Annotated in this window: 49 protein-coding genes (2 of these 49 cut by a window edge); 25 read left to right on the top strand and 24 right to left on the bottom strand. The window is 62.7% G+C overall.

Going from position 1 to position 57,671, the window contains the following annotated elements; genetic code table 11:
- On the top strand, positions 1-152 hold the 3' portion of the coding sequence (locus tag WKV53_RS22030; protein ID WP_341406973.1) for a hypothetical protein. Its footprint begins 94 nt before the window's first position; 152 of the gene's 246 nt are visible here — the last part of the coding sequence; its start codon lies off the left edge, out of view; the stop codon is at positions 150-152.
- 86 nt (positions 153-238) lie between these two features.
- On the opposite strand, the gene WKV53_RS22025 is transcribed toward WKV53_RS22030, so the two are convergent.
- On the bottom strand, positions 239-1,087 hold the full coding sequence (locus WKV53_RS22025; RefSeq protein ID WP_341406972.1) for an FKBP-type peptidyl-prolyl cis-trans isomerase N-terminal domain-containing protein: 849 nt from the start codon (positions 1,085-1,087) through the stop codon (positions 239-241).
- A gap of 101 nt (positions 1,088-1,188) precedes the next feature.
- Between WKV53_RS22025 and WKV53_RS22020 the strand changes: the two genes are divergently transcribed.
- Positions 1,189-2,055: a GH25 family lysozyme gene (locus WKV53_RS22020; protein ID WP_341406971.1), complete on the top strand. Its 867-nt coding sequence runs from the start codon at positions 1,189-1,191 to the stop codon at positions 2,053-2,055.
- Positions 2,056-2,246: 191 nt separating this feature from the next.
- Here WKV53_RS22020 and WKV53_RS22015 read toward each other — a convergent pair whose 3' ends face one another.
- Both WKV53_RS22015 and purE read right to left on the bottom strand, forming a co-directional pair.
- Positions 2,247-3,401, bottom strand: a complete 1,155-nt coding sequence (locus WKV53_RS22015; protein ID WP_341406970.1) for a 5-(carboxyamino)imidazole ribonucleotide synthase — start codon at positions 3,399-3,401, stop codon at positions 2,247-2,249.
- Positions 3,402-3,411: 10 nt separating this feature from the next.
- Entirely contained in the window at positions 3,412-3,912 is a 501-nt protein-coding gene (purE, locus tag WKV53_RS22010) for a 5-(carboxyamino)imidazole ribonucleotide mutase (protein WP_341406969.1), read from the bottom strand.
- Positions 3,913-4,040: 128 nt separating this feature from the next.
- On the opposite strand from purE, the gene WKV53_RS22005 reads away from it, so the two are divergent.
- The 4 genes from WKV53_RS22005 to thrC are packed head-to-tail and all read left to right on the top strand — an operon-like array spanning position 4,041 to position 6,787.
- Positions 4,041-5,003 carry a homoserine kinase gene (locus tag WKV53_RS22005; RefSeq protein WP_341406968.1) on the top strand — a complete coding sequence of 321 codons (963 nt, stop codon included), beginning with the start codon at positions 4,041-4,043 and terminating at the stop codon, positions 5,001-5,003.
- Between the two features lie 45 nt (positions 5,004-5,048).
- Entirely contained in the window at positions 5,049-5,255 is a 207-nt protein-coding gene (locus tag WKV53_RS22000; protein ID WP_341406967.1) for a type II toxin-antitoxin system HicB family antitoxin, read from the top strand.
- Positions 5,256-5,257: 2 nt separating this feature from the next.
- Positions 5,258-5,479 (top strand): type II toxin-antitoxin system HicA family toxin, encoded by a 222-nt coding sequence (locus WKV53_RS21995; protein ID WP_341406966.1) that lies wholly within the window; start codon positions 5,258-5,260, stop codon positions 5,477-5,479.
- A 12-nt stretch (positions 5,480-5,491) separates the two neighbouring features.
- Positions 5,492-6,787: a threonine synthase gene (gene thrC / locus WKV53_RS21990; protein ID WP_341406965.1), complete on the top strand. Its 1,296-nt coding sequence runs from the start codon at positions 5,492-5,494 to the stop codon at positions 6,785-6,787.
- Between the two features lie 150 nt (positions 6,788-6,937).
- Here thrC and WKV53_RS21985 read toward each other — a convergent pair whose 3' ends face one another.
- Entirely contained in the window at positions 6,938-10,033 is a 3,096-nt protein-coding gene (locus WKV53_RS21985) for a hypothetical protein (RefSeq protein WP_341406964.1), read from the bottom strand.
- Positions 10,034-10,490: 457 nt separating this feature from the next.
- On the opposite strand from WKV53_RS21985, the gene WKV53_RS21980 reads away from it, so the two are divergent.
- Entirely contained in the window at positions 10,491-11,075 is a 585-nt protein-coding gene (locus WKV53_RS21980; RefSeq protein WP_341406963.1) for a sigma-70 family RNA polymerase sigma factor, read from the top strand.
- A gap of 54 nt (positions 11,076-11,129) precedes the next feature.
- Entirely contained in the window at positions 11,130-14,153 is a 3,024-nt protein-coding gene (locus WKV53_RS21975) for a protein kinase domain-containing protein (RefSeq protein ID WP_341406962.1), read from the top strand.
- Positions 14,154-14,158: 5 nt separating this feature from the next.
- Here WKV53_RS21975 and WKV53_RS21970 read toward each other — a convergent pair whose 3' ends face one another.
- From WKV53_RS21970 to WKV53_RS21940, 7 genes are all read right to left on the bottom strand, one after another.
- Complete coding sequence (locus WKV53_RS21970; protein ID WP_341406961.1) at positions 14,159-15,967, bottom strand: cell division protein FtsZ; 1,809 nt, start codon at positions 15,965-15,967, stop codon at positions 14,159-14,161.
- A gap of 32 nt (positions 15,968-15,999) precedes the next feature.
- A complete protein-coding gene (gene ftsA / locus WKV53_RS21965; RefSeq protein WP_341406960.1) occupies positions 16,000-17,199 on the bottom strand; it encodes a cell division protein FtsA in 1,200 nt (399 codons plus the stop codon).
- Positions 17,200-17,208: 9 nt separating this feature from the next.
- On the bottom strand, positions 17,209-18,195 hold the full coding sequence (locus tag WKV53_RS21960) for a cell division protein FtsQ/DivIB (protein WP_341406959.1): 987 nt from the start codon (positions 18,193-18,195) through the stop codon (positions 17,209-17,211).
- A gap of 13 nt (positions 18,196-18,208) precedes the next feature.
- The gene (locus WKV53_RS21955) at positions 18,209-19,129 is read right to left on the bottom strand and encodes a D-alanine--D-alanine ligase (RefSeq protein WP_341406958.1); all 921 of its coding nucleotides are present in this window, start codon (positions 19,127-19,129) and stop codon (positions 18,209-18,211) included.
- 1 nt (position 19,130) lies between these two features.
- Positions 19,131-21,428 carry a UDP-N-acetylmuramate--L-alanine ligase gene (gene murC / locus WKV53_RS21950; RefSeq protein WP_341406957.1) on the bottom strand — a complete coding sequence of 766 codons (2,298 nt, stop codon included), beginning with the start codon at positions 21,426-21,428 and terminating at the stop codon, positions 19,131-19,133.
- Positions 21,428-22,534, bottom strand: coding sequence for an undecaprenyldiphospho-muramoylpentapeptide beta-N-acetylglucosaminyltransferase (murG, locus tag WKV53_RS21945; protein ID WP_341406956.1), 1,107 nt, complete (start codon positions 22,532-22,534; stop codon positions 21,428-21,430). Before murG ends, murC begins: the two co-directional genes overlap by 1 nt.
- Before the next feature lie 896 nt (positions 22,535-23,430).
- Positions 23,431-24,222, bottom strand: a complete 792-nt coding sequence (locus WKV53_RS21940; RefSeq protein WP_341406955.1) for a histidinol-phosphatase HisJ family protein — start codon at positions 24,220-24,222, stop codon at positions 23,431-23,433.
- Between the two features lie 88 nt (positions 24,223-24,310).
- On the opposite strand from WKV53_RS21940, the gene WKV53_RS21935 reads away from it, so the two are divergent.
- On the top strand, positions 24,311-25,387 hold the full coding sequence (locus tag WKV53_RS21935; RefSeq protein ID WP_341406954.1) for a phosphate acyltransferase: 1,077 nt from the start codon (positions 24,311-24,313) through the stop codon (positions 25,385-25,387).
- A 317-nt stretch (positions 25,388-25,704) separates the two neighbouring features.
- Here the strand turns inward: WKV53_RS21935 and WKV53_RS21930 are convergent, their stop codons facing one another.
- Entirely contained in the window at positions 25,705-26,466 is a 762-nt protein-coding gene (locus WKV53_RS21930) for an endonuclease/exonuclease/phosphatase family protein (RefSeq protein WP_341406953.1), read from the bottom strand.
- Between the two features lie 316 nt (positions 26,467-26,782).
- On the opposite strand from WKV53_RS21930, the gene WKV53_RS21925 reads away from it, so the two are divergent.
- From WKV53_RS21925 to WKV53_RS21895, 7 genes are all read left to right on the top strand, one after another.
- Entirely contained in the window at positions 26,783-27,163 is a 381-nt protein-coding gene (locus tag WKV53_RS21925; protein WP_341406952.1) for a DoxX family protein, read from the top strand.
- On the top strand, positions 27,156-28,310 hold the full coding sequence (locus tag WKV53_RS21920; RefSeq protein ID WP_341406951.1) for a low temperature requirement protein A: 1,155 nt from the start codon (positions 27,156-27,158) through the stop codon (positions 28,308-28,310). The genes WKV53_RS21925 and WKV53_RS21920 overlap by 8 nt, the downstream gene beginning before the upstream one ends.
- Positions 28,311-28,387: 77 nt before the next feature.
- On the top strand, positions 28,388-28,888 hold the full coding sequence (locus WKV53_RS21915; RefSeq protein ID WP_341406950.1) for a hypothetical protein: 501 nt from the start codon (positions 28,388-28,390) through the stop codon (positions 28,886-28,888).
- A 39-nt stretch (positions 28,889-28,927) separates the two neighbouring features.
- Positions 28,928-29,323: a VOC family protein gene (locus tag WKV53_RS21910; RefSeq protein ID WP_341406949.1), complete on the top strand. Its 396-nt coding sequence runs from the start codon at positions 28,928-28,930 to the stop codon at positions 29,321-29,323.
- Positions 29,324-29,403: 80 nt separating this feature from the next.
- Complete coding sequence (gene pgsA, locus WKV53_RS21905; protein ID WP_341406948.1) at positions 29,404-29,985, top strand: CDP-diacylglycerol--glycerol-3-phosphate 3-phosphatidyltransferase; 582 nt, start codon at positions 29,404-29,406, stop codon at positions 29,983-29,985.
- Positions 29,986-30,233: 248 nt separating this feature from the next.
- Positions 30,234-31,754 carry a ribosome biogenesis GTPase Der gene (gene der, locus WKV53_RS21900; protein ID WP_341406947.1) on the top strand — a complete coding sequence of 507 codons (1,521 nt, stop codon included), beginning with the start codon at positions 30,234-30,236 and terminating at the stop codon, positions 31,752-31,754.
- Positions 31,755-32,706: 952 nt separating this feature from the next.
- Entirely contained in the window at positions 32,707-33,687 is a 981-nt protein-coding gene (locus WKV53_RS21895; protein ID WP_341406946.1) for an ABC transporter ATP-binding protein, read from the top strand.
- A 134-nt stretch (positions 33,688-33,821) separates the two neighbouring features.
- Here the strand turns inward: WKV53_RS21895 and WKV53_RS21890 are convergent, their stop codons facing one another.
- Positions 33,822-34,676, bottom strand: coding sequence for a histone deacetylase family protein (locus WKV53_RS21890; protein WP_341406945.1), 855 nt, complete (start codon positions 34,674-34,676; stop codon positions 33,822-33,824).
- 497 nt (positions 34,677-35,173) lie between these two features.
- Between WKV53_RS21890 and WKV53_RS21885 the strand changes: the two genes are divergently transcribed.
- The gene (locus WKV53_RS21885) at positions 35,174-35,494 is read left to right on the top strand and encodes a DUF485 domain-containing protein (RefSeq protein ID WP_341406944.1); all 321 of its coding nucleotides are present in this window, start codon (positions 35,174-35,176) and stop codon (positions 35,492-35,494) included.
- A 4-nt stretch (positions 35,495-35,498) separates the two neighbouring features.
- Positions 35,499-37,112 carry a solute symporter family protein gene (locus WKV53_RS21880; protein ID WP_341406943.1) on the top strand — a complete coding sequence of 538 codons (1,614 nt, stop codon included), beginning with the start codon at positions 35,499-35,501 and terminating at the stop codon, positions 37,110-37,112.
- A gap of 153 nt (positions 37,113-37,265) precedes the next feature.
- Here WKV53_RS21880 and WKV53_RS21875 read toward each other — a convergent pair whose 3' ends face one another.
- The 5 genes from WKV53_RS21875 to WKV53_RS21855 all read right to left on the bottom strand — a co-directional run bounded on the left by WKV53_RS21875 (position 37,266) and on the right by WKV53_RS21855 (position 45,888).
- Positions 37,266-39,779 carry a fibronectin type III domain-containing protein gene (locus tag WKV53_RS21875; protein ID WP_341406942.1) on the bottom strand — a complete coding sequence of 838 codons (2,514 nt, stop codon included), beginning with the start codon at positions 39,777-39,779 and terminating at the stop codon, positions 37,266-37,268.
- A 36-nt stretch (positions 39,780-39,815) separates the two neighbouring features.
- Entirely contained in the window at positions 39,816-41,492 is a 1,677-nt protein-coding gene (locus tag WKV53_RS21870; protein ID WP_341406941.1) for a hypothetical protein, read from the bottom strand.
- A 93-nt stretch (positions 41,493-41,585) separates the two neighbouring features.
- Complete coding sequence (locus tag WKV53_RS21865; protein ID WP_341406940.1) at positions 41,586-42,224, bottom strand: response regulator transcription factor; 639 nt, start codon at positions 42,222-42,224, stop codon at positions 41,586-41,588.
- Positions 42,221-45,112: a PA14 domain-containing protein gene (locus WKV53_RS21860; protein ID WP_341406939.1), complete on the bottom strand. Its 2,892-nt coding sequence runs from the start codon at positions 45,110-45,112 to the stop codon at positions 42,221-42,223. Before WKV53_RS21860 ends, WKV53_RS21865 begins: the two co-directional genes overlap by 4 nt.
- 257 nt (positions 45,113-45,369) lie before the next feature.
- On the bottom strand, positions 45,370-45,888 hold the full coding sequence (locus WKV53_RS21855; protein WP_341406938.1) for a hypothetical protein: 519 nt from the start codon (positions 45,886-45,888) through the stop codon (positions 45,370-45,372).
- 107 nt (positions 45,889-45,995) lie between these two features.
- Here WKV53_RS21855 and WKV53_RS21850 point away from each other — a divergent pair, with 107 nt between their 5' ends.
- Positions 45,996-46,802, top strand: coding sequence for a glycoside hydrolase N-terminal domain-containing protein (locus WKV53_RS21850; protein ID WP_341406937.1), 807 nt, complete (start codon positions 45,996-45,998; stop codon positions 46,800-46,802).
- 236 nt (positions 46,803-47,038) lie between these two features.
- Here the strand turns inward: WKV53_RS21850 and WKV53_RS21845 are convergent, their stop codons facing one another.
- From WKV53_RS21845 to truA, 4 genes are read right to left on the bottom strand one after another with little or no spacing between them, the layout of a single operon-like run.
- Positions 47,039-47,494: an ACT domain-containing protein gene (locus tag WKV53_RS21845; protein WP_341406936.1), complete on the bottom strand. Its 456-nt coding sequence runs from the start codon at positions 47,492-47,494 to the stop codon at positions 47,039-47,041.
- 13 nt (positions 47,495-47,507) lie between these two features.
- Complete coding sequence (locus WKV53_RS21840) at positions 47,508-48,995, bottom strand: ankyrin repeat domain-containing protein (protein ID WP_341406935.1); 1,488 nt, start codon at positions 48,993-48,995, stop codon at positions 47,508-47,510.
- Between the two features lie 24 nt (positions 48,996-49,019).
- Positions 49,020-49,718, bottom strand: coding sequence for a tRNA (N6-threonylcarbamoyladenosine(37)-N6)-methyltransferase TrmO (gene tsaA / locus WKV53_RS21835; protein ID WP_341406934.1), 699 nt, complete (start codon positions 49,716-49,718; stop codon positions 49,020-49,022).
- Between the two features lie 7 nt (positions 49,719-49,725).
- Positions 49,726-50,484, bottom strand: a complete 759-nt coding sequence (gene truA, locus WKV53_RS21830) for a tRNA pseudouridine(38-40) synthase TruA (RefSeq protein WP_341406933.1) — start codon at positions 50,482-50,484, stop codon at positions 49,726-49,728.
- 234 nt (positions 50,485-50,718) lie between these two features.
- Here truA and sucC point away from each other — a divergent pair, with 234 nt between their 5' ends.
- From sucC to sucD, 4 genes are read left to right on the top strand one after another with little or no spacing between them, the layout of a single operon-like run.
- Positions 50,719-51,900, top strand: a complete 1,182-nt coding sequence (gene sucC, locus WKV53_RS21825; RefSeq protein ID WP_341406932.1) for an ADP-forming succinate--CoA ligase subunit beta — start codon at positions 50,719-50,721, stop codon at positions 51,898-51,900.
- A gap of 21 nt (positions 51,901-51,921) precedes the next feature.
- Complete coding sequence (locus WKV53_RS21820; protein ID WP_341406931.1) at positions 51,922-52,335, top strand: VOC family protein; 414 nt, start codon at positions 51,922-51,924, stop codon at positions 52,333-52,335.
- A 7-nt stretch (positions 52,336-52,342) separates the two neighbouring features.
- Positions 52,343-52,720, top strand: a complete 378-nt coding sequence (locus WKV53_RS21815; protein ID WP_341406930.1) for a VOC family protein — start codon at positions 52,343-52,345, stop codon at positions 52,718-52,720.
- Positions 52,721-52,766: 46 nt separating this feature from the next.
- Positions 52,767-53,663, top strand: coding sequence for a succinate--CoA ligase subunit alpha (sucD, locus tag WKV53_RS21810; protein ID WP_341406929.1), 897 nt, complete (start codon positions 52,767-52,769; stop codon positions 53,661-53,663).
- 196 nt (positions 53,664-53,859) lie between these two features.
- On the opposite strand, the gene WKV53_RS21805 is transcribed toward sucD, so the two are convergent.
- Both WKV53_RS21805 and WKV53_RS21800 read right to left on the bottom strand, forming a co-directional pair.
- Complete coding sequence (locus WKV53_RS21805) at positions 53,860-54,324, bottom strand: tetratricopeptide repeat protein (RefSeq protein ID WP_341406928.1); 465 nt, start codon at positions 54,322-54,324, stop codon at positions 53,860-53,862.
- Between the two features lie 62 nt (positions 54,325-54,386).
- Complete coding sequence (locus WKV53_RS21800) at positions 54,387-54,554, bottom strand: hypothetical protein (RefSeq protein WP_341406927.1); 168 nt, start codon at positions 54,552-54,554, stop codon at positions 54,387-54,389.
- Between the two features lie 132 nt (positions 54,555-54,686).
- On the opposite strand from WKV53_RS21800, the gene dnaG reads away from it, so the two are divergent.
- Together dnaG and rpoD are read left to right on the top strand one after the other, a co-directional pair.
- On the top strand, positions 54,687-56,561 hold the full coding sequence (gene dnaG, locus WKV53_RS21795; protein ID WP_341406926.1) for a DNA primase: 1,875 nt from the start codon (positions 54,687-54,689) through the stop codon (positions 56,559-56,561).
- 131 nt (positions 56,562-56,692) lie between these two features.
- On the top strand, positions 56,693-57,671 hold the start of the coding sequence (gene rpoD / locus WKV53_RS21790) for an RNA polymerase sigma factor RpoD (RefSeq protein WP_341406925.1). 1,070 nt of this gene lie beyond the right edge of the window; only the first 979 of its 2,049 coding nucleotides appear in the window; it begins with the start codon at positions 56,693-56,695; its stop codon lies off the right edge, out of view.

Genomic DNA, 57,671 nt, shown 5'->3' with positions numbered 1-57,671 from the left:
AGGAGACATTTGGGCTCGTAGATCCCTGGTTTCAGGACTTCCGGCGCTGGGTGGCCGATCACGGGCAGCCGTTCTATTTCCGCATGGGGTGGCAACGTTCGGATGGCCACCAATCGGGACACGTCGACTTCGCCGTTTCGGACTTCAAGTGATGAGCACCCGCGTAGCGCGGAAAACAAAAAGGCCCGCAGGGATAGTGAATCCCCGCAGGCCGGAAAAAAAACATTAGCGGTCGTGCTTACTCGCCCTCGGGAGCACCTCCCGGTGCGGCACCTTCAGGAAGCGGGAATGGCATTTCGCCGTGCGGGTTCTCCGGAGCGTCCTGGATCTTCACCAGCTCGAGTTCGAAGATCAGCGCGCTGTTCGGCGCGATCTCGGCGCTGCGGCGTTGGTCACCGTAGGCCATTTCGCTCGGGATGAAGAGCTTCCACTTCGCACCCACCGGCATGGTGGTGAGCGCTTCCTTGAAGCCCTCGATCACCTGCATGCCCATCGGCACCGGCTCGCCTTCAGGAGAAGCGTCGAATTCGGTGCCATCGATCAGCGTGCCCTTGTAGTGCACCATGAACTGCTTCTCCGGCTCGCCTTCCTTCGGCGCCACGTATTTCTCGTCGCCGCCCTTCTTGAGCACTTCGTATTGGAGGCCGCTCTTGGTCGTGGTCACGCCGGAACGCTTGCCGTTCTCAGCGAGGAACTTCTTGCTGGCCTCGAGATTCTTCGCGGCACCTTCCTTCTCGCGACCTTGCAGCAGTTCGCCGAGCGCCTGCATCGCATTCTTCAGGTCATCCTCGGAGACTTCCGGCTTGTCGCCCTTGAAGGCGGCCATGAAACCCTTGAGGAAGGACTCGTTTTCAATGTCCGCCGGCGTGATGCCGAACTGGCCATACTGCTGCGCAAATTCACCACCGGCACGGAAACCCAGGCCGTAGGACGATTGGGTCTTCACCTTCGCCGGGTCGATCGGCGCGGCTGGCGCGGCCGGAGCCTCTTCGGCGGTTTTCTCAGCGGGCGCTTCCTTCTGGGCGGCCGCCGGAATCAGGGTGGCGAGACCGAAAGCCAGCACGCCGGGAGTGAGGTGGAATTTCATAGGGGCGGGGAGGCTAGGGGCGAAAATCCCGGTTGTCGAGCGACGCCTTTCGCCGCGAACCGCCCCTCGACACGGCCCACAGCGGCGTGTTTGGCTGTGGCATGAAAACCCCTGCCCTCTTCCTCCTGACGGCCCTGTTCCTCACTTCCTGCGGGGGCGGCGGCTTCGGCGGCACCAGCGTTTCCGGCTCCCCCGCCGTCCTCAATGTCTCCGGCTGGGACCCGAAGGAACGCCAGCGCGGCGGCGACGGCTACACCCAGCACGATCTCTCCGCCCTCCGGCGAAATGGCGCCCTCGGCCTCATCGCCCGCTCCGCCAAGGGCCCGCTGCTCGATGACAAATTCGGCGACTTCCTGAGTTCAGCCGACCGCCAGGGCCTCATGCTCGGCGCCTATCATTTCGTCACCATGAATCAGGATCCTGCCGCACAGGCGGACTCCTTTGTCGACCGCGTCCGCGCCACCGCCCGCAGCCGGGGGATCTCCTCGCGGAAGATCCTCCTCGTCGGCGATTTCGACAATGCCTCCTCACCGGAGCGCCTCGTCAAATTCATCCGCCGCGTGGAACAGCGCACCGGCGTGACCCCCGTGACCTATCTGGAAAACAGCGCGCGGCTCCGCAACAGCCTGAACGGAGCCAATCCCGCCCAGAAATCCGTGATCCGTCGTTCCCCCTACTGGATCGCCCTCTACAGCCCCGCCGGCACCGAGCGCTCCATGGGCTCGAACAACCTCACCCCCGACGAGCTGACGAAACAATACGGCATCTGGGACGAGTGGGCCATGTGGCAATACGGCGGCGTCGTCTGGCAAAACGGCCACTCCACCCCCAAGCACTACAACACCGGCTCCTGGCCCAGCCCCCGCTACTTCGGCAACATGGCCCACCCCATGGAGCGGAACGTCTTCAAAGGCGACGAAGGCGACCTCCAAGCCTTCTGGAACCAGCACGGCTGGGCATGGTGGTAACCGGAGTGCCAAAGGTGAGTCTCTTCTTCATCACAGCGCGCCGCTCCTCATCACAAGAAGTCGCATCACGCATTCTTCGTCCCAACGGGACGGTTCATAAAAGCCTGGCACGAAGTGCCAGGTAAGCCACGCAAGCGCTCGGTCTCCCAACTGGAGACCTCATGCGGAGTGCGGCGGTCTACCCCCAAGCCTCACCTCCCGCCCCTCAACAACTCCGCCTTGATCACCTCCGCCCGCTTCAACGCATCCTCCACATCGCTCCCGAGGAAATTCGCATGCCCCATCTTCCGGCGTCCCACCGCGCGCCGCTTCCCATAGAGATGCAGGAACGCCGACCCATCCGCAAACAACGGCGTCCAATCCGGTGCCACCGATTCATCCGGCCACATGTCGCCTAACAGGTTCAACATCACCACCGGCGACAACAACTTCGGCGATCCCGCCGGCAGCCCACAGATGATCCGCACCTGCTGCTCGAATTGCGATGTCGCACACGCATCCAGCGTGTGGTGACCCGAGTTGTGCGGGCGCGGTGCCATCTCGTTCACCAGCAGCGAACCATCCGGCAGATGGAAAAACTCCACCCCCATGATGCCGTCGTATTGGAGCGCATCCGCCACTTGGCAAGCGATCACCTTGGCCTCCGCCAGCACCGCGGGACCCACCCGCGCCGGCACGATTGAAACATCGAGGATATGATGACGATGACGGTTCTCCGCCGGATCATACGCCACCACCGACCCATCAGCCGAGCGCGCCACCATCACCGACAGCTCACGCTCGAATGGAATGAAGGCCTCCAGCACCGCACGGTCCGTCCCGAAGTTCGCCCACACCTCCGCGAGATCTTCCTCGCCCGTCAGCTTCTGCTGCCCCTTCCCATCGTAGCCGAAAGCCGCAGTCTTCAGCACCGCCGGCGTTCCAATCTCGCCAAGCGCCTTCGCCAGTTCATCGGCAGACGCCACCACCGCAAACGGCGCGCACGGAATCCCATGCTCTTTTAAGAAAGTCTTCTCCCGCTCGCGATGCTGGCAGATCGCCACCGCATTCGGCGACGGATGCAGCGCGATCTTCGCCGCCACCGCCTCCATCGTCTCGCGAGGGATGTTCTCGAACTCCACCGTCGCCACCGCAGCCTTCGCCACGAACTGCTCCAGCGCTTCCGCCGAATCAAACGGCAGATCAATCGCCTCGTCCGCCACCACGATCGCCGGAGCCTCGAGGCCACCGGTCCACACCAGCGTGCGATAGCCCATGCGCCGGGCCTCCATGCAGAACATCCGGCCAAGCTGGCCGCCGCCGAGAATGCCGAGCACCGAGCCCGGCGGAATGATAGGAGCAGTCACTGACAAAAGATCATCCGTGGTTCACATCCGGCAATCCGGGAAGTTCCGCAGCCTTCACCGTTTCATTCTGCTTCTTGCGGAAGGCCTGCAACTTTTCCAGCAGCGCGGAATCCTCCCCGGCAAGCATCGCCACCGCGAAAAGCGCGGCATTGATCGCCCCGGCCTTGCCGATCGCGAAGGTTGCCGTCGGGATCCCGCCCGGCATCTGGACGATCGAAAGCAGCGAATCCATCCCCTTGAGCGCATGCGACTCCACCGGCACGCCCAGCACCGGCAGATCGGTGATCGCCGCCGTCATCCCCGGCAAGTGGGCAGCCCCGCCAGCCCCGGCGATGATGCACTTCAGCCCACGGCCACGGGCAGCTTCGGCGTAGGAAAACAGCTTGTCCGGCGTGCGGTGGGCGCTGACGACCTCCGCCTCCCACGCCACGCCGAATTCTTCCAGCGTGCGCGCGGCGTGCTCCATCGTCGGCCAATCCGACGTGCTGCCCATGATAATGCCGACCTGCATGAGCCGCAGGGGAAGACGGAACCCGTCCGGGATGCAAGTGCCGAGTGATCAATGACCACACGGCCTTTTTCTGCTGACCATATTCGCCCTCGCCCTGCCGGGCCCCGGCTGCTACCTCCGCCGCGCTCATGCTGAAGGAAGCCATCCAGGAAGTCCGCGTTTTCGCGCCCGCCACCGTTGCCAATGTCGCCTGCGGCTACGACGTGCTCGGATTCGCCATCGACGCCCCCGGGGACGAGATCGTCGTCCGTCACTGCGACAAGCCCGGCCTTCACATTACAGCCATTACCGGCGACGACGGGAAACTGCCGAAAAACCCGGAGAAAAACACCGCTGGTGTAGCCGCCCTCGACCTGCTCCGCCACCTGGGCATGACCGACCGCGGCATCGAGATGGAGATTCACAAGAAGATGCCCTTCGGCTCCGGCCTCGGCTCCTCCGCCGCCTCCGCCGTCGCCGGTGCCTACGCCGTGAACTACCTCATTGGCGAACCCCTCTCCAAAAAGCAGCTCCTCCCCTTCGCCATGGCCGGCGAAGCCTCGGCCGACGGCGCCTGGCACGCGGACAATGTCGGCCCCTGCCTCCTCGGTGGCATCGTCTTCATCCGCAGCAATGACGAGCTCGATGTCGCACAGCTCCCGGCCCCGAAGAACCTCTGGGCCGCCGTGGTGCACCCCGACATCGAGGTCCTCACCAAGGTCGCCCGCGAAATCCTCCCGAAGGACATCCCGCTCGTGAATGCCACCCAGCAGATCGGCAACCTCGGCGGCCTGCTCTGCGGCATCATTCAGGAAGACTACGGCCTCATCTCCCGCTCGATCCACGACGTCATCGCCGAGCCCCGCCGCCAGAAACTCATCCCCGAGTTCTACAAGGCCAAGCGCGCCGCCCTCGCCGCCGGAGCCCTCGGCTTCTCCATCTCCGGTGCCGGCCCCAGCGTCTTCGCCCTCTGCGAAGGCGAGGAAACCGCCAAGAAAGTCGGCGACGCCATCTCCAAGGTCTTCTCCTCGATTCCCCTCGGTAACCAAGTCTACGTCTCCAAGATCAATCCCCACGGCGTGCACGTGGTGAACGAGAAGAAGACGAAGTAAGCGCCAGAATTGCCGCCGGACGTTTTCGCGCCTATCCTCCAGCCCATGCGATCCTACACTGCCATCGTCGAGCGATGCCCTGAGACAGGATTACTGGTCGGCTATGTTCCCGGCCTGCCGGGAGCCCATACGCAGGCCGAGTCGCTCGACGAACTCCAGGCGAACCTTCGCGAGGTCCTTGAGTTGCTGCTGGAGGAAGGTGAGCCGCAGTTCGAAGCAGAATTCATGGGAACTCAAACCGTGACGGTTTAGTCATGGGCCGGGATCCCGTTCTCAAGCCGCAAGAAGTGATGCGCCTGCTCAGGAAGCATGGCTTCGAGATGATCCGCCAGCGTGGATCCCATTGCCAATTCAAACATCCTGATGGCCGACAGACCACGGTCCCGGACCATCGCGGACGCGACATCGCACCACCATTGCTACGCCAAATCGTAAAGGACATCGGCATGATCATGTCCGAATTCCTCGATCTTTAATCGCCCGTCGCCATGCTCTACCACTCCACCAACAATCCCGCCCACCGGGTGGACCTCAAGGAAGCGATCCTCCGCTCCCTCCCGCCGGACAATGGCCTCTACATGCCGGACACCCTTCCGGTGCTCGGCCCGGAGTTCTGGGCGATCTGGCGCGAACTTTCCTTCCAGGAAATCGGCTACGCCGTGGCGCACGCATTCTTCAACGAAGATGTGCCAGCCGCCGCGCTGAAGGAAATCGTCGAAGGCACGCTCGCCTTTGACGCACCCGTCATCCCGCTCGCACCGGGCGATCACATCCTCGAGCTCTTCCACGGACCCACCCTCGCCTTCAAGGACTTCGGTGCCCGCTTCATGGCCCGCCTGATGGGCTGGCTCGTCCGCGGCGACAATCGCGAACTCACCGTGCTCGTCGCCACCTCCGGTGATACCGGCGGCGCCGTCGCCTCGGCCTTCCACAAGGTCCCCGGCACCCGCGTCATCATCCTCTACCCGAAGGGCAAGGTCTCCGGTCTCCAGGAAAAGCAGCTCACCACCCTCGGCGACAATATCACCGCCCTGGAAATCGATGGCACCTTCGATGACTGCCAGCGCCTCGTGAAGTCCGCCTTCCTCGATCGCGACCTTTCCGAGCGCCTCAACCTGACCTCGGCGAACTCGATCAATCTCTCCCGCCTCGTCCCGCAGAGCTTCTACTATATCCATAGTGCACGCCAGCTCCCGGAAGGCGTCGAGCCTGTGTTCGTCATCCCCTCCGGCAACTTCGGCAATCTCACCGCCGGCCTCCTCGCCGTACAACTCGGCCTGCCGGTGAAGAAATTCATCGCCGCCACCAATCTCAACGACGTCGTCCCCGCCTACCTCAAGAGCGGCAACTACCACCCGCGCCCGAGCACCGCGACCATCTCGAACGCCATGGACGTCGGCGCACCCTCGAACTTCGCCCGCATGCAGGCGCTCTTCGGCAACTCGTGGGACGCCATGCGCGCCAAGATCGAAGGTGTCTCCTTCACCGATGACCAGACCCGCGCTGGGATCCGCGAGGTGAAATCGCTCTACAACTACGAGATCGACCCGCACGGAGCTGTCGGCTGGCTGGCCGCCCGCAAGTGGCGTGCCTCCAATCCCGGCAACGCGACGATCACCCTGGAAACCGCCCACCCCTCGAAGTTCCTCGACGTGATGGAACAGGAAATTGGCAAGGGCTCCGTCGAGATCCCCGAGCGCCTCGCCATCCTCGCCGATCGCGAGAAGGTGGCCATCCAGCTCCCCGCCAACGAAGGCACCTTCAAGGACTGGCTCACAAAGTAAGCGCGCCAGCGGAATTTCTCCGCCAGCGCGCCGGTCTTTCGTGGTCAGGCTGACCCATTCAGGCCCCGATAGCCTGGTGCCCTCTCACGAAGAATTGCTACGGGAAAGAGACACCAGGGAATCAGGCGAGCCTCGGAGGAAACCGTCGGATCATGGGTTCAGCTCGATCTTGTAGAAGGCCTTGCCGGCTGGCGGCGAGGGATCGGTATAGCTGGCCGTGCCTGCGGTGCCGGGGAAAGCAGCCTCAAGCGTGACCCAATCCGCACCCAAGGTCGTGCTCCGCTGGATCTTGAAAGTGACCCCGGTGGCACTCGGCCACTGGATCGCCCCGCCCGAACCCACCGCCGCAACAAAGAAGGAGCTTCCGCTGACCGGATCCAAGCCCAGCCGGAACTCGGTTTGGTTGGTGCTGCCATCACTATCGAAATCACCTGCTCCAGTCTGGGCGAGATTGCCGAATTTCTCGGTCTCCCAGGCATCCGCCAGTCCATCGCGATCCCCGTCGCCAGGGTTCGAGGTGGCATCGTTCGGGTTGCTGTGAGCCGCCTGTTCCTGAAGGTTGGTGTAGCCATCGCCATCAGGATCGCCTCCCGGGCCCTGACTCAGGTTGCCTGCACCGAAGTTGTCGGTTTCCCAGCGATCCGCCAGGCCGTCTCCGTCAGTGTCTGGCGAAACCACACTCAGCGAGAACTCGTCGACCTGCGGATAGCCAGCGGTCACATTGCGAACGCCAATGCCGATCGTCTTTCCGATCGCCGGACTACCTGCGGGAATCCGGTAAACCAGGTCGCCCGTCTGCGCCGCATTGGTCGTCACCGCCGAGGAGGCCGCGAGCGACTTGATCACGCCGCCGTCATTGTAAACCAGCTGCACGTCGATCGTGCCGTCATTTCCCGTATGTTTCCATGAGCAGGCATACACCGCTCCAGCTGCCGCCACCTCGGACGTCATGTTATAGACCGCATTCCCACCTTGGAGGAAGGCCCTCATCGCGCCATGCGAGCCACCCGGCTCCACACCGCTGTCGGTCGAGGCACTCGAAAGCTCGGTCCACAACTTCCAGTTGTCGACGTCGCCCGCCGGATTGTCCCATTGCACTTGCTTCACTGTGCTCGCAACTCCGCCTTGCAACTCGAAGCTACCGTTCAAGAGGTAGTTGTTGATCAGCGAGTAAAGGACGGGATTCGGAACGCTCGTATCATCGTTGGGATTGGAGCCGTAGTAGACCTCATTCCTGTCACTGATGCCGTCACTGTCGGTGTCAGTGGCGTTAGGATCGGTCGGCTGGTTGGAGAAAGCCACGTTGAGCGAGCCGTTCTCTTCGAAATCAGTGATCCCATCATGATCCGAGTCGGTAAGAAGCGGATCGGTCGCCCTTCCATTGTAGAGATTCGACGGAATCACGCCCACTTCAACCGTCAGCAGCTCGGCCACTTCCGGCCCGTCCTCCAGACCATCGCCGTCCGAGTCTTTGACTTTCGGAAAGGTGTGGAAAACGTTGATCTCGCTATTGTTGTTCAGGCCGTCTCCATCGGCATCGCTGGTACCGCTTTGCAGCGCGAGCTCAGCCAGGGTTGGAATCCCGTCATTGTTTCCGAAGAAGTGATCTTCGTCGAAGTCACCCAAGCCGTCGTGATCGGAGTCACCATCCGCGATATTGAGGACCACCTCGTCAAAGCCGATCCAACTCCCGCCCGAGCTGAAGGCGACTCCGATCTGCTTGCCGATCGCCGGACTACCCGCAGGCACACGATAGAGGATTCGGCCCAATCCTGGCGTCGCCACCGTCCCCGTGGACGTGGTCGCCAAGGAATCATTGATCGGGCGGATGAATGACCCATCCTGATACACCAGCCGTGCGGTGAGCACGTTCCCGGCAGCACTCACCTGCTTCCAAGTGCAGGCATACACGGACCCTTCTCCCGCGGAGCTATTCGAGAGGTTGTAGATCGCGTCGCCACCGCGAAGGTAACCGCGCATCGGCCCGTTCGTTCCCCCGCCCTCCACACCGCTATCGGTAGGATTCGTCGAAATGCCACCGATGGCAGGAAGCCACTCAGTCCAGTTATCGATATCGTTCGTGTCTCCCACGATGGCATCCCAGTGCGTTGTCTTGGCGGTGTTGAGAATTCCATTCCTCAACTCGAAACTCCCGTTCTGCAGGGTGTTGTCGACCAGGTTGTGCAGCGTGGGTGTCGGCCTGCTGTCGAAGTCATTGGGATTGGAGTGATAGGCCAGTTCCTCATAGTCATTGACCCCGTCGAAGTCGGTATCGGGATCGTTGGGATTCGTGGCTCCGCCTCCGCCCGGCAGTGGATATTTGTTCAGCGAGCCATTCTCCTCGGCATCGCTCACCCGGTCTCCGTCCGAATCCTTCAGCAAGGGATTCGTTTTCGTCCCCGGGGCGAAGGCGTTCGACGTCCCGTTGTACTCCGCCGCATCGGAAAGCGTGTCGCCATCGGTATCGGCAAGCGTTGGATCCGTCTTGCTCAGGTTGAACTCCGTCGCGTTGCTCAGGGTATCCCCGTCGGGATCCCCGGAACCATTTTGAGGAGAAAGGTCGGACGGTGTGACGATGCCATCGTTGTTCCCGAAATACTTGTCCTCGTACAAATCGAAGAGCGTGTCGCCATCGGTATCCGGATCGGTGAACACGAAGCTCAGCAGCACGTTGTCGATCGCCGGGTAATTTCCCGTGGATGCGATCTTGAGGCCGACCGTATGGCCGACGGCAGGATCTCCGAGCGCCACAATGTATGAGCCCGTCTTGCCATTGCCAATCGTCGTGGAAGCGACCGGGGTTCCCAGCGCCACGAGGGTTCCGCCGTTGTCGTAGACCAACGAAACGTTGTGAGCCGGAGTGTTGATGGCATCCCAAGCGAACGTGAACTTGTCCCCGGCCTGGATGACATGGGTGGTCATGTTGTAGACCGCATTTCCGTTCTGCAGGAATGCTCTCTTGGTTCCGTTGGTGGAGGCACCCGTCTCGGTGCCACTGTCACCCTGGACTCCCACACCGGGAAATTGAGTCCAGTAAGTGACGTCGCCGTCGGGATCCGTATCCCAGTTGGTGGCTTTGGCGGCATTCGCCGCGCCGGGAACAGGACCGAGCAACTCGAAGCTGCCGTTGTTCGTCGTGGCATTGATCAGGAAGGTCTGGGCGGCAGCGATGCCGGGGAGGAGGGCTCCCACCGCTATGATAAGGGCGGAGGGGCTTGTCTTGTTACGCTTGTGTGGTGATTTCATGGGTTCTTTGGGGAAGTTACTAGGGAGGTCCGCTTTGAAATTCTCCGGGTAAAGGGCACGACCGTCCGCTCCGGCCATCCCTTAGCCCCTTGAAAGAAGGGCGCCTCGGATCACCGGATGTGGAAGGAAGTCTCTGCCGGCGATGAATGCCTACTTGCGCTTGCCGGGATCGGCCGCGATGAATGCTGCCGATGCGTGGGAGTGGAGAACCAAAGCCGCTCTTGCTCTCGCAGTGGCGACCGGGCCGTTGGTCTGAATTCTGGGTTTCATGGGTCTTGGGTTTTACGCAGAACACGGAATCCGTGGACTCCTGCGATAATCCACTATGATCACCGCGATACGTGGTGCCTAGCTCCCCACCCCGGTAGTTCTCGCTACCCGCTCTTGCGCATCGTCCATCGAAGTTCCTCGTTGTGATAAAAGGGAAAGCTAGCGACATTGTCGCTGAACCTCCCGGATGCCACTCCCTCCAGATAGTTCGCGAGAAGGCAGCGACGTCACCCGCGTGCTCAATGCCGTGGCCGCAGGTGACGACTCCGCATCAGCCACGCTACTGGAGTCCATCTACGGCGAGCTACGCCGCATGGCCGCCGGCAAGATGGCGAGCGAGCGCTCCGGCCACACCTTGCAAGCCACCGCCCTCGTTCACGAAGCGTGGCTGCGTCTCGCCGATGGTGACCAGAACTGGAACAACCGCCGCCATTTCTTCGGCGCAGCCTCGGAGGCCATGCGCCGCATCCTCGTCGAAAACGCCCGCCGCCGCGCCACGGAAAAACGCGGTGGAGGTCTCGCCGCCACCGCCCTTGACGAAGAACTCCACGGCATTGCCTCCGAAGACGAAAAGCTCCTCCAAATCCACGAAGTGCTCGATGCCCTCGAAACCGAGGATCCGCTGAAAGCCAAAATCGTGAAGCTCCGCTTCTTCGCCGGCCTCGATCACAACGAGATCGCCGCCCTGCTGGACCTCAACGAAAAAACCATCCGCCGTCACTGGGAACTCGCCAAGGTCTGGCTCTACCGCGCCATCCGCGGCGACGGCTGAAAAAATTTTCCTCCCCCCTGTCCGTTTTCCCGGCAGGATTTCGCACGAGGGGTCATGATGGATACCCACGACGACATCTTCGCAGTAGCCCGCGAGCTCCCGCAGCACGAGCGCGCCCCCTACCTCGATGAAGCCTGCGATTCGCCGGAGCAGCGGGCGCGGGTGGAAGCGCTGCTGAAGGACGCGAACGAAGCCGATGCTTTCTTCGCCGGCATGGATGCCCCGCGCGCGCCCGAGATCGCAGAAAAAGCGGGCGACACCATCGGCCGCTACAAGCTCCTCCAGCGCATCGGCGAAGGCGGCTTCGGCGTCGTCTTCATGGCCGAGCAACGCGAGCCCATCATCCGCCGCGTCGCGCTCAAGATCATCAAGGCCGGCATGGACACCCGCGACGTCATCGCCCGCTTCGAGGCCGAGCGACAGGCCCTCGCGATGATGGAACACCCCGGCATCGCCAAGGTCTTCGACGCCGGTGCCACCGCCACCGGTCGGCCCTACTTCGTGATGGAGCTCGTGCGCGGCATGTCCATCACCACCTTCTGCGATGTCCACGAGTACGACACCCGTCGTAGATTGGAGCTCTTCAGCGAAGTCTGCGCCGCCGTCCAGCACGCCCACCAGAAAGGCATCATCCACCGCGACCTGAAGCCATCGAATATCATCGTCGGCCTCGATGGCGACCGTCCGGTCGTGAAGGTCATCGACTTCGGCATCGCGAAGGCCATGCAGCAGCAGCTCACCGACAAGACGCTCTTCACCCGCTTCGAGCAATTCATCGGCACCCCTCTCTACATCTCACCCGAGCAGGCCAGCCTGTCCGCCATCGACATCGACACCCGCTCGGACATCTACAGCCTCGGCGTCCTTCTCTACGAATTGCTCACCGGCAAGCCACCCATCGAAGCCAGTGAATTGATGGCCGCCGGCTTCGATGAAATGCGCCGCATCATCCGCGAAAAGGAAGCCCCCCGCCCCTCCACGCGCCTGGCCACGATCGAGGACGAGGAAATCCGCACCATCGCGAAGGCCCGCCACACCCAGCCAAAGACGCTCGGCTTCCTCATCCGCGGCGAACTCGACTGGATCGTGCTGAAGGCCCTCGAAAAGGACCGCCGCCGCCGCTACGAAACCGCCAATGCCCTGCGCGAGGACCTCGGTCGTTTCCTCCGCAATGAACCCGTCAGCGCCGCCGCACCCAGCCGCCTCTATCAGATGCGGAAGTTTGTCGAACGCCACCGCAGGGGCGTCACCATGGCCGCTTTGGTCGCCGCGGTGATGGTAGCCGCCACGGTCGTTTCCATGCGCCAGGCCATCCGCGCCAAGAAGGCCGAAGACGTGGCCGTCGCCAGCCTCGCGAACGTCGCCGCCGAGCGGGATGAAAAGGACCGCGCCCGCCGCGAAGCCGAAGACGTGGCGAAATTCCTCACCGAGGTCTTCGCCAGCCCCGATCCCACCATCAGCGGCAGGCAAGTCACCGTCGCGGAATCACTCGAACGCGCCTCCAAAAAACTCGAAACCGATTTCGCGGACCAGCCCGACCGCCGCGCTCATTTCCAGCATGCGCTCGGGAACACCTACAACGCACTCGGCCTCTATCAGGAGGCGATCGATCTGCAGGAAAAAGCCTACTATCATTACCTGAACCGCTTCGGGAAAGAGGACGAGCGCACACTCTCCACGGCCAGCGATCTCGCACTCTCCTATGCCTTCGGCAACAAGCCGGGCTATGCAGGCCGCCTTCAGGAAGAGCTCCTCGAATTTCATCGCCGCCACGATGGCCCGGACGATCCGAAGACCATCGCGGCCATGCAGCATCTGGCCATTTCATACGACACCGTCGGTCGCGCCACGACCGCCTTGGAATTGCGTGTCGAGGTCTTGGACCGGACTCTCAAGCGCTTCGGGGCAGACGATCCCCGCACCTTGAGCGCGATGCAAAACCTCGCGATCTCCAAGGATCGCAACGGCGACAAGGAAGAGGCCCTCAAGTTGCGCGAGGAAGTCCTCTCCAAGCTCCAAAAGGTTCGCGGCCCGGAGCATCCCGACACCTTGCGCGCCATCAGCAACCTCACCATCTCCTATGATCAGGCCGGTCGTCACGAGGAGTCGCTGAAGCTCCGTGAGCAAGTGCTGGAAACCAGCCACAAGGTCCTTGGATCCGAGCACCCGGAAACCATGCTCAGGATGGAAAACCTCGCAGGCTCCTACGAACGCGTGGGCCGTCGCGATGAAGCGATGCGACTGCGCAGCAATGCCGCCGACCTGCGGCGAATCGCAATGGAGAAAAGCCCCGAACAATCCCTCAGGACCATGGTCGAGATCGCCGCGGCCTACGGACAAGCCGGACGTGAGGGCGCATCGCAAGCGTTGTGGGAAGCCATCGGCCGACGCGCCGAACAGGAGCTACCCGCGAAGCCCACCTGGGAGCATCAGGACGCCCTGCTGGCTCGTGCCGAATGGCGCGCTCGCCAAGGGCACTGGCGCACGGCGGCTGAGGACACGTCCCACTTGATCGATCTCAGCGCCCAGAGCATCCGCTTCCTTCATCAGGCAGCACTCCTATCGCGAGCAAACGATCGGGAAGGCTATCGCAACCTCTGCCACAAGGCTCTCGAAGCGTTCGCGAACTCCCCTTACCTGCTCGATGCCGAGCGCGCGTCAAAGATCTGCTGGCTCATGCCCGGCATCGACTTCGACCGCAACCTCGCCCACTCCCTCTCCGACCGCTCACTCGGACTTGAAGACTACTCGCACTCGTGGGCGCTGCTGAACAAGGGCCTCTGCGCCTATCGCCTCGGCGAATTCCAAGTGGCAGCAGAGCACTTGGAAAAATGCCTCACCTCCGGCCTCGCCCCCGAAGGAATGGCCGCAGCACAAGCTGTCCTCGCGATGACCCGACAGAGCACGGGCGGAAACGCCGCCGCCAACGAAATGCTCCAGGCCGCAGGCAAAACCCTCGGCAATGCCTTCGCCCAAGCCGACGATACACCCCAGCAAGTTCCCTTCGGCCAATGGTACGATTGGCTCATCGCGCGCTGCCTCTATGAAGAAGCAGCGCGTGAACTCACGAAGCCCTGACGCTCTCAGCGCTTCTTCCGCAAGAACGCCGGCACATCCAGATCCTCGCCTTCGAAGAGGCTCGGCGAACCGCCTTCGAACTTGCCGCGCGGACCGCCTTCGAAGCTGAGCTCGGCCTGCCCCTTGCCACCACGGGCCTTGACGGGCACCACCGGCGTCTCCGGTGCCGCGGGGTCTTCCATGCCTGCGAAAACATCGTCGAGTTCATCGAAGACACCAGGAAGCACCACCGGCTTGTCTCCCTTGGTGGCAGCGACCGGCTCGGGCTCTTCTTCCGGAGCAGGCTCTTCATCCTCGATCGTAAAGAAAGCTGGCGACTCTTCTTCCGGGGCATCGTCCAGCTCCGGCATCTCGGGGAATTCGTCTTCCGCTTCGACTTCGGTCACTGGCTTGAGCGTCACGATCTCCTCCGCCTTGCCAGCGAAGTCATCGTTGCTGGCGACCGCCTGCGCCGGTTTGCGGTCGATCGTGAACGCCGACTGCTCGGGTTCGGCAAAAGGCATCTCCTCTTCTTCCACCGCAGCCGGCGCGGGCTTCGGCTTGGAGTTGAATTCGGCAACCACCGGCTTGGTCTCGTCGAACAAGGAGGCCGCAGCGATCGCCTTGGCCACCGACGCGGGCGGCTGGGCTTTTTTCACCGGAGCGGGCTCGACCTCACGCACAGGTTCGCGCACAGGCTCGCGCTCGCGAACCGGTTCACGCACCACCTCGCGCTGGGGAGCGGGTTGAGGCGGGGCCACGGCCACGGGCTCTTCTTCCTCCTCTTCCTCGTTATCGGCAAAGCCAACCGTCGGTTCTAATAACGCAGGCCGCTCCATCGGCGCGGTGCGCGTCGCGTGCAGGCGATCCTCAGGCAAGGAGCTGACCATCGTGATGCTCAGGCTTTCGCCCATGCTCGGATCGACGGCCGCACCGAAAAGGACGTGCGCCTTGTCCGGCACGTGCTTCGAAAGGCTCTGCATCAGCAGCTCGATTTCATACAGCGTGAGATCCTGACCACCGCAGAGGTGAACGAGCACGCTCTCCGCATCCCGCAGCAGCGCGCCTTGATCAAGCAGCGGGCTGTTGAGCGCATTGCGCAGCGCCTTCTGCGCGCGGTCCTTGCCACTCGCGATGCCGGAGCCGAAGAGACACCGCGAGCGCGTCGTGCGCAGTGCGGTCATCAGGTCATCCAGACCCACATTGATCAGGCCCGGGCGGATCACCAGGCGGATCACCGCCTTGATACTCTCCGAGATCATGCGATCCGCCGCAGCGAAGGCTTCATGGATGCCCTGCTTCGCCAGCACCAGATCACCCATGCGGGTGTTGTCGAAGGTCACCAGCGCGTTCGAAAGCACTGCCAGCTCATTGAGCGAGGTATCCGCCTGCTCACGGCGGCGACGGCCTTCGAAGCTGAACGGCATCGTGGCGAAGACCACCACGAACGCGCCTTCCTCACGAGCAACGCGGCAGATGATCGGTGCCGCACCGGAGCCGGTGCCACCGCCGAGGCCCACGCAGAGGAAAACGATCTTGCGGCCCTTCAGCGCGGCCCGGATCTCGGACTCCGCTTCCAGGATCGCCTGCTGGCCAAGCTCCGGATCACCACCGCAGCCAAGACCCTTGGTCAGATTGCGGCCGAGCTGGATGCGCTCGCGGGCCACCGAGCCGGACAGCGTGCGGATGTCGGTGTTCACCGCCAGCATCTCCGCGCCGTCCATGCCGTCCAGGACGACCCGGTCGAGCATGTTGGTACCGGCACCGCCGAGGCCGACGATCTTCACCGAGGAGGATGGAATGGTGTTCTGGGCGTCGCGTGGGAATTCGATCATGTCAGGAGAGGCGGCAGCGCCGCCGGGGTTGGTTACTTTGAGAAGGGCCAGAGGCGGCGCAGGAAGCCGCGCTTCGGTTCGCGCTCGGCCTCAATGATCTGCGCATAGCGGATCAGGCCGATGGCGGTGGTGAACTGGGGGTCCTTGAAGTTCGCTTGCACGCCGCTCAGTTCAGGCGGCTCGGGACGATAGATGTCCCGCTTGAAAATATCGTGCGCCAGCTCGCCGAAGCCGCGCATCAGGCTGCTGCCACCGGACAGGAAGACGCCGGTGCCCACGCGCTCCATCGCCCCGTCGGGCAGGCGGCGCAGCAGCAGCTTCAGCGTCTCCTCCATCCGCTGGCGGATGATGTCGTTGAGAAGCTGGCGCTTCACGTCGGCTTCCGCGAAGCCCTTGTCGTCGGCCACCTTGATCACGCCCACCGAGCGTGCCGGATCAGCGGAGGCGTCGCCCTCGCGGACCTTCAGCGTCTCCGCCTTTGAGAAGGCAAGGCCGGTGACTAGGTGAATGTCATTCGTGATGTGATCACCGCCGACCGGAATGCAGCCGGACGCCTCGATCGCACCATCGAGATAAAGTACGTAATCCGTCGTACCACCGCCGATGTCGATCACCAGCGCCCCGCGCTCCTTCGACTCGCGGTCGAGCGCCACCTGCGCCGAAGCGATCGGTGCGAACACCAGGTCATCGATATCCAGCGGCATCTCCCGCACGCACTTGATCTGGTTCTCGATCCGCGAGCGGATGCCGTGAATCACGTGGAAATCGGCATCCACCGTCTTCCCCGAAAGCCCGACCGGCGACGTCGCGTGCTCGAAGCCATCCACCCCGAAGCGGCGGATGATGTGATGCAGGTAAACATGGTCCGCCGGGATCGCCACCGCCCGGGCGATCTCCTTCGCCTCCTGGACATGATTCGGCGCGATCACCGACTCGTCGTCCGGCAGACGGAAGCTCCCGCGATTGTTCACCCCATGAATGTGCGACCCGGTGACCGAAAGATAGACGCTGCCGATTTCGACATCGCTCGCATCCTCCGCCTTCACCAGCGCATCCTTCAGGCAAGCGCGCACCTGCGGGAAATCATAGATCTCTCCCTTGCGCACGCCCACGGACTTCGACTGGCCGACGCCGAGGATTTTCACGGAGCCGTCGGATTTCACCTCTCCGACCACCATGCAGATCTTGCTGGTGCCGATTTCAAGGCCGACGTGGATCTTGGAGCGAGGCATGGGGGTGGTTCAGCGATTCAGGAGATTTTGGAGGTCGCGGGAGCGACGGTTCGGCGTCACACGCACAGGTGCGGATGCGGGTGCTGCCTCCTCGCGCGGGATCGCACGCGGGGCGCTCTCGGCAAGGAGGATGACGGGGATATTCCGCTCGGGAATGAGTTCGATCGAGGCGATCTGCTGGTTCTGCGTGCGCGCATGCTCGAGCGCCGCACGCAGGTCGCTCATCTGCCTCTCGTGATCGCCGAGGCCGAAGGAAGCAGCGGTCCCATCGTGCGAAACGAGTTCCAGCGACCACGAGCGGCTCTGGCGCAGTGTGTCGATCCACTTGTCAGCACCTTCGATCTCGTTGCAGGCGACGTGGTAGAGACGCATCAGGCGGTCGAACTCGGGATGCACCACTTGTTTTCCGGCAACGGGCATCTCGCCTCCTTCACCGAGTTGCAACACCGGCAATGCCGAAGCCTTCTCCAGCAAGGCTGGCGGGCAGCGGAAGGCAAAACCATTCCGGTCCACCAGCAGGCCCTTCTCCGGATCTCGCGCCGCGACACCGTGCGCTGGCGAGGAAACCCACGCATGCGGTTCGCGGGCAATCGCTTCCACGATCAACGTGCCGGGGAATTCGCGGCGGACCTTCACCGACGCCAGCTCGGGCAGCGCCCCCAGCTTCGCCTGGATCTCCGCGACATGGCAGTCGAAGAGGCTGCCCTTCAAATCAATGCCCGCCACTTGAACCAGCCGGCGCTCGTCGATCGCGGGATTCGGCGTCAGCTCGATCGCCTGGAGCCGGAACTCCTCGTTCTCCAGCAATCCACGACGGATCCCGTACTTCACGCCCCACACCGCTCCACCGAGGAGGGCCAGGATCACAGCGACCCGCACCATCTTGCGGCAGTTCTTCACAACGCTGTACCAGACAATGCGCGGCGAGACCACCTTCGCCTGAAGCTCGATGACTTGGCGACGGTGTTGAACGCGGGAGGTGCGGCGCTTGAACATGGTGGGAGGGTGGTTACGAACGAAGGGCGAGCGACAGTTCGGCGATCTTGAGGCAGAGAGCGGTAAAGTCGATCCCGTGGGCAGCGGCGGATTTTGGCAGCAGGCTCGTCTCCGTCATCCCGGGAATGGTATTGGCTTCAAGGACGAAAGGATTGCCCGCCGCATCCAGCAGCACATCGACGCGCGAGTAAACCTCCACGCCCAGCGAACGATGCCCCGCAAGCGCAGCCTCCTGCACCCGGCGCGTCGTCTCGGCATCGAGGTCGGCCGGGCAGTAGTAATCACTGCCCACTCCCCCGCTCAGCCACGGATACTTGTTCGCCATGTCGTAGAAGCCATCGCGCGGCGCGATGTGAACAATCGGCATCGCCGTGTCGTCCAGAATGCCCACGGTGAGTTCCTTCCCTTCGACGAAAGCTTCCACGAGGATGTCATTGCCATACTTGGCAGCAGTCTCCATCGCGGCCATCGCCTGCGACTCCTCCTTCACGATCGTCACTCCCACGCTCGACCCCTCGCGCGGCGGCTTCACCACGAAGGGCACCGGAATGGAAGGCAGCTTCGGACCATTCGAAACATCCACGATCTCAGAAGCCGGCGTCGGCACGCCCGCAGCGAGGAACTTTTCCTTCGCGAGATTCTTGTCGAAGGCGACGCGGCTGCTCGCCACGCCCGCACCCGTGTAGGGGATCCCCTTGTTCTCCAGAATCGTCTGGAGCTGGCCATCTTCGCCAAAGGTTCCGTGAATCACGTTATACGCGAGCCCTGTCCCAGCCGGCAGCTCAAAGTCCGGTCCAGCGACGTCTACGCCAACGGCATTGTAACCCGCGGTTTGCAGCGCCTTGAGCACGGCCTTTCCCGACGCCAGCGAAACCTCGCGTTCAGAGCCGGGGCCGCCCATCAGGACGGCGATGAGGAGATCCTTGGAGATCATATCAGAAGGTAAATTCGTCTTCACCGAGGACTTTCACCTCGGTCTCGAGTTCGATCCCGCGGGTCTCGCGGGCCACGGCCTTGATACGCTCGATCACTGCAAGCACTTCGCTTGCCGTCGCGCCGCCGCCGTTGACGATGAAATTGCCATGCACCTCGGACACGCGGGCCTTGCCCTCGTTGCTGCCTTTCAAGCCAAGCTCATCCACCAGCTTGCCAGCAGGCGTCTCCTCCGGGTTCTTGAAGATGCAACCAGCACTCGCCGCGACCGGTTGGCTTGCCCGACGCTTCGAGCGAGAAGCATCCCAGCGCCCTTGGATCGCCTCCGCCGTATCCGGCTTGCCTTCGAAGGTTGCCTGCAAGGCGAAGTTCCGCCGCAGCTCCGGCACATCGCGGTAATTCGCCACGATCTCCTCGCGCGAGCGCACACGGATCTCACCATCCTCGTCGAGGAAGGTCACGCTGACCACCTGGTCGAAAGTCTCGGTCCCCATCGCGCCCGCATTCATCCGCAGCGCGCCACCCACATTCCCGGGAATGCCTTCCATCCACTCGAAGCCACCGATCCCCGCCGCTTGCGCGACACTCGCCAGCTTCTTCAAGCGCACACCGGCACCGGCGATCACCTTGCCATCCTCGGCACGGCACTCGGAGAAAACACCACCGCTCGGATGCACCACCGCTCCGCGAATACCGCCGTCGCGAACCAACAGGTTCGACCCGCGACCCACGACACGCAGCGCGATACCACGCTCACGACAATGACTCACCACCGCCGCAAATGCTTCAAAACTATGCGGCTCGATCCAAAACTGCGCCGGACCACCCACCAGCATCGTCGTATGCCGGCGCATCGGCTCATACAGCTTCGCATCGATCTCATCCCGCGGCGCGAGCCGCAGGATCTCCTCCAGCACCTTCAGATCATTCGCGATCCGCGTGCCCGCTTCATGGACGTTCCCCGCACCCAGCGTAATCAGTAGATCCCCCGGCTCCAGGAAATTGCCCACCACATGATGCGCCGTTGCCAGACTCGGCAGCGAAACCACATCACCATCCCCGTAAGCCTTCGCAGCATCGACAATCGTCGCGCCGCTCACGCCCGGAATCGGCAACTCGCTCGCCGGATAAACATCCGTCACGAACACCTTGTCCGCAGCCTGCAACACCTTGCCGAAATCATCTGCCAAAGCCTGCGTCCGCGTGTAGCGGTGCGGCTGGAAAAGCACCACCACCCGCCCCGGCTTCAAGGACCGCGCCGTCTGCAGCGTCGCCGCCAATTCCGTCGGGTGATGACCGTAGTCATCTACGATCCGCATCCGCTGCGACAGATACTTCGTTTCGAAACGACGCTTGGCACCCGCAAACGTATTCAGCGCCCGCGATACCAATCGGAAATCCGCACCGAGCTTGTCCGCCGTGGCAATCGCCGCCAGCGCATTGAGCACATTGTGGCGTCCCGGAATGCCGAGCTCCACATCACCCAGAATCTCACCATTGCGAACTACGGTGAATGCAGTAGCACCGCGCAGCTCGCGAATCTCGGCCGCCGTGTAGTCCGCACCCGACCAGCCGTAGCTGACCGCCTGGTCGGACTTCGTCGCGACCTCCGTCGCCACCGCGCACTCCTTGCAATACACCACCGGCCCGGACGTCTGGCTCACCAGCGTCGCGAAGACCGCCTTGATCTCATCCAGATCCTTGTAGTGATCGAGATGCTCCGCCTCGATGTTGAGAATGATCGAGCACCCGGGACGATAGAGCGCCAGCGTGCCATCGCTTTCATCGCCTTCCGCCACCATCCACTCGCCGTCTTCCGACCAGCGGGCATTCGTGCCGAGCACGGGAATTTCCGCGCCCACATAGTGACTCGGCTGCAAGCCGCCTTCGCGCAGCGCATGCGCCACCATCGAAGACGTCGTCGTCTTCCCATGCGTCCCCGAAACCACGATCCCCTTCCGCGTGTGAAGGATCGCCGCGAGGCACTCGGCCCGGCGGATCACCGGAATCCCGGCCTCCTTCGCCGCAGCATAAGCCGGATTCTCCGGACGGATCGCCGAGGAATACACCACCACGTCCGCGCCCTGCACCGCCTCCGCCGTGTGTGGCGAAGAAAATACGAGGCCAACCTTCTGCATCCGCTCCGTTTCACCCGAAGTCACGCGGTCCGAGCCACTGACACGGTGCCCCATGCCCAGCAGCAGCAGCGCCAGACCGCTCATCCCCGAGCCAGCCACCCCGATCAGGTGGATGCGCAGCGGATGGTCGCGGTCGGTCAGCTTGGAGCTCAGGTCGTTCATTATTTCCGGGAAAGGGTCGCTTCGATCGCATCGCAGACCCGCGCGGCAGCGTCGGGCACGGCAAGCGAACGGGCCGCTTGTGCCATGCGGTCACGCGTTTGCAAGTCGCTCATCAGCGAGGTGACGCGAGCGGCCAATTTCGCAGCATCCAGCGCACCTTCCGGCTCCAAAAACGCAGCGCCGGCTTTTTCAAAAACTTCCGCATTCCGCGTCTGGTGATCGTCCGCCGCATACGGAAACGGCACTAGGATCGAAGGCAGCCCCAGGAATGAAAGCTCCGTCATGCTCGATGCCCCCGAACGCGACAGCACCGCATCGGAAATCGCATACGCCGACGGCATGTCATCGCAAAATCCCACCACGCGATAGCCATCGCGTCCGGCCGCCTCTTCCTCCACCCGCGGCTGATCCAGCGGCCCCGCGATGTGCAGCACCTGCGTGCCCTTCGGAAAATCGCCGAACGCCATCGCCACCAGCGAATTCAAGCGCCGTGCGCCCTGGCTTCCACCGGTCACCAGCAGCGTCGGCCGCGACGGATCGAGCCCAAACTTCGCCGCCGCATCCTTCCGGCTCGGCAGCGCACGCATCTCAGCCCGCACTGGTGTCCCGGTCGCAACCACATCCTTGCCCGGGAAAAATCCCCGCGCCGGATCCATCCCGATGAAAACCTTCCGGCAAAACTTCGCCGTCAGCCGGTTCGCCTTGCCCGGCAGCGCATTCGAATCGTGCACGAACGCTGGCAGCCCACCCCGCTTCGCCGCCCAACACGGCGGCAGCGACGTAAAGCCGCCCATCCCCAGCACCGCATCCGCCTTGAATTCCTTCAGCAGCGAGCCGCAGCGCCCGGTCGTCCGCCACAGCTTCCACAGGAAGGGCAGCATCTTCGGCGAAAAGGTCGCCGGCTTGCCAATCGCCGGCACTGTTTCAAACCGATACTGCGGATACTTCCGCCGCGCCTCCTGATCGATCTTTTTCTCGGAGATCAGCAGCAGCACCTCACCGCCGCGGGCCGTCCACTCCTCCGCCACTGCCAAGCCCGGGAAGAGATGCCCCCCCGTGCCGCCGCACGCGATTACCAACGACGATTTCCCGCCTGAATGCTCCATAAATCCGTTATCCGGAGCCCCCCAGCCAAGGGTGCCGCACGGCCATGGGAAAGAATGCAACATTTCTTGATTATCAACGCAATCGCCAAAACGGCCGCACTCGCGTTTTAGGCGTCCTTTTTGTCACCCGAAAATCGCCCCGCCAGCACCGGATCCCCCAACCCGTCGCACTTTCAGAATTTGTAGTCCCAGACCCCTACGCCGGTCCGATTTTGAGAACCATGTGGTGAAATTCCATTGAACCGCCAATCCCCTGTCTCGGAATCCACCAAATCCGGATTATTAATATATCCTAACCAAATTCGCATTTCGACTGATTTTCAATACTTTACCAATCAAAAAGGCTTCCGAACCTGAAAGTCTGAAAAAGGGAAACATATATCCTCCTACGCGATCACGTACCACGAAAGACCTTGTCGAATTAAGCCATCGGGTGTTGGATCGCCTCGTTCCCAGCGAACTTACCTGAAGCGAAGGAAGCCCCCCGACCGACGCCCAAGGGATCAGACGAACCGACCGTGGGATTTCCCCCCAACTCCCAAGGCCGGTTCGCCCGAGAAACCGGCTCGATTCCCCCCAGAACCCGAGCCGGAAGATTTCCCCCGACAGTGTGTGTGTTAGTGTGTGTTGTCAGCCGCCCGGCGGGTCAAATCCCCCGATCCGCCGGGCGGCTTGCTCCTCCACAACCAAAGCGGCCCCCGCCGCCGCTACTCCCCCTCACACACACGTCCCTTTCCTTTTTGAGGCTGGCTCTCTCCCCAGAGATTCTCTCCCCAGAGAACTTCCGCCACCCTTGCTGAAGCGACCGATCCGGCTCCATCGGAGCTGTACGTAGTCCCGCCTTCAGGCGGACCGAACGGTCCCTCCAAGTCCGCCTTCGAGCGGAAACGAGTCCACTACAGCCCCACCGCACGCCGAGCCCGCTTCTCAAAAAGCTGCGTCTCCGAGTACCCCGCCGACCTCGCCCACCCGATCGCCTTCTCAAAATCCCGCGCCACCTCACCCGGCGCATGCGCATCCGACGAGATCACCAGCGGCACCCCCGCCCGGCACGCCAACTCTAGGAACTGCGGATGCGGATACGCCTCCGCACACGGCTTGTGCCACCCCGCCGTATTCAGCTCAATCGCACACCCCGAGCCCGCAATCACCTCGATCACCGGCTCATAAAACCGCGCCAGATCACCCTCCGGCCGATGGGAAAACTTCTTGATCAAATCCGGGTGCCCCAAAATGTCGAAAAGCTGGCTCTTCGCCATCTCCGCGTAGGTTTCCCAATAGCTCCCCCACACCGCCTCCACATCCGTCTCCGCCCAGCGCCCCAGCCACTTCGGATTGTCGAAATCCCAGACGCCCAGGTAGTGCACGGACCCGATCAGGTAATCCCACGGATACCGCCCCGCCAGCTCCTCGATCCAGCCCTCACATCCCGTCAGCCAATCGCACTCCATCCCCGCCCGCACCGGCATCGTCCCCGCCACGGCCCGCGCCCGCTCGATCCACTCAAAATACGCTGGCAGCTCGCTCTCCAGCATCCGCCAGTCGTCAAACGGCTCCGGCCGGGCCGGCGCGTGATCCGAGATCCCGTATTCCGTCACCCCCGCGGCCAGCGCGGCGGCGATGTACTGCTCCGGTTCTCCCTCCGCGTGGCGGCACAGCGGGGTGTGGGTGTGGTAATCAGCCGGCACGTCGGAAATGTCGCAGGGATTCGGGTTGCTTGACTTTCGTTAGGGATACTAGAGTCCCTCACACACGCAAGTACTGCCGGGATTTCCGATGAGCCAAGACCCTTCCAGCCCCGTCGCCGTGGGCAATCCGTTCACTGACTACCTGATCGCAAAGCTCCGGAGCCACCCGAAGCGGATCGTTTTCACCGAAGGCGAAGACCTGCGCGTCCTGCGCGCCGCCGAGCGCCTCGTCGCCGCCGAAGCCGCCGTCCCGGTCCTGCTCGGCTCGCGTGACAAGATCCGCGCCTTGGCCGCCGACAACGGCATCAGCCTGAAATTCACCAACGTCATCGAGCCCTCGAAGTCCTCCGATCTCGGGCTCTTCTGCCAGCGCTTCGCCAAGGTCGAGCGCTACCGGAACAATGTCGCCGCCGACCCGGCTGACGTCGTTTCCCGTCCGCACTATTTCGGCGCCATGATGGTCCAGTATGGCCAGGCGGACGCCCTCGTCGGCGGCAATCAATCGCTGCCCGCCACCCTCTTCCGCGCGCTGATCCACACCATCAAGCCGCTCCCCACCGTGCCGAAGATGTTCGGCATCATGGTGCTGGTCGCCCCGCACCTGCAGCACTTTGGCAAGGAAGGCATCCTCTTCATGGCCGACTGCGGCCTGCTGCCCCAGCCGACCGTCGATCAACTCGCCACCATCACCATCGAGACCGGCAAGCTGGCCAGGCACTTCCTCGGCCGCGAACCGAACATCGCCCTGCTCAGCCACTCGACCAAGGGCTCGGCCGGCACCGAAGACGCCCGCAAGATGGCCGCCGCCGCCGCACTGGCGACCGACAAGGCAAAGGAGGCCCATCTCGACTTCAATATCACCGGCGAAGTCCAGGCCGACGTCGCCCTCGATCCCACCGCTTCGGAAATCAAGCTCCCGGACGCGCCGCATCGCGAACCCGCCGACGTCCTCGTCTTCCCGAACCTCGACGCCGCCCACATCTCCCTGAAGCTGCTCCAGCACTGCGCCGGAGCCCTCAATTACGGCCAGATCCTCGCCGGCCTCGCCCGCCCCTGCGCCCAGGTCCCCCGCACCGCCAGCGAAGAAACCATCTTCGGCACCGCCGCCGCCGTCGGCGTGGAAGCGATCAAGTATCACCAGCTCTACCCAGACGGCGAAGTCTGAGGAGTGCCTTTGAAAGGCAGGGACCTTTCTCCGAAAGGTCCGGCTTCTGGCGGCCCTTGTTAGGGAATGCTGCGACTCGTCGCAGCCATAAGGAGTGTCGACATTCTGTCGACGCGGGGTGGATAGAACATCCACTCTCCTAATCTTCCACTGCTCTTCGTCCCAACGGGACGGCTCATAAAAGCCTGGCACGCAGTGCCAGGTGGAACGCCCCAGACCACCGCGTCCTGTAGGGACGCCTCATGCGTCTAACGGCTGAATTCCCGATTCGGCTCCGGAGAATCGGTTCGGCACCGCGACCTGCCTCCGATCGCTCATCACTTCCCCTCCCCAAACCCCACCGTCACCACGATCCCCCGGTGATCCGAAGCCACCGCCTCCGGCAACACCATCACCGGCGCCTCCGCCTTCACCCCGCGCAGGAACACATGATCAATCTCCACCTTCGGTTCCCCCGCAGGACAAGTCAGCCGCGGTTCACTCTTCCCCACCGGCGTCAACGCCTCGCCTAACACCTTCAGCACCGGCGACTCCGGCACATCATTGAAATCGCCTGCCAGGATCAACGGCCCCTTCACCCCAGCCAGCTCTTTCACCAGCGTCTCCGCCTGCTTCAGCCTCCGAGCATCCTGCTGATGATCCAGATGCACGCTCACGATTCGCAGCGGCTGATCGTCAAACTTCACCACCGCCTCAAACGCAATCCGCGGCTCCCCATCCCCCGGCAACCGGTAAACCTTCGTCTCCCCTAGCGGCTGCTTCGAAAGAATCGCCTGCCCATACCCACCGCCATCGAAATCCATCGCCTTGCCAAAGGCCTCTGTTAGACCGGTCAGCTTCGCCAACTCCGCCGCCTGATCCACCGAGCCACTCCGGCGGCACTTGTTGTCCACCTCCTGCAGCACCACCAAATCCGGCTTCTGCTCCCGGATCTGCGCCGCGATCCGCTCCAGATCCAGCTTCCCGTCCTCTCCCACCCCGTGATGCAGGTTCCACGACATCACGCGGATCCCCTTCATCGGCTCGGCAACAAGCGGCAAGGACGACAGGCACAGAAGCAGGGCAAGACGAAGCATCATGATCGAGAGCCGGAATACGCAGAAAATCCCGCCATTGAATCGCTTTTACGTCAAAAAATTCTAACATGCCTCACGCCGCCCCGTCCCGGAGGGACCACGGAACTTAGCCGGTGGCGTAGGTCACCGGACCGGACCGGATGCGAACCAAAAACTCCCCCCGCCCCGGCAGGGGCGACGGACGACCGGGATTCCCCGCCCGCCACCGGAACTTCCACCACCTCTCCGGGTTCCCTCCACACAGCGCATTTGCCCTGTGGCCATCAAACTGCTTATCTATCATCTCCGGCCGAGATATCCTCACGCCGTCTCCCCTCCCATGAAGCAACCGATCCCTTATGTCGTCGCCCGGATGCTCATCGCCAGCGTGTTTGTCGGCCTCGGGGCCGAGCGCCTGTTAGTCAAAGCCGGTGTCTTGAATGGCAGGACTCCCCCGGCTGTGGCTGGCACCCTCCTTTCGATCTTCGAGCTCTTGGCCGGCATCGCCATCATGGTCGGCTGGCAAGCCGGACGATTGTCGCTGCTGCTCATGGTCTTTCTGACAGTGGACGCCTTCATGGCCCACCCCTTCTGGACCTACGGCGGCGTCGAGCAGCATGACCAGCTCCTCCACTTCCTGAAGAATCTAGCCACCATCGGCGGACTCCTGCTACTCTCGTGGACCGAAGCCGCGCGCCCGGCCCGGCAAAGCCATGAATGATCTGCTGCGTCCCCGCCACGGCCACGCCTCTGAGAAAGTCTCGTTCGTCGAGTTGTTCTTCGACCTCGTCTTCGTCTTCGCGGTCACCCAGCTCTCCCACTCGCTGATCGGCCACTTCTCCCTGATCGGCGCGCTGCAGACCCTCATGGCGCTGCTTGCCATGTGGTGGGTCTGGATCTTCACCGCATGGGTCACGAACTGGCTGGATCCCGAGAAACAGCCAGTACGCTGCCTGCTGTTAGTGATGATGATCGTCGGCCTCGTCTTCTCCGCTGCCATCCCCAATGCCTTCGGCTCACGCGGTCTCGCCTTCGCAGGCTCCTACGTCACCCTCCAGCTTGGCCGCACCCTCTTCTTTCTGTGGGCGGTAAAGAACGAGCCCGGCATCTTCCGGGGCTTCCAGCGCATCATCTGCTGGCTCGGTGCCGGCAGCATCTTCTGGATCATGGGAGGTTTCATGGAAGGCAGCTCCCGCATCGCCTGCTGGGGACTCGCGCTGCTGATCGAATACATCTCCCCATCCGCCGGCTTCTATGTCCCGGGACTCGGCAAATCGAGATCCACCGACTGGCAAGTCTCCGGCCATCACATGGCCGAGCGTTGCGGCCTCTTCATCATCATCGCCCTCGGCGAATCGCTCCTTGTCACCGGCGCCACCTTCAGCGGCCTCGAATGGACCACCCCGCTGATCTCCGCCTTCGTCGCCCTCGTCCTCGGCAGCATCGCCATGTGGTGGCTCTACTTCGACACCGCCTCCGACTTCGGCACCCACGTCATCTCCTCCTCGGAAAACCCCGGCCATCTCGCCCGCCTCGCCTACACCTACCTCCACCTCTTCCTCGTAGCCGGCATCATCCTCAGCGCCGCCGCCGATGAATTCGTCCTCGCCCACCCCACCGGCCACACCGACGCCAAAACCGCCATCGCCCTCCTCGGCGGCGCAGCCCTCTACCTCCTCGGCAACGTCCTCTTCAAGAAAGCCATCTCCGGAAGAACGCCATGGTCGCACCTCGTCGCCACCACCGCACTCGCCCTGTTAGGCGCAGCCTCCGCTCACCTCGCTCCATGGCTGCTCGCAACCTTCACTGCCCTCGTGCTAGTCGCCGTCGCATGGTGGGAACGCCACTCCCGCTGCCTCCGGGATTGAGCCGAAACGAAACATCTTCTATCGAAACGCTGCACCACCTTCTTGCCACACATCGGCGAACCGTCCACCTTACCGTCATGTCCCTGCGTCGCATCGCATTCACCCTGAGCCTCGCCACCATCGGACTAGTCGGCTGCAACTCATCTCCGACGACCTCACAATCCCGAGAGGCATCCTCTTCAGTCGATTCATGGTATCACCCTGTAACTGATCGGTCGCTTTTGGATGATGGAGCGGACTTGCCAACTGAGGACATCTTCCGGGTTTCACAAGACCATCTGTCCTCCGCAGAGAAGCAATTGCAGGATGTCGACTGCGTCGAGGTCACACTGGAACAGGCCGACGAGTTGATCGGTTTCCACATCGATCCACGAAACGGAATGCGACTCTTTCTCGTTCGGGCGGTTGCGCTCAATCCCGACACCGGCCACTTCACGGGAACCTTGGCTGGCTCCGCACTATCAATCCACCACGGATCTCTCGGGCGCTCTGCGGTCCCCATGAAGCGCCAGCCATTGGTGATCCGGCTGTCCAAGAAGCCGGAGAAGGTTTTCGTCTCCTGTTCCATGGCCGAGTGAGGACAATAACGCCGACTAACCAGCCGCCATCCGCACCTAATGCATCTCCCCCGCGCCATCGAAATCCAACCGCGGCTCCCCGTCTCGGCCCTTGTCCCTTCCTATCGCTTCTACCGCGACGTCCTCGGCTTCGAATGCCCTGACGGCGAGCCCCTCGAATCCGCAGGCTTCGCCATCCTCCAACGCGACACTATCGGCCTGCAACTGGTGACCGCCGGCCCCGATCACCCCGCCGGCCAGATGACCGTCTGGATCCACGTCGCCGATGCCCTCGCCGAGCACGACCGCATGAAGGCCCACACTCCCATTGAATGGGGCCCTGAAGTCTATTGGTATGGCTGCCGCGAGTTCGCCGTCCTCGATCCAGACGGCCACAGCATCATCTTCTCTTCCCCTACCGACGAGCCCCCGACCTGCCGGGAAGAAGATCCCTGAAGCCACACTTTCCCGGGATCTCAAGCTTCAGAAAGCTTACCAGTCGCAAAAACTTCCATCCCGTGCCACAGTGGCGGCGGATGACCCTAGCCAGCAAGATCACGCTCGGCCGCATCGCTCTGGTGCCGGTGTTTGCCGTGTACGTCGCTCGCTACGGCATGAGCGTCGCCTACGGCACCCCGCAGGAGAGCCTCCGCTGGACCGCGCTGGCCCTCTTCATCTTCGCCTCCGCCACCGATGGCGTCGATGGCTGGATCGCCCGCCGCTTCAACCAGAAGTCGAAATTCGGCGCCTTCATCGACCCCCTCGCGGACAAGTTCCTCCTCATCACCGCCATCGTCTTCCTCAGCGCCTTCCCCTGGGGTGCCGGTGACTGGCGCATGCCCCCGTGGTTTGCCTGGCTGGTCATCACCCGCGACTCCCTGATCGTCCTCGGCATCATCCTCGTGAAACGTGCCGCCCACGACGTCCACTACTCCCCCCACTGGACCGGCAAGGTCTGCACCGTCACCCAGATGATCGCCATCGGCTGGGTCATGCTGAAGGTCAATATCCTCCCCCCGCTCTACCCCTGCCTCCTCGCCGCCCTCTTCACCCTCTGGTCCGCCGTAAACTACTACCTCGAAGCCTCCCGCCAGATCCGCCAGCGCGCGGCAACTTGATCGCACGTAGCGAAGGGCAGGGATCCGCTGCAGTGGTACGTAGTCCCGCCTTCAGGCGGACTGGAACGGTCCTGCGAGCCCGCCTGAGGCCGAACTACTAGCCACCTGAACGCGTTTCCCTCTCAGTATCCACGAAACCACCGAAAGCCCCATCCCCGGCTCTTCTCTCGCCCATTCCGCCCATTTCATCATCGATTCCTCCCCGTAAAGCCCTTGCCGCGAGCGTTTTCCTCCCCTAAGCCCCTCCCATGCCCACCGTAGCCATCGTCGGCCGCCCCAATGTCGGGAAGTCCGCGCTCTTCAACCGCCTCGCCAAGCGGAAGATCGCGATCGTCCACGACCAGCCCGGCGTGACCCGCGACCGGATCTCCGCACCGTGCATGGCCACCGCCATTCCCTGCACCCTCATCGATACCGGTGGCATCGGCGGCACCCTCGAAGACGGCTTCGCCGAAGCTGTCACCATCGAGGCCGACATCGCGATGCAGACCGCGGATCTCATCCTTTTCGTCGTCGACGCCCAGACCGGCCTCACGCCAGTCGACCTCGACCTCGGCGGCAAGCTCCGCAAGGCCAAGCCGCCGGTCATGCTCGTGGTGAACAAGGTCGACGAGGACAAGCACACCAAGAACGCCGACGAATTCAGCCGCCTCGGCTTCGGCGAAGCCATCCGCGTCTCCGCGGAGCACGGCAAGGGCATGCAATTCCTCACCGAGAAGATCGATGAGTTCATGAAGCCACTCGTCGGCGAGATCGAGGAACTCACCGCCCAAGCCGAGGAAGTCGGCATCAAGCTCGCCATCATCGGCAAGCCGAACGCAGGCAAGTCCTCGCTCGTGAATGCCATCCTCCAGGACCAGCGCACCATCGTTTCCGAAATCGCCGGCACCACCCGCGATGCGATCGACCTCCCCTGCGAGTTCGCCGGCGAAAAATTCACCCTCATCGATACCGCCGGCCTCCGCCCGCGCTCGAAGCAGGACACCTCGGTGGAAGTCTTCTCCGCCATGCGGACCGACCGTTCTGTTAGACGCGCCGACCTCTGCATCCTCGTCATCGACCTCGCCGCCGGCATCACCGCCCAGGACCGCAAGATCGCCCAAAAGATCCTCGAAGAGAAAAAGCCTTGCCTCATCGTCCTGAACAAGTTCGACCTCTATCACCCCGACGCGCCGATGAAGGCCCGCAAGGAAGAGGCCAAGGAACACGTGGAGCGCGAGCTCTTCTTCCTCTCCTACGCGCCCGCCCTCACCGTTTCCGCCAAGAGCGGCCAGGCCGTCGAAACCGTGCTCAAGGAAGTCCTCAAAATCCGCAAGGCCGCCCAAAACGTCCCAAGCACCGGCAAGCTCAACCGCATGCTGCACGACGCCTTCCAGATCAACCCGCCTCCCACCGACCGACGCTCGGCCAAGCGCCTCAAGCTCTACTACGGCACCGCCGCCGTGGACGAAAAATACCGCACCATCCCGGTCCCCACCTTCGTCCTCTTCGTCAACGACAAGTCGCTCATGCCCGCGAGCTACGAGAGCTACCTCTCCAACCGCCTCCGCGAGTTCAATCCCGTCCCCGCCGTCCCCGTCGTCTTCTCCGTCCGCTCCCGCGACCGTCGCGAATGGGAAGAGCGCGACACCGGCACCGGCCGCCCCGGCAAAAAGCCCGTCGGCAAACCCGCCGCCAGAAAGGCCGGCAAGCCCACCGGCAAGAAGCCAGCCGCCAAAAAATCCTCCGGCAAACGCCCGGGAGGACCTCCCGGCAGAAAGAAGAAGTAAGAACAGCTGGTTCCGCGAACCAATCCCGCACCACCGCGGCCGCCTGCTCTTCACCCCAACGGGACGGGCCCATTATTCCTCCCAGCGGAACCGCCCCACATTCTTCGTCCCAACGGGACGGCTCATAAAAGCCCGGCACGCAGTGCCGGGTGGAATGCCCGAGATCCCCGCGTCCTGCATGGACGCCTCATGCATCTAACGGCTGAATTCCCGGCCCGGATCGGACCTTCCGTGAAATCGTTCTCCGCGCCGGACGAAAACGCCGCCTTCCCCTCCGACTTCCCTTTCGTCGACTTCCCTACACCCCCGGAGAAGCCTGAAGGGTATAGGGAAACTCATGCGGATCCCCGGACCACTCCCAACGGCCCGCAACAGTAGCGGGAACTCCAGACTCGTTCCCCCACAGACCATAGACGTGTCCGTCCCAAGTGAAGAAGTAGACCCCGTTCTCGCCATAGATCATCCTCCGGATACCCCACGTCGAAATACCATTCTGTTTAAGGCCGTCATACCAGTCAGTCAGGTCGAGCCGATTGATTCTGTATCGGGTGAACTTCAGGCTGCCGTCGGCCGATACGGAACTCATCTCCACGGGATATAGCGGGAAGACTAGACACCGCAGGGATACGACCGCGCCAAAGCAGATCGCCAGCAAGCGCCATCGTCGGCGCCTCGGTCTTCTCTCGGACAACTGGTCAGCCGCTACAGGAGAATAAGGAAGCTCGGGAGCCGGTTGCATCAATCTCGGAAGCCTATACCGATACGATTTCCCCGAGTCCATCCAACGCCCCACAGGCGCGAATTTTTCACATCGCCTTTACCAAAAAGCCACCACCGGCGCAGCGCCCGGTCAAAACTCGGCATAATCCCGCTTTCCCCCAAACCCATGCTGGCAATCCAGCGCCCGGTCCTTTAGCTCACGGCAAGGCTCATTTCCTGCTCGATCCGCGCCATGCCCTTGCTCGACGTCCGCAACCTCACCACCCGCTTCCACACCCGCAATGGCATCGTCCACGCGGTCGAAGACGTCTCCTTCTCCGTCGATGCCGGCAAGACCCTGGGCATCGTCGGCGAATCCGGCTCGGGCAAGTCGGTCACCTGCTACTCGCTTCTCGGCCTCATCCCCCAGCCTCCCGGACGCATTCACGCCGGTACCGCGATGTTCGACGGTGTCGATCTCCTCAAGGCCAGCGAGAAGCAACTCCGCCGCATCCGCGGCAAGCGCATCTCGATGATCTTCCAGGACCCGATGACCTCGCTGAATCCCTACATGCGGGTCGCCGAGCAACTCATCGAGCCCCTCGAACTCCACGAAGGCATCAAGGGCACCAAGGCCCTCGATCGCGCCATCCAATCCCTCGCCGAAGTCGGCATCCCCGACCCCGAGAAGCGCATCCAATCCTACCCGCACGAATTCTCCGGCGGCATGCGCCAGCGCGTGATGATCGCCATGGCCCTCATCACCCGTCCCGAGCTCCTCATCTGCGACGAGCCCACCACCGCGCTCGATGTCACCGTTCAGAAGCAAGTGCTCGATCTCATCCGCGAACGCCAACGCGAACTCGGCACCGCCGTCATCTTCATCACCCACGACCTCGCCGTCGTCTCCGAAGTCTGCGACCATGTGAACGTCATGTACGCCGGCCGCATCGTCGAAAGCGCACCGAAGGCCGAACTCTTCTCGCGCCCCCTCCACGCCTACACCCGCTCGCTGCTGAAGAGCATTCCCGCCATCCACAAGAAAGGCGAAGAACTCTACACCATCCCCGGCCTCCCGCCGGACCTCTCGAATCCCCCCGCCGGCTGCGCTTTCCGCCCCCGCAATACCATCGGCAAGTCCGAACTCTGCCTCACCGAAAAGCGACCCCAACTCGCCGACCACGGCGCAGCCCACTTCGTCCAAGACTGCCCCGGCTGCCTCGCCACCAAGTAGTGGCCTCGGACTCTTCTTGTCCCAACGGGACAATTCATAAAAGCCCGGCACGAAGTGCCGGGTAGGCAAGGCAAGGATTCCGTCTCCCAACGGGAGACCTCATGCAGGGAAGAGCCGTGCCGACCGGCAGCCCCTCACAACCCCCTCAACTCCGCCGCGATCCTCTTCGCCGTCGCCACCGTATTCCGGTGAATCTTCGCCGTGAACTCCGGCTCCCGGTTATACCCGCCCCCATAAAGCACCGCCACCGGCACCCGGTTCCGAATAAACGCCCGCAACAACACCTCATCGCGCCGCTGCATATCCTTCACCGAAAGATGCATCTGCCCGAAGCGGTCATTGCGATGGTTATCTGCCCCCGCGATCCAGATCACCAGATCCGGCGCAAACGTATCCAACGCCGCCGCCAGCGTGCCGAAGAGCTGCTTCAGATACATCTCCCCCTCCACATACCGCACCGTCTCTACATCCATCGTCCCCGCCACCTTCTTCGTCGGATAGTTCCGCCCGACATGGATCGAGTAGGTGAACACCCGCGGATCATCCCCCAGAATCGCCGCCGTCCCATTCCCCTGGTGCGCATCCGTATCCACCACCATCACCTTGATCCCCGGCTGCTTCCCCTGCAGATCCCGGATGGCAATCGCCACGTCATTGAAAACACAATATCCCTCCCCATGCTCGCGGAACGCATGATGAGTCCCCCCGGCTAAACAAACCGCCACCCCCTCCGCCAGCGCCGCATGGCAAGCTTGCCGCGTCGCCTCCACCTCCGTCGCACTCCGGTTGTAAAGCTCCGGCGTAACCGGCAGCCCCAGCTGGATCTGCTCCTTCCGGTCCAGCAGCCCCGAATAGATCCGCTCGATGTAGGCCGTCTCGTGGACCGTCTTCAGCAAATGCGAATCCGCCACCTTCACCTCCACGATCTCCTCCGGCCGCAGCACCCCGCCCTCCAGCAGCATGTCCTTGGAAATACGGAACTTCTCCATCGGAAACGGATGTCCCGACGGCAATTTCAGCTCCAGATCCTGCGAGTAAAAGCAGCGCATTGCTCCCGCCACGCAACCACACCCCCGCCCCCTTGCCCAATGGATTTTCTGCCCATAAAAATCACTCGCGGCCCCGCTTCCCGCCCTCTACCCTCCACGGGCGTCTATCCGTCTCACGCTTAATTACAAATGCCCTCGCGACTACAGTGGATCATGGTTTGGTGTGTCGGTGGCTCATTGGCCGCCTGCGTGTCGCCCGACCAAGGTAAAATCGAGAACGGAGCGATTCGAAGGGACGTGGTCGATACTCCGTTTACTGACGAATTATCAACGCTTCCCGATGATGTGTTTGTCCGTTTGGGCGCGGAGCGGGAGCGGGTGATCAAGGCCGAGGAGAATGACGGTGAGAGCTCCACCCGCGCTCCCATTTCCCCGTGACATCACCCCCTTGGCTCTTTGACAGCCATTCCCCCGGCTGCTAGGCCTCGCGGATTCCAATGGCAAACCCGACCCAACCCGACTGGCAGGCTCTCGCCAAGCTGCCCGCTTTCCACGAGCTGCTGGCGGCCAAACGGCGCTTCATCGTCCCCGCGACGATCTTCTTCCTCGTCTACTACATGGCTCTGCCCGTGCTCATCGGCTACTTCCCGGATCTCATGAAGAAGCCCCTCGTCGGCAAGGTGAACGGAGCCTACCTCTTCGCCTTCTCCCAGTTCCTCATGACCTTCGTCATGGCAGCGTTCTACATGCGCACCGCCCGCAAGTGGGATGCCATGGAGCACGCCCTCCTCTCCTCCATCGAATCCAAGAACGCCTGATCCGATGCTCTCCTCGATCTCTTCCACGACCGCCGCCATCCAGTTCACCCCGGCGCTCGGCATGTTCCTCGCCTTCGTGGCGCTCACCCTCGTCATCACCTACTTCAGCGCGCGAAAAGCCACTGGCTCCGCCAGCTACTTCGCCGCAGGCCGCTCCATCAAGGGCTGGCAAAACGGCCTCGCCGTCGCCGGAGACTACATGAGCGCCGCCAGCTTCCTCGGCATCTCCGGCATGATCGCCTTCAAGGGCTACGATGGCTTCATGTACTCCGTCGGCTTCCTCGTCGCCTACCTCACCGTGCTCCTGCTAGTCGCCGAGCCACTTCGCAATGCCGGAAAATACACCATGGCCGACCTGCTCGCCTACCGCATGAGCCCGCGCCCCGTGCGCGCCATGGCATCGCTCAGCACGCTGATGGTTTCCATCATCTACATGATCGCCCAGATGGTCGGTGCCGGCGGCATCATCAAGGAACTCATTCATGTCGAGTTCGCCCCGGCCGTCATCGGCGTGGGCGCGCTGATGCTCGTCTATGTCGTCTTCGGCGGCATGCTCGCCACCACCTGGGTCCAGATCATCAAGGCGCTCCTCCTCATGGGCGGAGCCTTCGCCCTCAGCTGGATGGTGCTCAGCAAGCATGGTTACAGCATGTCCACCTTCTTCGACTCGGTCTCGCACGCCACCTATGCAGGCACCGCGCCGGCGAAGAACTTGCTCGATCCCGGCCTGAAATACGGCGCCGCCGTCAACCCATGGGGGCCACTCGATTTCATATCCCTCGCACTGGGCCTCGTGTTAGGCACTGCCGGCCTACCTCACATCCTCGTCCGTTTCTACACCGTCCCTGATGCCAAGACCGCGCGCGTCAGCGTCGCCTGGGCCATCGGCGTCATCGGCGTCTTCTACATCCTCACCACCTTCTTCGGCTTCGGTGCCGCCACCGTGCTTCAAAAAGCCGCGATCCTCACCGCCGACGGCAAGGAGAACACCAACATGGTCGCTCCCATCCTCGCCAAGGCCCTCGGCGGCGAGCTCTTCTTCGCCTTCATCAGCGCCGTCGCCTTTGCTACGATCCTTGCCGTAGTTGCCGGACTCACCATGAGCGCCAGCACCTCCTTCGCCCACGACTTCTATACGAATGTCATCAAGCACGGGGCGGAAGCCAAGCCAGGCCAGGAAGTCCGCGTCGCCCGCATCACCGCCTTCTTCGTCGGTGCCATCGCCATCGCCATCGCCATCTTCATGGGCCCCACCGCGAATGCCGCCTTCCTCGTCGGCCTCGCCTTCGCCGTTGCCGCCTCGGCCAACCTGCCGGTGATCCTCTTCTCCGTCTTCTGGAAGCGCTTCAATACCGCCGGCGCAGTCGCCGGTCTCGGCACCGGCCTCGCCTCCGCCGTCATCCTCATCCTCCTCAGCCCGAATGGCATCTTCGGCAAAACCGGAGCCATCTTCCCGCTGGAGAACCCCGGCATCGTCAGCATCCCCCTCGGCTTCCTCGGCGCATGGCTCGGCACCATCCTCAGCAAGCCCGACCCGAACTCCGAAGCCAAGTTCGCCGAACTCAACTTCCGCGCCCAAACCGGCCTCGGCTCCGAAAAAGCCGGCAGCGGCCACTGAAGCCCACAGGGAGCGCGGAATTCATTCCGCAAGAAACCGAGGGAGCTGCACGCCTCCCTTCGAGGCCGCTGCGAAAAAAACCACAGGGACACGACACTCGATCGCGCCCCTGTGGCCAATGCCTCTAGGTTTACCCAAGAAAACGAATTCGACTCACTGAGCCAGGATCTGTCCCGCCTTCAGGCGAACAAAGACTCGCGTCATCACTTGGCTCGCCGTAGCCGTCACCGTCGCGATCCCATTCACCGGCGTTACCGTCGGAATGCTGACCGTCACCCCGCCACCGGGCCCGGCAACACCATCACCTGCATACCACGTGACAAAATCCTGTGACCACTCATAGGAGCCGGTCACATCTGCAAGCGCCGGGCTTGCCTGTGGATGAGAGAAGGTGAAGACCGTCCCATTCTTGGACACCGGGATCAGCGCACCCGGAGTGGACACGCTCGGATTGGTCCCCATGAAGGCCTCCAGCCCGTTGTTCAGCCCATCCCCATCGGCATCCACCTCGAAGCCCGTGTTACCACCCACTCCGAAACCAGCGATCCACCCGGCATAGTTCTGCGTATCTGGCAGAATCAGGAAGTCAGTCGCCGGATTCACCGTTGCGGTCCCCGTCTGGAATGCCACCGCATCGAGGATGCCATCGATCCCCCGTCCCTCGAAGCCCGTACGACCGAAGTAGCCGAAGCTCAGTGTGGTCGGATCAGGCGTGGCGAAAGGTCCGGCAGTCGCCGAGCCGAACGCAACCCCATTCACATACCCTGTCAGCGTCGCAGAGCCCGCATCCCATGCGTAGGCGATGTGAACCTTCACACCGCTCGGCGGTAGCGTGGCATAGCGCTGCTGCACGCTACTACCATTCCAGTAGAACATCTGGAGCACATTCGCATCGAGCTGATCGCGCAGGCGCACGTTGCAGTCCCCCTGGACATCCAGAATCACCGGCGTCGTCGTAGTCGTGCCTGTCGAATGGTAGGTCACCAATGCCTCGGCCACCCAATTCTGCGTGAGCAGGCTGCCGAGCGACGTCGGATTGATGTCGAATCCATCGGGACCGCTTTCATTGCCCGGATTGAGCGTCGCCACGCCGTTGCTCACATTCGGAACACCGTTCGCTTTGAAAGTCCCCGTGGCATCGACTTCACCTCCTCCGAGAGTGTAAGTCGTGCCATCCACCGTGCCGTCGAAGTTGATCAGCAGCTTCGTCTCCAGTGGAGTGCCGGGCAGCGTCGTGATCGTCGACACATTCGAGGGATTGGAAGTCCCTGCCGCATTCACGGCAAGCACCCGATAATCGTAGGCGGTATTCGGCACCAGTCCGGTATGCCGGTTCGTGTAGAAGGTGGTATCCGGCGGCGCGGTAGCCACCGTCACCCAGTTGTTGGCCCCCGCAGGCGAGCGCTGGATCTGAAAGCCCGTCTCCGTCGCGAAGGTGTCGCTCCAGAAGAGATCGACCTCATAGGTAGTGAATGGGATCGCTTCCAAGTCCGTGATCGCAAGCCCCGTGGGAGCGGTTGCAAAGGAATGGTTCTCTTCGCTCCACCCTTCCAGATCCGGATCGGCCACCGTATTCACCCCACGGAAGCGATAGTAGTAGAGAGTGTCCGGCAGCAGGCCGGTAATCGCTCCGCTGACCGGACCGATCGCCTTGGCTCCGAGCGGATTGACAAAATTCCACGCTCCCGCGTTCGTGCCTTTGTCCACGGTGTCCCAGTAGAGGTAAACATCCGCAGCACTCGTGAAGAGATTCGCGCTCGCCTGCGCACCTGTACCCGTGATGCTGGCCACTGCCGCTCCGGACATCGCAGGCTGCTCGGTGCCCGCCAGCGTGACACCCGTCACATCCGTCCAAGTGTCGCCGAAGCGGATCGCATCCAACTCCCCGCTCCCCTGTCCGTTCATCCACAGTAGCAGATGCGTCGCACTCATCGCCGAGTCGACCTCGGAATGGGCACTCCACAAGATCGCCGTCAGGTTGTTGTCGATCGTCTGGTTCGGCGCATAGCGCTTGATGTCGATCTCATCGTTGCCAGTCGCCTTGATCTTGATCCGGCCGACTAACAAACCATGGGCGTTCACCGGATGCCCCGCCTCATACGCGCGGATGCCATAGACACCGCTCTGCTGCGCCCCATCCAATTTCCCATAGCTGATGAAGGGCGAGTTGCCCGCGATGTTGCTGCTCGATCCGATCGGAATCGCATTGTTCCAGGTAAACCCCGCACCGACGAAGTCGGACGTGATCGCGCTGCCCGAGGCAAGACCGACACCCATCGACGTATCGCCCGGATTATTCAGCCGCACGCTGAAATAGATGGTTCGATCCGCCGCGAAGTTGATCGGCGTGGCCAGCGGGCGCGTCGCATAGACGCTCGTGCCCCAGTTGCCCACATTGTTCCAGATGCCACCCAGCCCGCCACCATTGGACGGGAGCCCGGGCAATGTCGCGCCATCCACATTGAAGTTGTTCGCGGTGTAAATACCGGTGCTGCCATTGGTCGCCCAGGCTCCTGTTAGGCCGATGGATGTCGCGGTGCTGCCAGCGCCATTGAGCGTGGCATTCCCGGTGGAGATGTTGTCGAACAACTCTTGAATCAGAACACTGGCCGGTGCCACGGAAACCGTGGCCGCCAATGCGAGGAGGGGTATGAGTTTTGATTTCATGGGTCGGGTTTTGTTTTCTCTGGGAGGGGGGAAATTCTAGGAACCGGGAGCCGCGGCTCCCGTCGTCTTGCCATCGTTGGAGGAGGACGATTTGTCGGCTTCGAAGGTGAAGATCACCGCGTCACGCGCTTCCTTGATCCGGATCTTGTTCTCGCCATCCATGCGCGAGACCTCACTGGAACCACAGGACAGCGTGTAGCCAAAGTCCTGGTGCCGGTAGCTAATCGCATGCTTGCCCACATCGGCGACTGGCACCTGCTTGTCCTTCGCCCATCCCAGCTCGAGCCCCCAATCCGAACGCGCGGACGCACCAGCCACCTCGATCGCCAGCTTTGCCGGATCACAGCGGAATCGCACCGCACCACCAGCAGCCAGATCACACGTGACCACCAGCGACTCCGTCCCGTTCTCCTGCACCGTCGGCACACCCTTCGTTCGCATCGGCTCCGATCCAGCGGTCACACCGCGGATCCCCGCAATGTCACCCGGCTTGCTCCAGTGGAAGCCATCCATCACCGGCAGCGTGTCGTACGTCGCCACCGGCGACGTCTCCACCTTCTCCAGATAGCGCTCCGGATAATCCTGGTTGAAAACATGCAGGTCGCGGATGCGCCATTGGTCGCCTTCCCAGCAGAGATTCACGCGGTAGAACTTGCTCTCGTACCAAATGCTGCGGTTCGGATCGCCCTTAGAGTCTTCCAGTGCCACCACCGCACTCGCTGGCGTGGTCTTGTAGGTATCGCGAAACCACTTCGCCGATTCGCGCAAGGTCTCTACCCGGATCTTCCGCTGATCGCGCAGCGCCGCCAGCTTCGCATACTGGTCGATCAATCCCGCCGACATCGCGGGCCATCCGAATGAATTCTCCTGCCCCGCCTGCATGTAGGAAAACGCGAGGCTCGGCTGCTTGAAATTCGTATCGAAGAACCAGTCCACCCACTTCTTGTCACCACCACCCGGACGATACACCGGCTCCAGCGTCACCACCCCTTGCCACGAGCTTCCGATTCCCTGGTCATACTGGTGCACCGGATCGCTGCCCAGCATCCGGAAGACCGGCACATTCAGCTGCTGCTCCGCCGTTTGCGCCGGCATGAAGGCATTCAGCCGGCTCGGATAATACGCCTGGTTCCAATACCCACCCCACAGCGTATAGCCATCCGTGCCGCTCTGGTCCTTGCAGTTGCATGCGGCCTCGATGCCATACTGGTCATGCAGGTAGTTCAGCGTCGGCGCATCGATGATCCAGCATCCCGCCGACTTCGGCAGCTTGCCGAAGACCTCCTTGAACTTCGCCATGTAGACATCCATCAGCTTCTTCCGCTCCTCCACCGGATAGCCGTGGGTGAAGCCCACGTTCACATGCCAGTCCCAGGGATAGCGGCCCCGCCACTTGAGGCCCGCTGCCTCCACCTGCGGCTGCACCACCTCGATCCACGCACCGACTTCATCGTCCGGCCCCATCTCGCGCTTCAGCAGCTCCGTATATTCCGGACGGATCAGCGCATCATACTGGATCAGCCACGTCGTCGGCAGCCGATGCTTCCGCGCCAGCTCGATCTGCTTTTGCACCGGCTCGACCAGATTGACCGGCCCACGCGGCTCCACACCGCGGATGAAGTTGATGACGTTGACAATGTCCGGACCACTCGCGCGCACCGGCCCGGAAAGGACCAGCAGGGCCGCGACCCACGTTTTGATTCGCAAATTCATTCCTAGAGGCGGCCGGATTTGGTCCCCGACCAATCCCGACTCTAGCCCCCTTCCCCGGTCTGCCTACCTGTCCAAGTGGAGAGAAAGCATCGGCTACTGCAGCCCCCGAAACTTCATCGCCGCCTCCGTCCGGTTGTGCACATGCAGCTTCGTATAAATGCTCCGCAAGTGCCACCGCACCGCCTCCACCGTCACGCCAAGACGACCCGCGATGTCCTTGTTGCACATCCCACTCGAAAGCAGCTCCAGCACCTCCGACTCCCGCCGCGACAAGGAATTCAATTCCTCGCTCTTCTGCTCCTGCTCGCTGAAAAACTGGATCACCTTCATCGCCACCCCACCGCTCATCGCACCACCGCCACGCCGCACCTCGCGGATCGCTGCGATCATCTCCTCCGGCGTCGAGCGCTTCAGCAGATAGCCATTCGCCCCCGCCCGCAGCGCGCTGAAAATCCGCACCGGATCCTCATAAACCGTCACCATCACGATCAGCACATCCGGCATCGTCTCACGCAGGCGCTTCACGCACTCGATGCCCGACATCCCCGGAAGCTGAATATCCATGATCACGATCGCCGGTGCCAGCTTCGGAAGCACCTTCAGTGCTTCCTCGCCCGTCGAGCAAGTAACCACGCACTCCAGATCGGGCTCCAGGTCGATGATCGTCTTCAGGGCATCGCGCGTCGTGTGGCTGTCTTCCACCACGGCTACCGCAGTCTTGGGTTCTTTCATAGGGGTCGTAAGGGAAGCATGAGGTTTACCATCGTCCCACCTTCGGATCTCGCAACGACTTCGCAATCGCCGCCTAGATCGCGCATTCGCTCGCGCATTCCAGCAATACCTTGGTGACCCGGGAGCGGCTTGCCGTCACCTGAGATCCCCGAGCCATCATCGGAGATACTGACAATCACCTTGTCCTGCTCCACCCGGATCACAAGGTCCACGCGACTCGCACCGGAGTGCTTGATGACATTGTTCAATGCCTCCTTGAACGCCAGCAGCAGCGATTGCCGCGAACGCGAGCCGAGTCGTCCACTGGGAATACTCACTGGCGTCACCGGACTGCACTCAATGCCGGCCGGCTTCAACAGCCGCTGCGCCTGCAGCCACAGATAGCCCGCCAGATCATCCACCGTGTCGTAATCGGGATTGATCGCCCACACGATCTCATCGAGCGCGGAAACCAGCGACCGCGAAACATCACCAAGCGTCCCGAGATACCCCGATTTCGCGGAAGCCTCCACGGCGGGATTCGCCATCAGCGATCCCAGCAAGCCGATCTCCGTAAGCCCGGCACCCAGTTCATCATGCAAGTCCCGCGCCACACGCGCCCGCTCCTGCTCCAGCGCCCGCTCGCTCTCCGCGTGTTCCTTCTTCGCGATCTCCTCGGCGAGCTGCGAAGTACGGCGCTTCACCACTCGCTGCAACCCCGTCACCCATCCAAGCACCAGCGCCAGCCCACCGAGCAACACCGCCACTAGTAGCAGCAGCTTCCGCGGCGTCCACCACGGCGGACTCGATACCAGTTGGAGCGATTGGCCTCCGGTCATCCGCAGCTCGAAGCTTCCCGGCCCCATCGTCAGCGGATCCGAGGTCGCCGCGAAATACACACCATCCACCTTGACCCGCGAGTCACGCGCAAAGGAAACCTCGCCAGCAGCACCCGCAGGCCCCGCCGCAAGAAAGCGCAGCGCCCCTGCCTCCAGTTCCAGCCTCCGTTCCCCCCCTTGGATCGTGTCGCTGATCACTCGCCCCTCCATTCGGATCAGATCCCCATCGAAGGACATGTCCGGAAGTTTCGATGGATCTGCCACCACCGGCTCCGGCAACGAACGATGATCCAGCACCCGCAATTCCGGATGAACGATCATTGGCGAGATCGTGCCGGTGCGCGCGAATCCGATCACCTCCACCTCATCACCCGGCTCGGCCCCTTGCGCGGAACTGCTCGCCAGCCGCAGCGTGTGGTCCCCCTCCGAAATCAACAGCGTGTCGGCATTCCTCGCCATCATCCGGCCTCGCAGGCGCACTCGATTCAGCGCGGTCGATTGCGAAGCGAACTTCCACAAGTCCGGCACCGTCATCAGCGGCACCTCGTCCGGATCACCAGGTGCCAGATCCACCACGGAAAGGCTGGCATTCCCTAACAGGAACACCCCGGGCAGCAGCCGCCCCATCTGCCGGTTCCAGCTCGTCGCAAACACCCCGCGCAATTTCAAGCGCGCGCCTAACAGATCCTTCGCCGTCTCCCGCAGCAGCTCCGCAGGCAGCGGGTAGTAGTCATTCGAATGAAGCACCGTGGTGCCATCGCGGGTCAGCAATTCCACCCGATCCGGCCACAAGGAAGTCACCACTCCTTCGATCTCCACCAGCTCGGCATCCAGGCTACCATTGAGAATCTCCTCCCAATTCGGACGGCGCGGCAGCGGCAAGGCCCCCGCTTCCTGGAAACGACATCGCTGCGCGATGACAATCGGCGAGAAATCGCCCGGCGCGGTGTGACCTTCCACGATCCATCGCTCGCCCGGCTCAGGCAGTGGATCCAGGGCCGGCGTTTCAGCGAGCACGAAGATCCCGCCGCTTTCATCCTGCAGCACCATCGAGCGGTAGTTCGCCATCGTCACCACCCCGTGCAGGATCACCGGCTGGAGCCGCGCCGCATCCTCTTGCCGCAGTTCCCGGACCTGCGCGGCCAGCGTGAGCTGCCGGGCAGGAGCCGCATCAGATGACTCGAAATGAATCTGCGCCGTCGCGAGCACACAGATGCCACCTTCATAGGCCACACCCTCCGCCTTGATCCGCCGCCCAATCAGCTTCCACGCATCCAGCCCCGCCGGATTCAGCACCGTGACCTCGGACCGCTTCTGGTCGGCAGACACCTCCAGCCGCAGATGCGATCCATCCATCGCCGCATACGTGATCGCCCCTTCGATCTCACGCCACGACGAGTTGGAAATCGGAAGCTTCCCGGGAAGCATTTTCCAAGCGGGCGGTGCGCCGTCGATCGCCAGCCGTGCCCCATCGTCACTCGTCAGCCGAAAGGTGTAGATGCCCTCGGCCGGCACCTCGATCTGCCCTGAAAACCGCAACGCCACCTCGCCCATTCCTTCGGCAGGCGTGACATCCATTTGCGCGACCACGCCCCGCTTGTCTCCGGCTCCGCTTGCCGGGATCTCCTCAAGCGAGCCGATCGCCTTCACGCGGAACCGCTCATAGCCCACCCCCGCAGCATCCCCATGGGAAAGCCATGCCTCCGGGATCACATCATGACTCCCCTCTGGCCCATCCACGCCAAGCTGCAAGGCCGAGGTCGCCAAGCCATTGAACCACTCAAGCTGAAACGGATGCTTCCCCTTGCTCAAAAACAACGACCCGCGTCGCTCGACCGGCGGATGCCTGCCATCGACTTCAATCAAATGACCGCTGCCACAATCCGTCTCGAAGCCGCGACGTACGAAACTGTTCGGCAGGAAATCCAGCGCGATGGTCCGGCCCGGCGCGATCTGTTCCCACGCATCAGGCGGAAGCTTCACGGCAAGAATCGCCGCTCCCGACTCATCCTCGATCGCCAGCCGATTCGAGACAGGATCTGCCACCAGCACGTTTCCCGAAATCGTCATGGCCTCACGAGACGCCTCATCCCCCGCCGGATGCTGCCCCAAATCCCGCAGCGGTAGCACCTCCGCCCGGCAAAACACGACGCTCAAAAACCCCAGCAAAACCCACACGGCCAGATCCCGCGATCGCCGCCGCCACGCCGGTTTTGAACTGACTCCTGTCACGCCCTCCTCGTTTGTCCCGCGCCGCCTTCGCATTCCCAACACCACGCTGCGACATTACCTCATTTCTCCACAAACGAGGAGGCCGGAATCGAATTTCACTGGCCCCCACCCCGCTGCCGCAGCAGCATTTTCCGCCGCATCTCATATTGAAGCCGCATCCCTTGGACAATGCGCGCGCGATTCATCTCCCAACGGAAGGCTTTCACCATGAACCACGCCGCCGCCGGAGCGAGGGCAATCCCCATCCACCAGGCTTCCGAGCGAAGCAGCGCGATGCCGATGACGAAGCCGACCAGACCGATTCCGAAGAGACCGCCCGTGGGCTCGGCGCGACGGCCCCTTTCATCGCGCGGATCCACACGAGCCTCATACTTCGCCCATGCCTCGTCGAGCTGCTTCAGGTCGCCTTGGATCAGGATCGCTTTCACGTTCCGCTCAATCCTCTTCGTCCGATCCTCGATTCCCTTCAGCTGCCGGGTATGCGTCGTTGCCTGATCCTGCACGATCTCAAGATGCGCATCGCAATAATTGCACGTCAGGTAACGGACACCTTCCGTGACAGGAAGAGTAGCTCCGCAGCCTTGGCAGCACAATTGACGGACGATCGTGTTCACAACGGGAAAGATTTCTCACGAACACCTCCCACGAGGCAATGGGAAATCCGGTGGCATCCTTGGAATCGCCCCCTTGCCAAGTCCGCCCTCGTCGCGCACATGAAGACATGCGCTGGACCGTCTTACTGCCGCTGCTCTGCCACTTCGCCATGGCGGAGGAAGTAACGTTCCCCTCGCCCTCCCCATCGCCGGAGCTGGATCTCCCGCTCGGCAACGGCGCGCTTTTCACCCGCATCAGCGGCGATACGAAATACGAGACCTTCCCCCTCTTCACCGATCTCGCCAAAGCGGAGCAACCCGCCGATCCAGAGAAGCCCGGCCTCAACTTTACCGGCACCTCACGCGCCGTCGTCACCCTCGACTGGCTCGACGACAAAGTCCCCGCCACCAATTACCAGCGCCGGCTCAACTTCGCGGACGGCACCTCCGTCATCACCTTCCAGCGCGGCGGAGCCGGCTTCACCTGGACCACCTTCATCTCGAAGCCCGACGACCTGCTGGTCCTGCACCTGCGCACCGACAAGCCCGGCTCCCTGAACTTCCGCGTGGAACTCGCTGCCAAGACCCGGAATGAAAATGGCCAGCGTGCCAAAGTCGAAGACCGCCGGATTCTCGCGGTCCAATACAACGACTTCGCTGCCCGCGCCTGGGTCTACCCCATGGAGTCCGAAGTCACCCCCGGCGAAAACGAGATCACCGTCAAAGGCGAAGGCGAAGCCCTCATCCTCCTCGCCGTCACCACCGACGCGACCAAAATCCCCCACCTCCCCGACCGCCTGAAAGCCCTCGCCGGCGAAGACCACCCCGACACCTTCGCCCTCTGGACGGGTCTGTTAGAACGCCATCGCGAAGCCTATCAAGCAGCCAACAAGGCCGCGACCCTCGCAGGCCATCTCGATGCAGTTCGCAAGTAAGGGACTGAATCATCGCATCACGGGTGAATCATCACATCCCCTCGGCAGCTTCTTATTCGTCGCAACGGAACGAGCCCCTCTTCGTCCCAACGGGACCTCTCCTTGGTCCCAACTGGACGCCCCCTTCTCCGTCCCAACGGGACGACTCATAAAAGCCCGGCACGCAGTGCCGGGTAGCACAGCCTCGGGCTTCGTCTCCCAACGGGAGACCTCATGCGGGGAACGGCTGAATCCTCCTACCTGCTCAACCCCTCCTGATACACCAGCTTGAATCCCGCCTGGTTCAGCACGCTCACCGCGAAGTCATAATCCTCCACATGCAGCGCCAGCAGCGTGTGCCCCTTCGGCGACGGCATCAGTGCATACGCGAAGTCGATATTCGTCTCCGCCACCATCAGCGTATCCAGCACCGGCAATAACTCCGGCCCCGACTCTCGCAGCGAAATCACCACCAGCTCACACGTCGTGTGCGGGATTCCCTTCTCCACGAAAATCTGCTCGGTCGCGTCCGGATCCGTCACCACCAGCCGCGCAATCGTCGCATCACGCGAGTCCTGAACGCTGATCCCCACCACCTCGATGGCGGAGGAACGCAGTAGCTTGACCAGTGAAGCGAGGGCTCCGGCACGGTTCGGGAGCAGCACGGAGAATTGCTTCACCGGGTTCCCCGGCTCGATCGTCTTTGCGGGCATGGATGGGAGTTGCTCAACCCCGCGGGCCGCGGAGCGGAACCGTTATTACCTCACCTTTGCTACGATTCTCAATAACCATTTGATTCGGCCGGACGGCCGTCACGACATACTCCGTCCCGTCCGCCCCCCGGAATTTCTGCCCGGCCCTGGCCACGAAATGCCTCCCCTGCCCGTCTTCCACCAGCGCCAGAGGGTCATGCGCGGTCGACTCCACACCCGAAATCAGCTCCCGCTTCCGGCCGTTCGCCGTGTCCTCCACCTCCACCACCGAGACCTCCGTCGCCCCACCCTCGTCCTTCAGATCCCGCATCCGGTGTTGGACCCGGATCACCTTCAGGCGCGTTCCCGGGATGGCTTCACCCTGCGGAACTTCCTTAACCCCGCCGCCAGAAAATCGCATCGTAGCCACCTCGCCCTTCACCGACTCCACCCGCAGCGGCAGGTCCGTCTGGCGATAGGCACGCATCACCACCGGCGACTTCGCGGCATCAGCCGGCGGATTCTTTCCAGCCTCCGGCGACTCAAGCACCACCCCGTCTAACATCGCAGGCGCAGCTTCATCCGGAGGCGTCCCGGCGGCACCGCCACCTTGGCCCGCTACCGGCGTGCCCGAGGGAAGGCCCTTCGATTTCACGGACTCCGGATTGGTAGGCTCCGCCCTCTTCTCCACCACCTTCGCCAGCATCTCCGCGCCAAGGTCCGCCGGCTCTTCCAGCGCGAATTCATCCTTCCGCGGCACTTCGGACAAGCGCAGCGCAAGCTCCTCATGCCCCGCCTCGCGTGCAATGTCGGCAGCGATCCGGCCCTCGTCATCCATCGAAAAACGGTTCGCACCGATCTCTAACAGCATGTCCACCGCCTCGATCTGCCCATTCTGCGCCGCCAGCATCAGCGGCGTGCGCCCATCGTCCATCCGCGCATAAATCGACGCACCATAGTTCGTCAGCGCATCGATCACCGACGCCTTGCCCTCCAGCGACGCGGCGAGCAGGGCATCATCCAGCTTCTCACGATCATAGGGAGCCAGCTCCCCGATCATGTCAGCACGGCCTTCGCGCACCGCCAGCATCAGCGGCTTGTAGCCCTGCCCATCCTTCTTTTGCGGATCAGCCTTTTGCGAAATCAGATAGCGCACCATCTCCGGCGTCCCGCGCATCACCGCCACCATCAGCGGCGTCCGCCCTTCAGCGCCCGTCACATCCACCGGGATCTTGCGATCGAGCAGGAAACTCGCGGACTTCTTCATCCCCGCACCCGCCGCAGCGTGGAGCGCCGTGTCTCCGTCCGCATTCTTCGTGTCGGCAGCGATTCCGTTGGCGATCAGCTTATCCAGCGCCTTCACGTCATCGCTCTCCGCCGCACGGAAGAAAGCCTCGGGCGTGAGATCGTAGCCGCTATCCTTCAGCTCCTTCTTCGCGGACTCCTCCCGGCTCTTGCAGTTCGTGAGGCAGAGGAATGGAGCCGTGCCGGCCAGCAGCAGCGCGAGGGGTTTCCCGTTCATGAACGGGAACTTAGTTCACTTATCTTAACCATTCAACCCCGAACCCGGCGCAGCTTCCACCGCCACGATCCGGCACTCATCCCCCTCGATCCGGAACTTCACATCCACCCCACAGAGCCCAGCCCCGTGCACCCGCCCAGGCTCATCCCGCCCCGCCGGCGGCCGAGGATCCAGCGACAGCGCTTCCACAATCACCCGCCGCGATCGCTCCGGCAGCCCGTCAAAGTCCGCAGTCTCAGAAGCCACCTTCAGCCGCTCCGGCTCATCCTGCGCAAACCCGCCCCGGGCCTCTGGCAAGGCCTCCGCATACGGAAGGTACGGCTTGATGTCGAAGACCGGCGTCCCGTCCACCAGATCGACCCCGCCTAACAACAACACATTCCCCTCCTTCTCCCGCCGCTCGATCCCATCCAGCCGCACCAGCGAAAGCCCCAGATTGTTCGGCCGGAAAGTCGACCGCGTCGCAAACACCCCGACCCGCTCATTCCCCCCCAGCCGCGGCGGCCGCACCGTCGGGCTCCACCCGCCCTTCGCCGTCAGGTGAAAGCCAAAGATCAGCCACAGATGGGAAAACCCCTCGATCCCCCGCAGCGCCTCCGCCTGCCGATACTCCGGCTCGAACACCAGCTCCCCCCAAGCGCTCGGGCACAACCCCGGCTGCCGCGGCACCGCAAATTTGCTGCCGAAGCACGTGCGCAGATGGGCGATCGGTTGGATTTCCATGGCTCGCTCACTCGTAACGCACCGACTCCAGATAAAGCCCATCTGCCGGCGCACAAAACGGACTCTTCCCCACCGGCAAACCCTTCGGCTGATCCAGATACTCCGCCAATTGATCGATCCGCAGCCGCCCCTGCGCCGCCTGCACCGCCGCCCCTGTCATCAGCCTCACCATCTTGTAAAGAAACCCCTCACCCGAATACCGCAGCCGCCACCCGAACTCGATCTCCTCCAGCTCCACCCGCGTCACGTTGCGAACATAGCTCGTCTCCTCGGTCTCATACCCCCGCTTCGCGCCAAACGCCTCGAAGTCATGCCGCCCTTCAAACAACGCCAGCGCCTCGCGCAACGTGAAAGGATCCAGTTGCCGTGGCAGATGCCAGGCCCGCCCCGCCCGGAACGGTGACAGCACCGGCTCCAGCGAAATGTCATACCGGTAGGTCTTCCCCACCGCCGAAAAGCGCGCATGAAAATCAGCCGCCACCTCCTCACAAGCCATCACCCGGATCGACCCCGGCAACTTCGTGTTCAGCGCCGGCACCCAGTTGAAGGGATTCATCGTCAGGTCATCCGGCGCATCGAAATGCGCCACCTGCGCCAGCGCATGCACCCCCGCATCCGTCCGCCCCGAACCATGCAAACGCACCGGCTGCTTCGCCGTCTCCGCGAGGGCCTTCTCAATCAAATCCTGCACGGTGTTCCCACCGGCCTGGGACTGCCACCCCTCGATATCGCGGCCATCATAGGCGATGATCAATTTCAGACGCACCGCCGCAGCCTGCCTGTTGGAGTTTCCCGGTCAATCCCGCCCCGTCGATGAACCGCTCTTCACCATCCAATTCGCCACCCTCATACCAGCACGTTTCCACCCCGGATTCCCCCGGATTCCTTGTCCGAAATTGCCGCTTCCCATGCCCTTCCCGCACCATTTCCCCCACCTCCGGCCTTTTCCTTGACCCTCCCCGCTCGTCCCTTAGCGTCGCCGCGATTTTCCGACGGCCCCATGAACATCCACGAATACCAGGCGAAGGAGCTTTTCGACCGCTTCCAAGTGCCAAGCCCGCAAGGCAAGGTCGCTTCCACCCCCGAAGAAGCCGCCGCCGCCGCGAAGGAATTCGCCGGTGCCAAGCTCGTCATCAAGGCCCAGGTGCACGCCGGTGGCCGTGGCAAGGGCCACTTCAAGAATGGCTTCCAAGGCGGTGTCCACCTCATCGAATCGCCCGAGCAAGCCGCCGAGCTTGCCGGCAAGATGATCAATGAAACCCTCGTGACCGTGCAGACCGGCGAAGCCGGCAAGCTGGTCCGCAAGGTGATGGTCGCCGAGGCCGTCGACATCACCCACGAATACTACCTCGCCATCCTCATGGACCGCGCCACCTGTCGCCCGGTCATCGTCGCCTCCACCGAAGGCGGCATGAGCATCGAGGACGTCGCGCACAACACGCCGGAAAAGATCATCCGTCAGTTCGTCCACCCTCTTCTCGGCCTCCAGGGCTACGAGATCCGCAAGCTCTCCGCCGCCCTGGGCCTCTCCGGCGACCTCGGCAAGCAATTCGGCAAGCTGCTCTCGAACCTCTACAAGCTCTTCGTCTCGCTCGATTGCTCGATGCTTGAGATCAATCCGCTCGTCACCACTCCCGATGGCCGCGTGCTCGCGCTCGATGCCAAGTTCGGCTTCGATGACAATGCGCTCTTCCGCCACCCGGAGATCGTCGCCATGCGAGACAAGGAAGAGGAAGACCCCCGCGAAGTCGCCGCTTCCGAATACGATCTCAACTACATCGGCCTCGATGGCAACATCGCCTGCCTCGTCAATGGTGCCGGCCTCGCGATGGCCACCATGGACATCATCAAGCACTACGGTGGCGAACCGGCCAACTTCCTCGACGTGGGTGGTGGCGCTTCCAAGGAGCAGGTCACCGCGGCCTTCAAGATCATCCTCGGCGACCCGCAGGTGAAGGGCATCCTCATCAATATCTTCGGCGGCATCATGGACTGCAACGTCATCGCCGAAGGCGTGATCGCCGCAGCCAAGGAAACCGGCCTGCCCATCCCGCTCGTCGTCCGCCTCGAAGGCAACAACGTCGACGCTGGCAAGGCCACCCTCGACGCCAGCGGCCTGAACATCGTCTCCGCCAGCACCATGGCGGACGGTGCCCAAAAGATCGTGGCAGCCGTCGCCTGACGCGCTTACCGGTATCCCGCCATGAACAAAATCGGCATTAAAGAAGCAGGTTTCACGGGATATCCAGCCCTCGACATCGAGGAGACGCGCAAATTCTACCGCGACATCATCGGCCTCAAGGAAGGCATGGTCTTCGAACATGAAGGCAAGGCCGGCTGGGTCGAATTCGAGATCCCCGGCGGCCATACCCTCGCCATCGCCCAGGCCAATGACCAATGGCAGCCCAATGCGGGCGGCGGTGGTCTGGCCTTCGAACTCGAGGACCTCGATATCGCTCTCGAGAAGCTCGCCGCCGCAGGCGTGAAGATCATCCTGCCCGCGCAAGACTTCCCCGTCTGCCGCATGGCCCTGATCGCCGATCCCAGCGGCAATACCGTGGCCCTTCACCAGAAGAAGCCGAACCACCCCGAGTGCTCGGGCTCGTGCTCGCACTGACGCTGCCATGAAAGTCACCGAAATCGCATTCTCCTGCTACCCGGTCACTGACATGGCGCGGTCCATCGCCTTCTATGAAGGCATCCTCGGACTGACCAAGACGATGGATCACCAGATGGAGGACGGCAGCGGCCACTGGGTCGAGTTCGACATCGGCGCGGGCACGCTCAGCCTCGGCAAGACTCCCGGCTGGGCCCCCAGCCCTGCGGGCTGCACCGTCGGGTTGGAAGTCGATGACTTCGACGCCGCCGTAGCACGGGTCAAAGCCGCGGGTGTCACCATCAATATGGGCCCCATCGAAACTCCGGTCTGCCATATGCTCATGATCGCAGATCCCGACGGCAGCCCGCTCATCATTCACAAGCGCAAGCCCGGCCACGGCTGAGTGCTCCTGCTGAAAACTGAATACTGACACCTAGCAAACTTTCCCCATGGCCATCCTCGTTGACGAAAATACCAAGCTCCTCGTGCAGGGCATCACCGGCAGCTTCGGCGCACGCCACGCGCAGTTGTCCCTCGACTACGGCACCAAGCTCGTCGCCGGCGTCACGCCCGGCAAGGCTGGCCAGAAGTTCGCGAACGTCGTGCCGATCTTCGACACCGTCGAGCAGGCCGTGACGGAAACCGGCGCCACCGCCTCCGCCATCTTCGTCCCGCCGCCATTCGCGGCCGATGCCATCCTGGAAGCCGTCGACGCAGGCGTGGAGCTCGTCGTCTGCATCACCGAGGGCATCCCCGTCATGGACATGATGCGCGTGAAGGAAGCCATGCGCGGCTCCAAGTCCCGCCTCATCGGCCCGAATTGCCCCGGCCTCGTCACTCCCGGCCTCGGCGAGAAATCCCACGGCGGCTGCCGCATCGGCATCACCCCCAGCCAGATCTGCAAGCGCGGCAATGTCGGCGTCGTCTCCCGCTCCGGCACCCTCACCTATGAGGCCGTGTTCCAGCTCACCCAGCTCGGCTACGGCCAGAGCACGCTCGTCGGCATCGGCGGCGACCCGATCAATGGCACCAGCCACCTCGACGTGCTGGAAATGTTCAACAACGACCCCGAGACCGAAGCCATCATCCTGATCGGCGAAATCGGCGGCACCGCCGAAGTTGAAGCCGCCCGCTGGGCCAAGGAAAACTGCAAGAAGCCCATCGCCGGCTTCATCGCCGGTGCCACCGCACCTCCAGGACGCCGCATGGGCCACGCCGGCGCCATCGTTGGCGGCGAAGAAGACACCGCCCAGGCCAAGAAGCGCATCCTCGCCGAGTGCGGCATCGCCGTCGCCGAAACCCCCAGCGACATGGCGACGACCCTTCTCGCCCGCTGGGGCAAATAAGCCTCCGCATCAGCGTCCATTCTCAAGAAGCCCGCTCCTCCCAAGGTGCGGGCTTTTTTTGCGCAATTTCTCCAGGTCCCAACGGGACCACTCATAAAAGCCCCGCACGAAGTGCGGGGTTCGGCCACATAGCACGTCCGTGTCCTGAAGGGACACCTCATGCGGGCAACGGCCAGAGCCACCTCAACAAATCCCGTCACTTCTTATGCAGCGCCGCCAGATCCGTATCCTCCTGCGCCGACTCCCGTAGCGACTCATCCATCTCGAACGCCCGCTCCAAGTGCGACTCAGCCCGCTTCCGATCCCCTAACACCGCTAGGTAACAAGCGATGTTGTAATGAAACAGCGGATCCTCGATCAGCGTCGCCGGCCCCCGCAGCAGCCAATCCCGAGCCGCCAACGTATCCCCGGTCTCATGCAGGCAATACGCCGCATGGATGAAAAAACGCGCCTCCTTCGGCTCCTTCAGACACAGCAGCCGCCCTGTATCCGCTGCCGCATTCCAGCGGTGAGACTCCATCTCAGCGATCAGCCGCAGCTCCAGCGCGTGGCGGCGCATCCGGTCCCTCGCGGATAGCGAGGCGAGTTCCGACAAGGCCTCCTCCGGTAAACCCAGTTCCAGCCAGCCCAGCGCGGACCTCATTACTTGGAGGTCGTCCATTACCGGAACGCTAAACGATGCGTTCCGGCAAGGCAACCTCCCATTTCAAACGTCACACTCGCTCAACGACCGGCTCGGACCCGGACAGGCTCCAGTTCAGGAGTTTTGGAGAATTTCGCCGCGCCTTCCCCCACCCGCTTCAGCAGCGCGATCAGGTAGGCATTCAGGAAATATTCCTTCAACAGCAATTGCCGGGTTTCACCCTTGGCGTTCTTGCGGACGACTTTCATATCAGTTTTTGAGTTCGATCCCCGAAGGGATTCCTTCGATCAAAGCGAACCTGCACCGGGGTTTTGTCCCCGCATCCGAAAAGTTAGGCATGCGCGCTTTTGATTTCCCCTGGGCACGCTTTACTCACCCGCGTGTCGCAGATTTCCCGCGAAACCACCGAACAGATCCTCGCCGCCACGGACATCGTGGATGTGATCGGATCCTATATCGAGGTGAAGCGGACCGGCCCCGCCTACAAGGCGCTCTGCCCCTTCCACAGCGAGAAAACGCCGTCCTTCAACATCAATCAGGCCCGCCAGTTCTTCCACTGCTTCGGCTGCGGCAAGAGCGGTGACGCCATCACCTTCGTCCGCGAATACGAGAACCTCACCTTCGCCGACGCCGTGAAGAAACTCGGCGCCCGCGCCGGCATCGCCGTCGTCGAGGAAGCACCCGATCCGAAGGAAGACCGCGCCCGCCGTCAACGCGGACGCCTTCTCGACCTCCACCGCGAGGTCGCCCGCTACCTCCACGAAATGCTCTTCACCCGCGAGGCGACCCACGCCCGCGACTACCTGAAGTCCCGCGGCTTCGGCAAGGACATGGCGGTCAATTGGCAGGTCGGCTGGATGCCCGAAAACCCCGAGACCTTCCTCAGTTGGGCCCGCACCCAGAACTTCAAGCGCGGCGAGTGGATCGAAGCCGGCATCTTCGTGGAAAAGGATCGCGGCGGCATCTACGTCCGCTTCCGCGACCGCCTCATGTTCCCCATCCGGAATGAGCACGGCGACGTCATCGCCTTCACCGCCCGCCAGCTCCGCCACGACCCGAACAGCGGCAAGTACATCAACTCCCCGGAAACCGCCCTCTTCAAGAAATCGAAGGTCCTGTTCGCCCTCGACCGCGCTCGGAAATCCATTCTCACCGAGCAAGCCGTCCTCATCTGCGAGGGTCAGCTCGATGCCATCTCCTGCCACGAGCAGGGCATTACCCACGTCATCGCCACCGGCGGCACCGCCTTCACCCCAGACCACGCCAAGCTCCTGCGCCGCTACGCCAAGAAGGCCCTCCTCTGCTTCGACGCGGACAAGGCCGGCATCGAGGCCACCGAGAAGGCCTTTCGCGTCCTCGCGGCAGAAGGCCTTCCCGTCCGCGTCGTCCGCATGCCCGCAGGCGAAGACCCGGATTCCTTCATGCAGAAGCACGGTGCCGAGGCCTTCCGCGAAGTGCTGGGGAACGCCGTGGACTTCTTCGACTTCAAGATCGACCGCGCCTCCGCCGCCGGCCTCCTCGCCGACCCGCAGCAACGTCTGGAATTCGCCAAGGAATGCACATCCTTGCTCTCCTTGATCCCGGATGCCGTCATCCGCGAGGGCATGATCCAGCACGTCGGCACCCGCCTGAAGGCTGGCACGATCGAGCTCCGTGACGCCGTCTTCCGCACGGCCCGCGCGGCGAAGAACAAGCCCCCGCCCATCGATCGCAACGCAGCCCCGCAACCGGAAAAGATCGAGGGCATGCCCATCGATTCCACCGTCTCCTATCTCTGCGGCTTGGCCCTTCACTCGGGCGCGGCACAGGAATGGCTCGCCGAGCAATTTGAGCCGATCCACGAGGCCGCCGAGTTCCTGGAAGGTGTGCCTCTTCTGGAAGAAATTCTCTCCGCACGCCCCGACCCCACCTCGCACGTCTCGGTGAATGCCTTCATCGCCAGCCTTTCCGAACCGCAACGGCTTGCCCTGACCTCCGACCCCACCTTCCACGACGACCCGCCCGAAAATGCCGTGACTGCCGCGGAAGAGGCTCTCGCCGAAATCGGAGCGAAAGCACTGCACCAACGCGGCGCGGCGATCGACGCGCGCCTGAACCAACCCGGCCTTCAACCCGGCGAAATCAACCGCCTTCTCAACGAAACAAAGTTGGTCGCCGAACTGCTCAAAGGTGTAAGACAGCGCTTCGTTTTCAGTGACCGTTTCGCCCCGAAACCCAAGCCTCCCTTCAAGCCGTTTCCGCGTAAAACTCACTAACCCTCAAGGCCCGAAAACAATCCTTGACGGGTACGGGGATGCCCCGAATATTCCCGCCCGCTTCGGACCTAGGCCCGTTGCGCCTATAATGGGTGATTTTTGTCCCGAATTACCCTTCCTTCCTACTTTCCATGTCCACCAAGAAAGCTGCTTCCGCTGCCAAATCGAAGGCCTCCAAGCCGACGTCCAAAGCGAAACCCGCGCCCGCTAAAAAGCCAGCTCCTGCCCCGGCGAAAGCCACCAAGAAGCCGGCCGCGCCCGCGAAGCCCGCCAAGAAGCCGGAAGCCAAGCCCGTGGCCAAGAAGCCAGCTCCGAAGGCCGCTCCCGCCAAGCCAGCCAAGCCCGCACCGAAGGCAGCCGCTCCCGCCAAGGTCGAGAAGGCACCTGCCAAGGCCCCGGTGAAAGCCGCCGAGAAGCCGAAGGCCGTTGAAGCGCCCAAGAAGGTCGCTCCGGTCGCCGAGAAGAAGGGCGAGGCGAAGAAAGTCGAAGCCAAGAAGGGCGACTCCAAGCAGGCAGACGCCAAGAAGGTCGTTGCCGCCGATGCCCCGGTCCGCGCCGATGGCGACAAGCCGCGCATCGACACCCCTGAGATCCAGGAAAAGATCCGCGAACTCATCAAGCTCGCCAAGGAGCAGGAGTACCTCACCTACGACGACATCAACGAAATCCTGCCGAACGACCTCGTCGAACCGGCAGACGTTGAGGCGATCATGGAGCGACTCCGCAACATGGAGTTCGACATCATCGACGCCTCCGAGGTCGACCGCTTCAAGGACAAGAAGCGCGACGCCGACGATGACATCGACGACGATGCCAAGGACCAGAAGCTCGATATCCTCGACGACCCGGTCCGCATGTATCTCAAGCAGATGGGCCAGGTCCCGCTGCTGACCCGCGAGCAGGAAGTTGAAATCTCCAAGCGCATCGAAGACGCCGAGATCGAAGTCGCCAAGCAGCTCCACCTCTTCGGCTTCGTTTCCGAGTGCTACCTCGAGCTCGCCGACAAGCTGCTCAAGGGCAAGGAGCGCTTCGACCGCGTCATCCTCGACAAGAAAATCGAGAGCCGCGAGCGCTACATGAAGATCCTCCCCAAGCAGTGCGAGCAGCTCA

Source organism: Luteolibacter sp. Y139 (assembly GCF_038066715.1).
GTDB lineage: Bacteria > Verrucomicrobiota > Verrucomicrobiia > Verrucomicrobiales > Akkermansiaceae > Haloferula > Haloferula soli.
This window is presented reverse-complemented; position numbering and strand designations above follow the sequence as displayed.

Coding starts and splice junctions, on each gene's coding strand:
- WKV53_RS21935 (WP_341406954.1), top strand. CDS start 24,311: ATGAGCCAAGACCCTTCCAGCCCCGTCGCCGTGGGCAATCCGTTCACT.
- der (WP_341406947.1), top strand. CDS start 30,234: ATGCCCACCGTAGCCATCGTCGGCCGCCCCAATGTCGGGAAGTCCGCG.
- WKV53_RS21960 (WP_341406959.1), bottom strand. CDS start 18,195: ATGTTCAAGCGCCGCACCTCCCGCGTTCAACACCGTCGCCAAGTCATC.
- tsaA (WP_341406934.1), bottom strand. CDS start 49,718: ATGGAAATCCAACCGATCGCCCATCTGCGCACGTGCTTCGGCAGCAAA.
- WKV53_RS21845 (WP_341406936.1), bottom strand. CDS start 47,494: ATGCCCGCAAAGACGATCGAGCCGGGGAACCCGGTGAAGCAATTCTCC.
- WKV53_RS21815 (WP_341406930.1), top strand. CDS start 52,343: ATGAAAGTCACCGAAATCGCATTCTCCTGCTACCCGGTCACTGACATG.
- sucD (WP_341406929.1), top strand. CDS start 52,767: ATGGCCATCCTCGTTGACGAAAATACCAAGCTCCTCGTGCAGGGCATC.
- WKV53_RS21955 (WP_341406958.1), bottom strand. CDS start 19,129: ATGATCTCCAAGGATCTCCTCATCGCCGTCCTGATGGGCGGCCCCGGC.
- WKV53_RS21860 (WP_341406939.1), bottom strand. CDS start 45,112: ATGACGATTTCGGGAAACGTGCTGGTGGCAGATCCTGTCTCGAATCGG.
- WKV53_RS21975 (WP_341406962.1), top strand. CDS start 11,130: ATGATGGATACCCACGACGACATCTTCGCAGTAGCCCGCGAGCTCCCG.
- WKV53_RS21880 (WP_341406943.1), top strand. CDS start 35,499: ATGCTCTCCTCGATCTCTTCCACGACCGCCGCCATCCAGTTCACCCCG.
- WKV53_RS21800 (WP_341406927.1), bottom strand. CDS start 54,554: ATGAAAGTCGTCCGCAAGAACGCCAAGGGTGAAACCCGGCAATTGCTG.
- WKV53_RS21930 (WP_341406953.1), bottom strand. CDS start 26,466: ATGATGCTTCGTCTTGCCCTGCTTCTGTGCCTGTCGTCCTTGCCGCTT.
- sucC (WP_341406932.1), top strand. CDS start 50,719: ATGAACATCCACGAATACCAGGCGAAGGAGCTTTTCGACCGCTTCCAA.
- WKV53_RS21840 (WP_341406935.1), bottom strand. CDS start 48,995: ATGAACGGGAAACCCCTCGCGCTGCTGCTGGCCGGCACGGCTCCATTC.
- WKV53_RS21865 (WP_341406940.1), bottom strand. CDS start 42,224: ATGAAAGAACCCAAGACTGCGGTAGCCGTGGTGGAAGACAGCCACACG.
- WKV53_RS22000 (WP_341406967.1), top strand. CDS start 5,049: ATGCGATCCTACACTGCCATCGTCGAGCGATGCCCTGAGACAGGATTA.
- WKV53_RS21915 (WP_341406950.1), top strand. CDS start 28,388: ATGTCCCTGCGTCGCATCGCATTCACCCTGAGCCTCGCCACCATCGGA.
- WKV53_RS21885 (WP_341406944.1), top strand. CDS start 35,174: ATGGCAAACCCGACCCAACCCGACTGGCAGGCTCTCGCCAAGCTGCCC.
- WKV53_RS22020 (WP_341406971.1), top strand. CDS start 1,189: ATGAAAACCCCTGCCCTCTTCCTCCTGACGGCCCTGTTCCTCACTTCC.
- WKV53_RS21895 (WP_341406946.1), top strand. CDS start 32,707: ATGCCCTTGCTCGACGTCCGCAACCTCACCACCCGCTTCCACACCCGC.
- WKV53_RS21890 (WP_341406945.1), bottom strand. CDS start 34,676: ATGGAGAAGTTCCGTATTTCCAAGGACATGCTGCTGGAGGGCGGGGTG.
- WKV53_RS22005 (WP_341406968.1), top strand. CDS start 4,041: ATGCTGAAGGAAGCCATCCAGGAAGTCCGCGTTTTCGCGCCCGCCACC.
- WKV53_RS21875 (WP_341406942.1), bottom strand. CDS start 39,779: ATGAAATCAAAACTCATACCCCTCCTCGCATTGGCGGCCACGGTTTCC.
- WKV53_RS22025 (WP_341406972.1), bottom strand. CDS start 1,087: ATGAAATTCCACCTCACTCCCGGCGTGCTGGCTTTCGGTCTCGCCACC.
- thrC (WP_341406965.1), top strand. CDS start 5,492: ATGCTCTACCACTCCACCAACAATCCCGCCCACCGGGTGGACCTCAAG.
- WKV53_RS21985 (WP_341406964.1), bottom strand. CDS start 10,033: ATGAAATCACCACACAAGCGTAACAAGACAAGCCCCTCCGCCCTTATC.
- WKV53_RS21970 (WP_341406961.1), bottom strand. CDS start 15,967: ATGATCGAATTCCCACGCGACGCCCAGAACACCATTCCATCCTCCTCG.
- murG (WP_341406956.1), bottom strand. CDS start 22,534: ATGGAGCATTCAGGCGGGAAATCGTCGTTGGTAATCGCGTGCGGCGGC.
- WKV53_RS21910 (WP_341406949.1), top strand. CDS start 28,928: ATGCATCTCCCCCGCGCCATCGAAATCCAACCGCGGCTCCCCGTCTCG.
- WKV53_RS21980 (WP_341406963.1), top strand. CDS start 10,491: ATGCCACTCCCTCCAGATAGTTCGCGAGAAGGCAGCGACGTCACCCGC.
- WKV53_RS21850 (WP_341406937.1), top strand. CDS start 45,996: ATGCGCTGGACCGTCTTACTGCCGCTGCTCTGCCACTTCGCCATGGCG.
- purE (WP_341406969.1), bottom strand. CDS start 3,912: ATGCAGGTCGGCATTATCATGGGCAGCACGTCGGATTGGCCGACGATG.
- WKV53_RS21820 (WP_341406931.1), top strand. CDS start 51,922: ATGAACAAAATCGGCATTAAAGAAGCAGGTTTCACGGGATATCCAGCC.
- murC (WP_341406957.1), bottom strand. CDS start 21,428: ATGAACGACCTGAGCTCCAAGCTGACCGACCGCGACCATCCGCTGCGC.
- WKV53_RS21925 (WP_341406952.1), top strand. CDS start 26,783: ATGAAGCAACCGATCCCTTATGTCGTCGCCCGGATGCTCATCGCCAGC.
- WKV53_RS21805 (WP_341406928.1), bottom strand. CDS start 54,324: ATGGACGACCTCCAAGTAATGAGGTCCGCGCTGGGCTGGCTGGAACTG.
- WKV53_RS21870 (WP_341406941.1), bottom strand. CDS start 41,492: ATGAATTTGCGAATCAAAACGTGGGTCGCGGCCCTGCTGGTCCTTTCC.
- ftsA (WP_341406960.1), bottom strand. CDS start 17,199: ATGCCTCGCTCCAAGATCCACGTCGGCCTTGAAATCGGCACCAGCAAG.
- WKV53_RS21995 (WP_341406966.1), top strand. CDS start 5,258: ATGGGCCGGGATCCCGTTCTCAAGCCGCAAGAAGTGATGCGCCTGCTC.
- pgsA (WP_341406948.1), top strand. CDS start 29,404: ATGACCCTAGCCAGCAAGATCACGCTCGGCCGCATCGCTCTGGTGCCG.
- WKV53_RS21920 (WP_341406951.1), top strand. CDS start 27,156: ATGAATGATCTGCTGCGTCCCCGCCACGGCCACGCCTCTGAGAAAGTC.